Below are 57,671 nucleotides of genomic sequence, written 5' to 3' on the forward strand. Positions count from 1 at the left end.
CTTCAAAGCATAAAAATACCGTAGGAATTACGGAAATTAACGCCCACGGAGAGTGTGTAAGTCCTTTTGCCAAGGCAGAAGGCTGTTCTCGTAGAAGTGGGAATCTCCCTCCTCAAACGCCTAGGCGGTAGGAGGGAGTAATTCAAGCTATAATTAGCGTAAAGGTGCATTTTGTTATTTATTTATTTATTGACAAATGATGAAAAATCTGTTATTCTTTGGTTAGAATTAAATAATAATTATTATTTATAAATAACAGATGTCTATATAGCCAGGTTTTGTTTTATTGTGGGGGAAGCTGGCCAGGGAGAGTGTGTATCTGTTATGAGTATGAGTATGAGTGTGTATTATGTTTAAGGGGGGCATTGTGTATGGAGCATTTGGCGTTAAGTATCAGGGTTCCGATTGAACAGGATAATCCCAGCATTGTCCGGGACAATGCAAAGTGCATCAAATGCGGCATGTGCAAGGAGATTTGTACCAATCAGATTGGTGTGCACGGTACATATACCTTTGAGGAGACTGACGGGCTGGCAGTCTGCATCAACTGCGGCCAGTGTGCCAATGTATGCCCGGTGGACAGCATTACTGAGCGCTATGAGTATCCAGATGTGAGGGCTGCCGTGCAGGATAAGGACAAGGTAGTGATTGTCAGCACCTCGCCGTCTGTCAGGGCTGCTCTGGGCGAGGAGTTCGGCATGGCTGACGGCAGCTTCGTGCAGGGGAAGATGGTAGCACTCCTGAGAAAGCTGGGTGCCGACTACGTGCTGGACACCAATTTTGCCGCTGACCTGACTATCGTAGAGGAAGCTAGCGAGCTGATTGAGCGTGTCACCAAGGGGACAGCACCGCTGCCTCAGTTTACCAGCTGCTGCCCGGCATGGATAAAGTACGCTGAAATATATCATCCCGAAATCCTGCCGCATATTTCCACAGCCAAGAGCCCTATAGGCATGCAGGGGCCTACCATCAAGACCTATTTCGCCAAAAAGATGGGCATTGACCCGGCAAAGATTGTCAACGTGGCACTGACACCATGTGTCGCCAAGAAATTTGAAATCCGCCGGGAGGAAATGAAGGCTGCGGCAGATTATTTGCAGGCTGAAGGCATGCGTGACATGGATTTTGTGATTACCACCCGGGAGCTGGCCAGATGGGGCAGGGAAGAAGGCATTGACTTTGCTTCCCTGGAGGACAGTGACTTCGACAAGTTCATGGGAGAGGCATCCGGTGCGGCTGTCATCTTCGGCAATACCGGCGGCGTAATGGAGGCTGCCCTGCGGACGGCCTATGAATATATCACCGGGGAAACTGCTCCTGATGTACTTTTCCAGCTGGAGCCTGTCCGTGGCTACGATGGCATCAGGGAAGCGGAGCTGAAGGTAGGTAACCTGGATGTGCGGGTGGCTATTGTATATGGTACTGCCAATGCGGAAAAGCTGCTGGCAGACATCAGGAACGGCACGAAGCAGTACCACTTTGTGGAGGTCATGACCTGCCCGGGAGGCTGCATCGGTGGCGGCGGCCAGCCGAAGGATCTTGACAAGGACAGGGATGAGGTGCGGAAGTCCCGCATCGCCAGCCTGTATGCCCAGGATGCTGCCATGAGCCTGCGCAAGAGCCATGAAAATCCTGACATCAAGGCGATTTATGAGGAATTTTACGGCAAGCCGCTCAGTGAGCTGGCGGAGAAAATGCTTCATACATCTTATGAAGACAGGAGCAGTATTATCAATAGGAAAAATACCCCTGCTGCTCAGGCAGGGACTCAGGAGAAAACAGTAAAAGGAGAGAATAATATGAAGACATGGAAGTGCAAGATTTGTGGTTATGTTTATGAGGGTGACAGCCTGCCGGCAGATTTCAAGTGCCCTATCTGCAAGCAGCCGGCAACTTCTTTTGAGGAGGTTAGTGCTCCAAAGGCAGACGCTGCCCAGGGCAACAAGTATGCCGGTACTCAGACGGAAAAGAATCTGCACACTGCCTTTGCCGGTGAGTCTCAGGCGAGAAACAAGTACACTTATTTTGCCTCTGTGGCACAGGGAGAGGGCTTTGAGCAGATTGCTGCACTGTTCCTGAAGACTGCCGAGAATGAAAAGGCTCACGCCAAGATGTGGTTCCAGGAGCTGGGCGAGCTGGGAGATACCAAGGCAAATCTTGCAGCAGCTGCCGAGGGCGAGAACTATGAGTGGACTGATATGTACGATGGCTTTGCCAAGACTGCCGATGAAGAAGGCTTCCCTGAGCTGGCAGCCAAGTTCCGCGCTGTAGGAGCAATTGAGAAGCACCATGAGGAACGTTATCGTGCCCTGCTGAAGAACATTGAGCTTTCCCAGGTGTTTGAAAAGAGCAAGGTGCAGGTATGGGAGTGCCGCAACTGCGGGCATATTGTAGTGGGCACCAAAGCACCTGATTCCTGCGAGGTCTGCGGCTATGCCCAGAGTTACTTTGAGCTGAATACAGAGAATTATTAATTCATTAATGACGAATTGGTCTGCTGTGCTGGTAGCTGAATCATATCACCTGCCAGTCAGGCTGTTCGGTGTCATATCATCTGCCGGTATCGCTATTCAAATGATACTGGCAGATTTTATAGCATAAAAATACCGTAGGAATTACGGAAATTAACGCCCACGGAGAGTGTGTAAGTCCTTTTGCCAAGGCAGAAGGCTGTTCTCGTAGAAGTGGGAATCTCCCTCCTCAAACGCCTAGGCGTTAGGAGGGAGTAATTCAATTTACATCATGGCTGAATTTTCTTGCTGGAAAATGCCGGATAATTTGCAGAAAGGGCAGAAGCCGGTTGCCGTGGCTTGACAAGCCAATGCCAGGTAGGGTAGAATAGAACGAGTAAGCGAGTTAAGTTTTATTGTTTTAGAATGCGAGGTGCTATGATGGCTGATAAGATGATTGATGAGATGGACGAGAATATCGTAGTTGAGTTTAATGATGATAATGGCAATTCCCTGTACTATCAGCAGGAGATGATTATTCCTGTGGATGGGCAGGATTTTGCCCTGCTGGTTGGCCTGAATGTGGAGAATGACGAGAGCTTCGATGAGGAGGAGAATGTCATCATTGCCAAGATTGTCAAGGACGAGAATGGCGAGGATGAGTATGTGGACCCTACTGATGAGGAGTTCGAGGCTGTACAGAAGGCTTATAATGAGCTTTGCGATGCTGAAGAAGCAGAGTAAGCTGAATAAGCTGAAGTGAACCGATGCCCCGGCGAGGCAGGGAGCAGGTTGCAGAAGCGGCATGGCATGTGCTGGCATATTTGTCGGCAGTGCCGTGCCGTTTTTTGCTGGGGATTTTTGTCAAGCTTTACAATTTGTGCACTGATATGATATAATCTATTGTAATGAGCAGAACGGTCGATTTTTATGAAGATTTTTTTATGCTCAGTGTGCCGGGACGATTGTCACACTGGGTTTTGTTGCGTGTTTTTTTTAAGCATTTTGAGCATAAAGTATAATTAATTGAACGGTTCGACTTAGATTATTTTGTGTTAAATTAAAAATAAAATATATGGAGGTGTGATTTTTGGCAAAAGAAAAGCAAAAATTACAGATTATTCCTCTGGGTGGATTAGGCGAAATCGGTAAGAACATGACCGTAGTACGGTATGGTGACGAAATTTTACTTATCGATGCCGGCCTGATGTTCCCGGACGAGGAAATGCTCGGCATTGACCTGGTTATTCCTGATATTTCGTATCTGGTGGAGAACAAGGACAAGGTGAAGGCTATTGTGCTGACTCATGGTCATGAGGACCATATCGGTGCGCTGCCTTATGTGCTGAAGCAGATTAATGTTCCCGTTTATGGCACGCGGCTGACCTTGGGCATCCTGGAGGGCAGGCTGCAGGAGAATGGCGTGGATTCCAGCAATCTCCGTGCTGTCATGCAGGGTGATACCATCAAGGCGGGCTGTTTTCATGTGAATTTTATCCGGGTGAATCACAGCATCCCTGATGCAGTGGGGCTGGCGGTTACTACGCCTATGGGGACGATTATCCATACCGGCGACTTTAAGCTGGATTATACCCCGATTGATGGCAAGATGACAGATTTCCGCCGTTTCTCGGATTTGGGCAACAAGGGCGTGCTGCTGATGATGGCGGATAGCACCAACGCGGAGCGTGCGGGGCACACTCCTAGCGAGAGCACCGTGGGTGCATCCTTTGACAAGGCCTTCCACAATGCCCGTTCCCGTATTATTATTGCTACCTTCTCGTCTAATGTGCATCGCATCCAGCAGATTATCAACACCGCGGTACGTTACAAGCGCAAGGTGGCGGTGCTGGGACGCAGCATGGTAAATGTGGTCAATATTTCCCTGGAGCTGGGATATATCAAGGCACCTGAGGGAACTATGGTAGATATTGACAATATCGGCAATTATCCCATGGAGCAGATGGTCATTATCACTACCGGCAGCCAGGGCGAGCCTATGTCTGCCTTGACGAGAATGTCCCAGTCGGACCATCGCAAGGTGGGGATTGTGCCGGGAGATACCATCATTATTTCTGCAACGCCTATTCCTGGCAATGAAAAGCTGGTATCCCGTACCATTGACAACCTGCTGAAGCTGGGTGCCAATGTAGTGTACGGCAGGGAAAACGGCATTCATGTATCCGGCCATGCCAGCCAGGAGGAACTGAAGCTGATGCACAATCTGGTGCGCCCGAAGTTCTTTATTCCTGTTCATGGCGAATACCGCCACCTGGTGAAGCACGCCAAGCTGGCTGCGGAGCTGGGCATGCCGAAGGAGAATATCTTCATCGGGGAAAACGGTCAGATTCTTGAGTTTACCCGTGACAAAGGCTATGTGGCAGGCCGTGTGACCTCAGGCCGCGTGCTGATTGACGGCCTTGGCGTAGGCGATGTGGGCAATATTGTGCTGCGTGACCGCCGCCAGCTGTCCCAGGACGGCATCATCATCATCGTTGTTACCATGGACAAGACCAGCGGCACTGTGGTGGCAGGCCCTGATATTGTTTCCCGTGGCTTTGTATATGTCCGTGAATCGGAGGAGCTGATGGAAGACGTGAAGACCAGGGTAGAGGATGCCCTGGTGCACTGCGAGGAGGAAGGGATTACCGAATGGGCAGCCCTGAAGTCTGCCATGCGTGATGCCCTGGGACGCTTTATCTTTGAGCGCACCCGCCGCCGTCCAATGATTCTGCCGATTATCATGGAAGTATAATATTCAGATGTTCTATAGGGCGTATTTGTTCTGAAAGGGAGGCGTTCACCATGAAAATATCCTTAAATCCCGATGAGAAGGTTGTCAAGATGATTAAGGATGGCTTGGAGAAAAAAGGCGGCTATTGTCCTTGCCGGCTGGAAATAATAGAAGATAACAAATGCATGTGCAAGGAATTCCGTGACCAGATTGCAGACCCTGAGTATGAGGGGTTCTGCCACTGCATGCTGTATTACAAATCCTTGAAGGACTAGAGATGTAACGAGATGTAAAAAACTGCTGGCTTGTCGTAGCGATGGGTCAGCAGTTTTTTTATTTCTATAAAGTTGTGTTTTTCTATAGGTTATTCCTGCAAGAGCTCTGCCTTGAGGCGCCGGTAGGCACGGGTATAGTAAATGCCGTTCTGGGATTCCCGGTGGTCAAAGCCGTAGGCGCGGCGGCTGATGGCAATAATCGGCGGCGCCTGGATGCGCTTTGCCACTGCCATGCCGGTAAACTGGCGCCACCAGCGTTCCAAATCCGCAATAAATTCTGCCGGGGAAGGGAAATACTCAGCCACCAGCCCCGGCTGGCAGCCGATTTTTTCTTCCAGCACCCCGTCCTTGTACCATTGCAGGATGTCGGCAGGGGTTGCCTTCTGCCAGTATTCCACAAAGCTGCGGAAAAGGTAATCGTGATACGGATACTTGATCGGATCTCCCTTGCCTTCATCAACATTCTGGGCACTGGAAAGCTCGGCGCTTGGCACGATATCAATAGTCGCCTGGGGCACAACCTCCCTGCCGTAGACTTTTTCGTTCAGGTAGCGTGCCAGGTCATAAACCTGATACTTCCACAGGTCAGCCAGGGCACAGAGGAAGCCGGATTGGTCACCATAGAGGGTGGAGTAGCCTACGGTGGTCTCCGCCTTGTTGGCGTTGCAGGTAAAGCCGCCGCCAAAGGCCGCTGCAATGCCTGCCAGCACCCGGGCACTGCGGTCCCTTGCCTGAATGTTTTCCGCCACAAAGGAGGAAACTTTCAGGTTGAAGCTGCTGCCATCCTTCAGGAAGGTCACAGGAATGGTTTCCAGCTGGCTGATAGTGTGGTCAACTGACTCCTGAATAGGCATGATGGCGTAGTTGCAGCCCAGGTTTTCCGCCAGCTTCTGAGCCAGTCCCTTGGTGGTAGCGGAGTTATACACGCTTGGCATGTTGACCAGCAGGACATTTTCCGCTCCCAGGATATGGGTGTAGAGGGCAGCTGCTACAGCTGAGTCGATGCCGCCGGAAATGCCGATGACCACCTTTTCCATGTGGATATCTGATAAAAAGCTACGGACGCCATAGGAAACAGCAGCAAAGATATGCCCGATGGCATCTGCCTTTTCCCGTTTGTACTTCGGCATGGCATCAATGTTTTCCAAATCGTAATAGCCCAGCTGCTGCATATATTTCGGCAGGCAGTCTGCCATAATGCCCTGGCTATTGTAGAGGGTAGAGGAGCCGTCAAAGGTATAGACGGTCTTGCCGTTGTTCTGGATGCCCACATTGTTTACATAGAAAAGGGGCACCCCTGCCTCCTTGGCCAGCCTGCCGAAAACCCTGTGGCGCTTGCCGTTCTTGCCAAGGGTATAAGGAGAGGAGGAAATATCCACCAGCATATCCACGCCCTTGCTGCGCAAAATCTCCACCGGGGCCAGGTTGTAGTCATCGCTCCAGCCGTCCTCGCAGAGAAAGGCGCCGATGGAATAGCTGCGCCCCTTGAGGGTGAGCTTCAGCGGGCTCAGCAGCTTTTCAGCCGTGGTATGAAGCTCCTCTGCCAGCTGCCTGAGGCTGAAAAAATGACGGGTGTCGTTAAACTCCCGGTAGTTGGGCATCAGTGCCTTGATGACGAACGGATAAGGCATGTTCTCAGGCTGCACCAGCCTGCCCTGATGGGCAAGGAACAGGGCGTTGTACTTGCGCACCCTGCCGTCATTGTTCTTTTTGTTCCAGTCCGCGGCTACGTTGCCGAAGATAATGGCAATATCTTGAGAAGCGGCAATAATGTCCTGGCCGCATTCCTCGCAGTCCCGGATAAAAGCAGTCTGCTCCCAGGTATCCCCCAGCAGGTAGCCCGGCACGGCCATTTCCGGGAAAATGATGATATCTGCCTGATGTTTCTTTGCTTCCTCAACCATGGACAGCATATTGGCGGTATTTTCATCGGGATGCCCTGGAATGACCTTCATCTGGGCAACGGCAATTTTTAGCATATTCAGCACCTCGCACATCATAAAAGCAGCCAGAAAACTGCAAGCAATAAATCTCTAAATAAAACATATCAAAATATATTATAGCAGAAATTTTTCATTTCACAAATATTGTATACTTGCCATATTTTATTGAAATTGCCGGGATAAAGTTTTATAATGCAGGATGGTTATGATTCTATTATCATACTTAATTACCATTGTGTATTTTGTAGATTGGCAGATTAGGAAGAAGGCAAGGTTATGGAGTTGAGTTCAGCGCATCTGGTGATTATTGCCCTGACATTGTTTTTCGTCATCGGAGGCGGTATTTATGCAGCAAGGTCAGTAAAGTCGGCGGAGGGCTACAGCCTGGGTGGCAGAAGTGCCGGTGTACCGCTGGTGGCTGGAAGCATAGCAGGCACGGTAGTGGGAGGCGGCGCTACGGTGGGAACCGCCCAGCTTGCCTATAGCATGGGGCTGTCTGCCTGGTGGTTCACCTTGGGCTCCGGCATCGCCTTTATCCTGATGGGGTTCTTTTATGCCAGCAGATTGCGTGCTACGGGGCTTGAGACTATTCCCCAGTATTTGCAGCGCAACTACGGCAGCAGGGCGGCAGAAGCGGCAGGGCTGATTTCCTCTGTCGGCATCCTTTTTAGCGTGGTGGCGAGCTGCCTGCCGGGCATACAGATTATTTCCGCCATACTGCACACCTCCACATGGGTCTCGGCAGGCATCCTCATTGCCCTGGTGGCGGCCTATGTCTTTTTCGGCGGCATGAAAAGCGCCGGTGTGGGCGGCATGCTGAAAATGCTGGTCATCTGGCTGAGCCTGTTCGTGGCAGGTGTCAGTGCCTTCCGGGAGCTTTCTGCCATGCCTGGGCTGCAGCAGGCAATGCCTCCTGAATACTGGTGGAATATGTTTAATATCGGTGTAGGCGGCGGTTTTTCCAAGCTGTTTTCCATGATTGTGGGGGTTGTCTGCACCCAGACCTATATCCAGTGCTTCTTTTCTGCATCCAGCCCCAGGACGGCTGCTGCGGGGGCTTTTGCTGCCGCGGCCATCGTTATTCCTGTGGGGCTGCCATCCATCGCTATCGGCATGTACATGCATGTGATGAACCCTGATGTTATCCCTGTGCTGGTGCTGCCGGTGTACCTTTTGCAGCATCAGCCTGTGTGGCTGGCAGGCATTGCCCTGGGGGGCATCATGCTGAGCCTGGTGGGCTCTATCGGCGGTCTCGCCCTGGGCATCGGAACTATGCTCACCCGTGATATCATCAGCCGTGTGGCGAATCTGGGGAACGGCAGGAAGCTCCTCTATACATTGCGCTTTGTGGTGCTGCTGGTGATGGCTGCGGCATGCCTGATAGCTATCGTCAATCTGGATTCCCAGGTATTGTTCTGGAACTTCCTGTCCATGTCCATGCGGGGCTGCGGCGTATTCCTGCCACTGACCTTGGCGATTTTTTCGCCTAGGAGCGTTGCCAAGAAATGGGCATTTGCCTCCATTGTGGTCAGCACGGTGGTGCCTGTTGCCTTGGGGCTGGCTGTGCCCCTGCCGGTTGATCCCCTTTACATCGGCCTTGCCATCAGCGGCATGATGATGATGGCCGGTTATGCAAGGCGCTGGCGCCCGGTACAAGCCCCGGCACATAGGCATAGTGTATAAGAATATTTGCAATATCGTAGCGCAGAAAGAAAAATATGCTGCCGCACTGAGAAATCAGCTGCGGCAGCATATTTTTTTTCATATCATATTTACCTGCAATTTACCTGCAAACAGGTATGTAGCAGTATCAGAAGCTGGATACCATACCCCTGATATTAGAGACGGCCATTCTTCTCGAAGAAGTCCAGGGCAACCTGTGGGAACAGGGCATAGGAGAGTACATCCTCCTCAGGGATTTCATCGATCATCTTGGCAATCTGGGTATCGCGAACCTGCTCGTAGATACCTGCGTCTACGCTGGCAAGGTTTGCCTTGATAGGGGCGAGCTTCTTGTCAACCTTCTTGGCAGCCAGCTCCTTGCGGAAGTCAGCCATCTTAGGCTCCTTGGCATCGGCAATAGCGCAGTCGGTGATCATTTCCTCAGGCTTAATCTTCATAGCAGCCAGAACCTCAGGCTTAACAGGCTTCGGAGTCTTGCCGAACTTGCCGCGGGCCAGGTCGCGAACCTCGTTCGGAACCATGCTGTAGCGAGGCTGGCCGTTAGCCTGCATGATTACGTTCATGGTAGCCATGGTACCAACAATCTGGGAAGAAGGAGTTACCAGTGGAGGGAAGCCCAGGTCCTCACGCACGCGAGGCATCTCATCCAGGAGCTCCTGATACTTGTCAGCAGCTCCCATTTCCTTCAGCTGGTTCACCATGTTGGAGAGCATGCCGCCAGGAATCTGGAAGTCCAGAACCTTCGGATTTACATCGAAGTAGCCAGGCAGGTTGAACTCCTTCATGATTTCCTTCTTTACCTTCAGGAAGTGCTTGGCGATAGGGTCCATAGCCTGACGGTCAAGGCCGGTGTCGCGAGGCATGCCTTCCAGGGTAGCAACGATGGTCTCGGTACATGGCTGGGAAGTGTCGTTTGCCAGAGGGGACAGTGCGCAGTCGATGATGTCAACACCTGCCTCGATAGCCTTCAGATAGGTCATGGAGCCGAAGCCGGAGGTGTAGTGGGTATGCAGCTCGATTGGCAGGCCAACCTGCTCCTTCAGCTTCTTTACCAGGTCCTCAGCTACATAAGGCTTCAGCAGGCCGGACATATCCTTGATGCAGATGGAATGCACGCCCATTTCCTTCAGCTTGATAGCCAGATCAACGAAGGTCTGGTTGGTGTGGAACGGGCTGATGGTGTAAACGAGGCAGCCCTGTACATGCGGCTTTTCCTTTGCTTCCAAAGCAGCGGAAATAGCAGTCTTCAGGTTGGTAACGTCGTTCAGTGCATCGAAGATACGGAACACGCCTACGCCGTGCTCGGAAGCCTTTCTTACGAAAGCACGGACAACATCGTCGGAATAATGGTTGTAGCCCAGCAGATTCTGGCCGCGGAGCAGCATCTGGATAGGGGTGTTCAGGTTTGCCTTGAGGGTATCAAGACGCTCCCATGGATCCTCGTTCAGGAAACGAAGGCAGGAATCATAGGTAGCACCGCCCCATGCCTCCAATGCGTTGTAACCGATCTTGTCCAAAGCAGACAGCATAGGAAGCATCTGCTCTGTACGCATGCGAGTTGCCAGCAGGGACTGATGAGCATCACGCAGTACGGTTTCGGTAATTTTTACAGGACCAAAATTTGTTGCACTAGTGGACATATAAAACATCTCCTTAATATAAAAATTTACTTTAGTTAATAACCCCGAAAAAACTCCTATATTACCCCTAACATTCTCTACAAATAGTATAAAGTTTTTGTTTTTTCTTGTCAATAAAAACTATAAATAACGCTTATTTTTTCATAATTTGTATAACAAATCCATAAAGCGCGAGAACAAAATTTCAATTGTGGCAAAATTTGTATGCTTTATCGCTTCTTATTGATAGAAAATAAGTTGGTATTAGTTAGTTAAGTTTACTATCGGGTATTTCGTCGACAATTTCTATCCTGTCTAGTATATTCTTCATATTTTTCCGAAATCCTGCTAAATATTTTTTTCTTAGCTGATTTTGACGGATTTTTTCTTCGTCAGTGAGCCCCGTTGACCTTTGTTTTCTTGCAAGGGCATTAATTTCGTCCAGAAGTTCTTTTGTAATCATGCGTGTCTCCTTTTGGTACCAGGGAAGCTGCCCTGGTATAATATTTTGTCATAAATGATAATTATATTATAGCCTAAATATCACCAGGATACAAATTATAGTTGAATTTACTAGGGAATGATGGTAGAATGTGTGCTGTGGGAGCTTGCGGCAGCAGGCTGAGAGTAGGTTTAGCACCTAGACCGGGAACCTGATGTGGGTAATGCCAACGTAGGGAATGTGATGTACTGGGGTGGTATGCCTGCAGCTTGTGATGGTGAGCTACGGCGTACCATTTTTGTTTGCGGCTGAACGGCATGGGAGCTGATGATATGGTGCCTGATGAATGGCATTGAATCTGATTGCATTGCGTCTGAACAGCGGAGCAGGCAGTATAGTAAGGAAAGGAAGTAAAGTGATGGCAAGAGAGTACAAGACTCAGATGGAGGCGGCCCGCAAGGGGATTGTCACGCCGGAGATAGAGAAGGTGGCAGCCAAGGAGCGCATGACCGTGGAGGAGCTGATGCCCCTGGTGGCATGCGGCAAGGTGGCGATTCCTGCCAACGTAAATCACAAGTGCCTGGAGCCGGAGGGTGTAGGTTCCATGCTGAGGACGAAAATCAATGTGAACCTGGGGGTTTCCCGGGACTGCAAGGATTATGACGTGGAAATGCAGAAGGTTATGTCTGCCGTTGACCTGGGGGCAGAGGCGATTATGGATTTGTCCAGCCATGGCAATACCCAGCCTTTCCGCCGGAAGCTTACCAGCGAGTGCCCTGCCATGATTGGCACGGTGCCGGTGTATGACAGCGTTATCCACTATCAGCGGGATCTGGATACCCTGACCGCCAAGGATTTTATTGATGTGGTGCGGCTCCATGCCCAGGATGGCGTGGACTTCGTTACCCTCCACTGCGGCATCACCAGAAAGACCATTGAGCAGATCAAGAAGCACAAGCGGAAGATGAATATCGTTTCCCGGGGGGGCTCTTTGGTTTTTGCCTGGATGTCCATGACCGGCAATGAGAATCCTTTCTATGAATATTATGACGAAATCCTGGATATCTGCCGTGAGTACGATGTGACCGTATCTCTCGGCGATGCCTGCCGTCCGGGCTGCCTGGCGGATGCCACCGATGTGTGCCAGATTGAGGAGCTGGTGCGCCTTGGGGAGCTGACCAAGCGTGCCTGGGCCAAGGATGTGCAGGTGATGGTGGAGGGGCCTGGACATGTGCCGATGGATCAGATTGCTGCCAATATGAAGGTGCAGGAGACCATCTGCCAGGGAGCGCCTTTCTATGTGCTTGGACCTCTGGTAACAGATATTGCCCCTGGCTATGACCACATCACTGCTGCCATCGGCGGTGCCATGGCTGCCATGAGCGGTGCGGCATTTTTGTGCTATGTGACTCCTGCCGAGCACCTGGCACTGCCGAATGTGGATGATGTGAAGCAGGGCATCATCGCCAGCAAGATTGCGGCCCATGCGGCTGATATTGCCAAGGGAGTCCGGGGCGCCAGGGAAATCGATGACCGGATGGGGGATGCCCGCCGCAAGCTGGACTGGGATGCCCAGTGGGAGTGCGCCCTGGATCCTGAGACTGCCAAGGCTATCCGTGCTGACCGTTCTCCGGAGCATGATGATACCTGCTCCATGTGCGGCAAGTTCTGCGCTGTCCGCAGCATGAACAAGGCATTGGCCGGGGAGCATATCGATATTCTTTAAGCAGCTTCTTGTTAGCTCATAAGGCAATCTGGTTGCTTATATATTTATGAAGCAAATGGAAAAAGCGGTGTGCGGATGAATTGCTGCTGCCGCTTTTTTTGTGCCATGCAGGGGAGCTTTTCTGTCATGTGCATAATAAAATTTGCATTTATTAATTTTATATATTGTTAATTTGTGGTGGTTTGTGCTAAAATGTAGGTTGGAATTTTTGAGTAAATGATGATATGCAAGTGAGTATGTGTGAACATACGCCGGTATATGTGAGTGTGTGGGAGGTAGATGGATGCCATTGAAGCAGGTGGAAATTCTTGGCGTTAATGTAAATTCCTTGACGATGGCTCAGGCTGTTGAGGCGGTTCAGCAGTTTATTGCGGAGAAGAAGGTTGCCCTGGTAGCTACGGCAAATGCGGAAATGCTGATGCGTTCTACCCAGGATGAGGAATTGAAGGATATATTGAACCAGGCGGATCTGGTGGTGCCGGACGGTGCCGGTACTGTCTGGGCGGCAGGCCATCTGGGGGAACCTATGCCGGAGAGGGTGGCAGGCTTTGACCTGGCACAGGAGCTGATGCGTGAGGCACCTGCCCGGGGTGACAGGATTTATTTCTTTGGCTCTGCGCCGGGGGTGGCCGACAAGGCAAAGGCCAAGGCGGAGGAGCTTTATCCCGGCATTCAGGTGGTAGGCACCCGCAACGGCTTTTTTACTGAGGCGGACGAGCCGGGGATTATTGCTGAAATCAAGGCTGCCAGGCCGGATATCCTGCTGGCAGCTCTCGGTGTGCCGAAGCAGGAGAAATGGCTGAAAAAGCATATGCAGGAGCTGCAGGTGCCGGTGTCCATCGGCGTAGGCGGCACCCTGGATGTGATGGCAGGCGTCATGGAGAGGGCACCGCTCTGGATGCAGAAGGCAAAGCTGGAGTGGCTCTTTAGGGGCTTGAAGCAGCCGAGCCGTGCCGGAAGGCTGCTGGCCCTGCCGAAATTCGTCCTGAAGGTCGTAGCAAGTAAGAAGTGATGTGTGCCCGGAGGTGCGTAAGAATGAATAGAGGCCCTGTAGTCAGGGAAGGATATATTTATATTGCCGCTGCCCTGTTTTTGGCGGTGGTGCTGTATTTTGGCTTTGGAGCCTATGGCGCTGTCATACCGCTGGTTTTGGCATGCTATTTTACTTATTTTTTCAGGAATCCCAGCCGGGATATTCCTATGGATGAAAAGCTGATTGTCTCCCCGGCGGATGGCACGGTGCAGGATGTGGTGGAGCTGGCTGAGGACGAGTTTGTCAAGGGACCTTGCAAGAAAATCATCATTTTCCTGTCAGTGTTCAACGTGCATGTGAACCGCAGCCCTATTGCCGGTGAAATCAAGTGCCAGAAGTATGTGTGCGGCAGGTTCCGCCCTGCCTACAAGGACGAGGTGGGCTTTGAGAACGAGCGCCACATGCTGGGCATCGAGAATGAAAAGGGCTTCCGGGTTACCGTTACCCAGATTGCCGGTATTCTGGCCCGGCGCATCGTGTCCTGGGTAACCCTGGATGACAACATGGAGAAGGGGCAGGTCTACGGGCTCATCAAGTTCGGCTCCTGTACCGAGCTGGTGGTGCCGGATAGCGTAGAGGTGCTGGTGAAGAAAGGCGACAAGGTTCGCGGCGGAGAAAGTGTTTTGGGGAGGATTAAATAATGTTTAGTAAATCATGGGTACCAAATGGACTTACTTCCATGAATCTTGTTTTTGGCATGTGCTCCATCCTGTCCACCTTCAACGGTGAGCTGAGCACGGCTGCCGTCTGCATTTTGCTGGCACTGGTGGCTGATGGATTGGACGGCCGTTCCGCCCGGGCCCTGAAGGTCAGCAGCGAAATCGGCAAGGAGATGGACTCCCTGTGCGACCTGGTTTCTTTTGGTGCGGCACCTGCTGTCCTGGCCTATAGCCTGCAGCTTCATGAGTTTGGGGCGTTTGGCTGGGTGGCAGCTATTTTCTTTGCTGTCTGCGGCATGGGCAGGCTGGCACGCTTCAACGTGAATACTACTGTGGTGCATGGCTATTTTATGGGGCTGGCGATTCCTGCCGGCGGCTGCCTGATTGCTACCTCCACCCTGCTGTTTCGTGCTATCGGCTTTGACCTGGGGCAGCTGTCCTACGCCTACCCGGTTATCGTCATGGTGGTCGGCTACCTGATGATAAGCACGGTGCATTACCCTGACTTCAAGGGTGACGGGGAGAAGATGAACCTGGTGGCAAAGCTGGTGGCTGCTGCTGTCTTCGGGGCTATTCTCGTGCTGGGCATGGATGCTATCGGCTATGCGGTATTGTTTGCCATTTTTGCTGCTTATGCAGTTTTTGGCATCATCAACCACGCTATTAATCTGGCCGGCAAATAAATAACAGGGCTGATAAGGCTGGAAAAGATGGCAAATAAAGGAGAAGTTAGTAAATGAATTTTCCATTTGACGTAGTAATGGTACCGCTGCAGATAATTATTTTCCTGTTTACGGTGTATTTTTTCTTCATCGGCTTCTTCGGGCTGTGGAGGTTCAAGGAAGAAAAGATTACCACGCCGGAAAAGAAGATGGCTGTGATTGTGGCAGCCCACAATGAGCAGGCGGTTATCGGCCAGCTGGTGGAGAATCTGCAGCAGCTGGACTATCCAAAGGAACTGTATGATATCTATGTGATTGCTGATAATTGCTCGGATGATACGGCAAAGGTGGCAGGCGAGGCCGGTGCCATTGTCTGCGAGCGCACCCATCCTACCAAAAAGAGCAAGGGCTATGCCCTGGAGTGGATGTTTGAGAAGCTTTTTGCCATGGACAAGAAGTATGATGCCGTGTGCATCTTTGATGCGGACAACCTGGTGCATCCGAATTTCCTCATGGAGATGAACCATCATCTCTGCAAGGGCGCCAAGATTATCCAGGGCTATCTGGACGCCAAGAATCCTTATGATACCTGGATTGCCGGTACTTTTGCCATCGCCTTCTGGGTTATTGACCACATCTCCCATCTGGCCAAGACCAACCTGGGGCTGTCGGCGGTGCTGGGCGGCACAGGCATGTGCATTACTACCGAGGTGCTGCAGCGTCACGGCTGGCGTGCCACCTGCCTGGTTGAGGACATGGAGTTTACCATGAAGTCCCTGGCGGAGGGCATCAAGACCACCTGGGCCCATGATGCTATTGTGTATGATGAGAAGCCGCTGACCTTTATGCAGTCCTGGAACCAGCGTAAGCGCTGGGCACAGGGGCAGTTTGATGTGGCGCATCGCTTTATTCCGGTAATGCTCCGGGAGGGCATCAAGAGGCGGGATATCAGGATTCTTGACGGATGTATCTACCTTTTGCAGCCTCATTTCCTGATGATTTCCACTTTCTTTATTATTGCCAGCTATTGCCAGCTGTGGTTCGGCCAGTTCTATACCAGCATTTACACCTTTATGCCGTCGGAGCTGATGACTGCCATCATGATGGGGCAGTATATCCTGCCGATGATTATCCTGCTGAAAATCAGGGCGAAGCTGAAGGCATGGTTTTACCTGCTTCTGTATCCTGTGTTTATCTATTCATGGATTCCCATTGTGTTCATCGGCTTCTTTAAGCGCAATGACCACGAGTGGAGCCATACCAAGCATACCCGTGCCATCAGCTATGACCAGCTGATGAAGGGCAAGAAGTAATTATAGTGGCGATTCCTGTTAAGAGGCTTCTGCGGGGGAAGCCTCTTTATTGTATATATGTTATATTGAAATACTGAAATACTGCATGCACATTCTGATTGCATGCATATCAAGCTGAATTTATGTTGAATTTAAGCTGAAATTATGTCGAAATTATGTTGAAATTATGTTGAAGGGGGCAACGAAATGTTTGAGATACATGTCAGTGCGGAATTTGAGGCAGCCCACAGGGTGGCAGGCTATCCTGGCAAGTGTGACAGGCTGCATGGCCATAGCTGGACTGTGGAGGCTGTAGTGGCTGGTGATAAGCTGGATGAGCTGGGGATGCTGGTGGACTTCAAGCTGGTGAAGGGAAAGCTCCGGGAGCTTTTGGAATCCCTTGACCACAGGCTGCTGAACGAGCTGCCGGCTTTTGCTGATGGCAAGAATCCTACCGCGGAAAATATCGCTCAGTATGTGTATGAGGAAATGGCCAAGGCAGAGTTCTTCCGGGAGCTTTCCCATGTGAAGCTGAAGCAGATACAGGTCTGGGAGTCCCCTAAGTCCTCGGTTATCTATTCTGAATGAGGTGGCAGGATGCAGGCAAATATGATTGAAATTTTTTCCTCCGTGCAGGGGGAGGGGCGGTATGTGGGCTGCCGTCAGCTGTTCGTCCGCTTTGAGGGCTGCAACCTGCAGTGCCGTTACTGCGATACGGAAAATGCCCCGGGCACCCATCTCATGTGCAATGTGGAAATTACCCCAGGTGCCAGGCGGTTCCGGGAAATCATGAACCCGGTGGAGGGGCATGAGCTGGCGGCGTATATCAACGAGTTTTTGCAGGCGGTGCCTCATCAGGCGGTGAGCTTTACCGGTGGAGAGCCACTTTTGCATACGGGGCTTCTCAGGGAGCTTTTGCCGCTGATTGGCTGCAAGCGTTTCTTGGAGACTAACGGCACGCTTCCTGATAAGCTGGCAGAGGTTCTGCCCTGGATTGATATTATCAGCATGGATATCAAGCTGCCCCAGGCCACAGGCAGGGAAATGTGGCCTGAGCATGAGCGTTTCCTCAGGCTGGCTGTGGAGGCAGAGAAGGATGTGTATGCCAAGCTGGTGGTGCCGGGGGATTTGGTTGAGGCGGATTTTGACAGGGCGGTGGAGGTGATTGCCTCCGTGGAGCCGTCAGTGCTGCTGATACTACAGCCGGTAACGCCTATGAACGGGGTGCCAGGGGCAGAGCCCTGGTATATGCTGGAGCTGCAGCAGAGGGCACTGGCGAAGCTGCCTGATGTGAGGGTGATTCCTCAGACTCACAGGATGATGAATCAGCTGTAGGGTAGTGGATCAAGCCATAGAATAATGGCTTGGCTATGGAATGCTGGATCAGTTATAGAAGAAGGAGCAATAGTAAAGTGAAACAGCTTTTGGACAAATTCATCATGGGTACCTGCCGCCTGCTGGAGCGGCAGGGGGGATTTTATCTGGCTTTTTTTGTGTTCAACTGCCTGCCCATGTGCTGCTACATGGTTATGAAGAAAAATGGCGAGGCGATGTTTTCCTTTGCCTGCTTCATGCTGCTGATAAATCTCGTCATCTGCTTTCTCATTGACAAGCTGCCGCTGCTGGCCCGGAGGATACTGAAAATTCTCCTGCTGGCAGCTTTCTTCGTGCCCTTCGTGATTGAGGGAGTGGTGGTGTACAACTACACTGCCTTGATTGGCGTAGGGGTGGTGGCATCCCTTCTGGAAACCAACATGAAGGAGGCAGGGGAGTTCGTCACCATGTACATGGGGGCCCAGGAATGGATACTGGTGGCGCTGCTGGCATCGGGGGGAGCCTGGCTTTTTCTCAACAAGCCTTGGCGGAAATTGCATTTTGACCAGACAGGCAAGAGGGTGCTGACCAGCTGCCTGCTGGTGGTCACCATTACCTATACGGTGATTCTTTTCAGCCTCCACATCGAGGTGCTGTGGGATACTATGTTCCCTATGCAGAGGCTGGTGCTGTCCTCATCGACTGCCATTGACAATATCAGGGCGTATCGGGAGCTGTCCAGCCATCTGGATGCCGATGTGGAGCTGACCAGGAATGACAGCAAAATCAAGAATGTGGTGTTCATCCTGGGTGAGTCCACCAACAGGAACCATATGCACCTCTACGGCTACTACCTGCCCAACACGCCAAATCTTGATGATATGGCAGCCAGGGGGGAAATCAGCGTTTTCCGGGATGTGGTGAGCCCCCATTCCACTACCATCGCGGTGCTTAGCAAGCTCTTTACATTCTGCAACCACGAATCGGACAAGCCATGGTACGAGTATAGCAATTTGATTGACATCATGAACAGTGCCGGGTACAAGACCTATTGGCTGTCCAATCAGGAAAGCTCCGGCATCTGGGGCAATGTGGCGCAGATTTATGCCGCCCACAGCAATGTGAGCCATTTTACCAGGATTCGTGACTCCCGGGAGGATGACGGCCTGGAGGATGGAGCTTTGTTCCCTCTGGTGGACGAGGCCATTGCCCAGCGGGCGGAGGATAAGAATTTTTATGTGGTGCACCTGATGGGGGGGCACGGGCTTTACTACAACCGCTTCCCGTATATCTTTACCAAGTTTACCAAGGATGATATCCAGCTGGAGGTGAACGAGGCTCAGAAGACGGTGATTGCCCAGTACGATGATGCCCTTTACTACAACGACTACATCGTCAGCGGCATCATCGACAAGTTCCGCTGCACCGGGGAGGACTCCATCGTGGTGTATGTGCCTGACCATGGGGAGGCTGTCTATGACGAGGGGGGCTTCACGGGGCATATCGAGGAAAACCCAAGCCGCCACATGATCGAGATTCCTGTGATTATCTGGGCATCGGACAAGTTCAAGGAGCTGCATCCTGAGAAATGGGCGGCTATTCAGGCGGCGGTGAACAACCCTTACATGACGGATGATATGATTCATACCATGCTGGATATCGTGGATGTGCAGACTGCCGGCTACGATCCGGCCCGGAGCATCATCAACCGGCAGTTTGATGTCTCCCGTCCGAGATTTTTTGATGACAAGAACTACGACACGGAAATCAAGAACGGTGTCGTGCAGTAGTCCTGGCGAAATATTTTGGGGCGATATGCCGGTAATGGGAAGATTTTTTCCGGGAACTATTTACAAATGGTATTTTAAATGCTACAATAGTCGTAGCAATTGATTTAAGTCTTTTCGAGAGTGGGTGCATTCACCCACTCTTTTCTTTGAAGTAATAAAGTCATAAATTTCGGCTTTGTGCCGCCTGGAAGGGAGGAATTTTGTTGGCCAGCAGAATTGAGAACGAGGTAGAGAGGATTGTGGAGGAGCTGATTGCAGGCTCGCCCCTGGAGCTGGTGGCAGTGGATTATGTCCGGGAGCGGGACTGGTATCTCAGGGTTTTTATTGACAAGGAGGGCGGCATCGAGATTGATGACTGCCAGGAGCTGAGCGGCCGCCTGGAGGAGATTCTCGATGCGGAGGATTTGATCAAGACCAGCTATATCCTGGAGGTGTCTTCCCCGGGGCTGGACAGGGAGCTGAAGAAGCCAAAGGATTTCCAGCGGGAGCAGGGAAAGATGGTGGATGTGAGCCTGTTTGCGCCCCTGGATGGAGCCAAGGTGATTACAGGTGAGCTGAAAGGCTACGATGGCGAGAATGTTACCGTAGATGAACAGGTGATTCCGATGGAGAAGGTCGCCAAGGTAAACCTGCATATAGATTTTTAAGAAGCAAGGCAAAGTTACATGATGATTGGTAACCAGTCAGAGAGTTTAGGAGGTAAAATAGTAGTGGCTACCAGAACTACAAGAAGCAAGAAGGTAAAACCAGCAGAGGATCAGGATCGCGGCTTTATGGCTGCCTTCAGGGAACTGGGGATGGAGAAAGGAATCAATCCGGAAATCCTCTTTGATGCAATAGAGGCTGCCCTTGTGGCTGCCTATAAGCGCAACTTTAACGCTGCCCAGAATGTGCGTGTCACCCTGGACCGCACCAGCGGCCAGTACCATGTGTATGCCATCAAGACCGTGGTAGAGGAAGTAGTGGACAATGTGCAGGAAATCTCCCTGGCTATGGCACAGCAGATTTCCCCGAACTATCAGCTGGATGATACCCTGGAGGTAGAGGTGACTCCGGCAAACTTCGGCCGCATTGCCGCCCAGACTGCCAAGCAGGTAGTGGTGCAGCGTATCCGTGAGGCGGAGCGGGGCATCATCTATGAGGAATTCTCCAGCCGTGAGGGTGATATCGTTACCGGCCTGGTGCAGCGGGTAGAGAACAGGAATGTGTATGTTGACCTGGGCAAGACCGAGGCGATTATGCCTCAGGCGGAGCAGATTGCCAACGAGGAATATGCTGTCAATGACCGCATCAAGGCGATTATCATCGAGGTAAAGAACAGCACCAAGGGGCCTCAGGTGCTGCTGTCCAGAACCCATCCTGACCTTTTGAAGCGGCTCTTTGAGCTGGAGGTGCCGGAGATTCATGATGGCGTGGTGGAAATCAAGTCAGTGGCCAGGGAGGCCGGCATGCGCTCCAAGATTGCTGTCTATGCCAAGGATGAAAGCGTAGATCCTATCGGCTCCTGCGTAGGCCACAGGGGCTTCCGGGTTCAGGCCATTGTGGATGAGCTTAGGAATGAGAAGATTGACATTGTCAAGTGGAGCGAGGATCCGGCGGTGTACATCGCCAACGCCCTCAGCCCTGCCAAGGTAGTCAGCGTGGATGTGGCAGAGAGTGAGAAGATGTCCAGGGTTGTGGTGCCTGATTATCAGCTGTCCCTGGCTATCGGCAAGGAAGGCCAGAATGCCCGCCTGGCAGCCAAGCTGACCGGCTGGAAGATTGATATCAAGAGCGAAACCCAGGCTGAGGAGGAAGGCGAGTTCCAGCCGCCTGTAGCGGATGAGCCGCTTACTGATGCCGTGGATGATATGGGCGGCGATGACTTTTTGGCTGAGTTCGAGAAGGATACCTTTGAGGCGGATGAGGCGTCTGAAGCAGGTGAGGCTGCTGACAGTGCAGGGGAAGCTGCTGATACGGATATAGCTTCTGATGCAGATGTAGCTGATGGTGAGGCAGATGGCACTGAGATAGAAGATGCTGCTGATGATGAGGCTGCCCCGCAGGCTGAGGACAAGATTGAGGTATAACTATGGCAGTGGTAAAAAAGATTCCTGCCAGGCTGTGCCTGGGATGCCAGGAGCAAAAGCCCAAGAAGGAGCTGGTGCGCATTGTACGCAGCCCGGAAGGGGAGTTTTCTGTGGATATGACCGGCAAGAAATCCGGCCGGGGTGCTTATATCTGCAACAGCAAGGAGTGCTTCGAGAAGGCTGTCAAGGAGCATCGCTTTGAGCGTTCCTTCAAGGGAGCTATTGACAGGGCTGTTTATGATGAGCTGAGAGAGCAGCTTTTTTCATGAATTGTGAAATATAATTGTTTACTGTGAATTGTATTTATTTACTATGAACGAACAGAAGATTTTTAATCTGCTGGGGATGGCACAGCGGGCAGGGCGGATAGCCTCCGGTGATTTTGCCGTTACCAAGGCAGTGGAAGGAAAGAAGGCCAGACTGCTGCTGGTGGCGAAGGATGCTTCCGAGGAGACGAGGAAGCGTTACCGGCAGCTGGCGGCGAAGGCAAAAATAGAATTATTCTATCTGGGAGACAGGGAGCTGCTTGGTCATTGTATTGGCAAGGATTTCAGGGCTGTAGCTGCGGTATTGGACGCAGGCTTTGCCAATGCAATAGCCAAGCACTGCCGGTCAGATAGTGATACGGGGGTGGATTAATGTCAAAACACAGAGTTTATGATATTGCCAAGGAACTGAATACTGATAACAAGACAATATTGGATATATTGCGCAAGAATAACATAGAGGTAAAATCCCATTCAAGCACTGTTGATGATGCAGCCAGGCAGCTGGTGGTGAAGGCGGTGAAGGGAAACAGCCAGCCGGGTGCAAAGCCTCAGCCGCAGGTTGCAGCAAAGCAGCAGGTGGCAGCAAAGGTGCAGCAGGCGGTACAGCCTATGAACAGGCAGAAGCAGGTTCAGCCACAGGCGCAGCCGCAGCAGAAAAAGCAGGAGCAAAAGTCCGGACAGCAGCCAAAGGCGCAGGCCCAGCAGGCTAAGCAGCAGGGCCAGCAGCCACAGAAGAATGGCGCCCAGCAGAAGCAGGGGCAGGCAAAGCATGGCGGCAGCCAGCCTGATGACAGGCGGCAGAAGCATGATGGGCAGAAACAGGCTCATCAGGGCGGACAGAATAGCGGCGGCCGTCATGACAGAAATGACAGAAATGACAGGAACGACGGCAGGAATGGCGGCGGCAAGCCGGGACAGCGCAACGGCCGCAACGAAAGCCAGCGTGGCGGGCAGAACAGCGGCAACCGCAATGACAAGGGTGACCGCAACGACAAAAACGATAAGAGAAATAATCGCGATAATCGGATGGAGCGTGCTGACCGAATGGAGAGAAATGACCGTAACCGCCAGAATGGTGGCGGGCGCAACGAGCGCAATGACCGCAATGGCAAGAATGGCCGCAACAGCTTTAACAACAATAATAACAACAATAATAATGGCAGAAATAACCGGGGCAAGAATAACCGCGGTGGCAGAAATCAGCAGCCTGCACCAAAGATGGAGATTGCCCGTCCGAAGAACATCAAGGTAGGGGAGACCATTATTGTCAAGGATCTGGCCAGCAAGATGAGCTGCACGGCAGCAGAAATCATCAAGAAGCTGATGCTCATGGGCGTCCTGGCCAGCATCAATCAGGAGATTGATTTTGATACGGCTGCCCTGGTGGCCAGCGAGTTCGGTGTCAATGTAGAGGAGCTGCCGCCGGAGGTGGACCCTACCCTTATCCCTGAGATTGTGGATGATCCGAAGTCACTGGTGCTCCGTCCGCCGGTTGTTACCGTTATGGGACACGTTGACCACGGCAAGACCTCTCTGCTGGACGTTATCCGCAAGACCTCTGTAACCAGCCATGAGGCAGGCGGCATCACCCAGCATATCGGTGCATATCAGGTAAAGTGCCAGGGCAAGAAGATTGTCTTCCTGGATACTCCTGGCCATGAGGCGTTTACTGCCATGCGTGCCCGCGGTGCCCAGGTAACAGATATTGCCATCCTGGTAGTAGCTGCTGATGATGGCGTTATGCCGCAGACCATCGAGGCAATTCACCATGCCAAGGATGCAGATGTGCCGATTATTGTAGCTGTCAACAAGATTGATAAGCCGGGCGCCAACCCTGCCAACGTGAAGAACGAGCTGATGGAGCATGGCCTGGTGCCGGAGGAATACGGCGGCGATACTATCATGGTGGAGGTCTCTGCCAAGAAGAATATCGGCATCAATGACCTTTTGGAAATGGTGCTGCTGGTGGCTGAGATGAAGGAGCTGAAGGCAAATCCGAAGCGTGAGGCCCGGGGCGTCATCATCGAGGCGCAGCTGGACAAGGGCAGGGGCCCTGTGGCTACGGTGCTGGTACAGTCAGGTACGTTGCGCATCGGTGACTCCATCGTGGCCGGCACTACCTACGGCAAGGTGCGTGCTATGCTCAACGACCGGGGCGAGAACGTGAAGAAGGCAGGCCCTTCCGTGCCTGTAGAGGTGCTGGGCCTGAATGATGTGCCTGCTGCCGGTGACGAGCTGGCTGCCCTGGAGGAGAAGCAGGCGCGTACTATCGCTGAAAAGCGCATGGAGAAGCAGCGCAACGAGATGATTCATGCCAAGAAGGTTTCTTTGGATGACCTGTTCAACCAGATTCAGGAAGGCCAGCTGAAGGACCTGAATATCGTGGTGAAGGCTGACGTGCAGGGGTCCGTGGAGGCTCTGAACAGCTCCCTGCTGGGGCTCAACAAGAACGACGAGGTGCGCGTGCGCATTGTCCATTCCGGCGTTGGTGCCGTTACCGAGTCCGATGTTATGCTGGCATCTGCCTCTAACGCGCTGGTGATTGCCTTTAACGTGCGTCCTGATGCCAACGCACGCCGGGTAGCGGATGCGGAGGCTATTGATATCCGCACCTATCGTGTTATCTACGATGCCCTGAACGATGTGAAGGATGCCATGAGCGGCATGCTGGCACCTAAGTACAAGGAGGTCATCCAGGGCAAGGTGGAGATTCGTCAGGTGATGAAGTTCTCCAAGGCTCTGGTGGCAGGCTCCTATGTGCTGGAAGGCAAGATTACCAACCAGTCCAAAATCCGTATCGTCCGTGACAACATCGAGGTATTTGATGGGGAGCTGGACGGCCTGCGCCGCTTCAAGGATGATGTAAAGGAAGTAGCTGCCGGTTATGAGTGCGGTATTACCATTAAGGACTACAAGGATTTCCGCGAAGGTGATATAATAGAAGCATACATCATGGAGGAAGTGAAGACTTCCATCAATGATGTAAATAAGGACTAAGCCCCGGGCTTTTTGGCTTGGGGAATGGCCTTGAGCATTTTGCTTGAGATAAGATGTTTTAGGTGTTTATTTAAGAACGGAGGGCGTTTTTTATGGGCCAGCTTCGTATCGAAAAAATTCAGGAGCTTATGAAGCAGGAAATCAGCCAGATTATCCTGCAGGAGCTGAAGGACCCGAGAATCGGCTTTGTGACGGTTACCCAGGTGGAGGTCACCAGGGATCTGAGCATTGCCAAGGTCTATGTCAGCATCATGGGCAATGAGGAGCAGATTGCCAAAAGCTGGAAGGGGCTGAACAGCTCCCTGGGCTTTATCCGCCGTGAGGTGGGGCATCGCATCCGCCTCCGGGTAACTCCTGAGCTGAAATTTGTGCTGGATAAGTCCCTGGACTACAGCGACCATATCCAGAAGCTTCTGCTGCAGATTGAGAGAGATGAGCAGAATAAGGAGCAATAAGCTGCAAAGCATGATTTGTATGCATAGTTTGTTGTAATAGCTGCATAGTTTGTGACATAACTTAATTGCAGAGTTTTGCATAGTTGCTGTATATGATTTAAGTGAGCCGGTGGCTGATGCCACCGGCTCTTGTAAGATGGAGGTGTATCTATATGCGTATTTCCTTGCAGGAGGCTGCTGACAAGCTGAGGGAGGCAGGGCGTATCGTGGTGACAGCCCATGTCAATCCTGACGGTGATGCTTTGGGCTCCAGCCTTGCCCTTTATCATCTTTTGCAGAAGCTTGGCAAGACGGTGCAGGTTCTGATAGATGATGATATTCCTGATGCCTTTGGCTTTTTGCCGGGGATAGAGGTTATTGCGAAGCCGGATGAGGAAAAATATCAGGCAGATCTATTGGTGCTGCTGGATGTAAGCATGGACAGGGTTGGCAGGGTGATTGAGAGGTGCCCGGCACCGATCCTGAATATTGACCATCATATTACCAACGATGAAAAGGCGGATTATCTCTATCTGGATGCAGACAGGGCCGCTACGGCAGAGATTGTCTATCAGCTGGCAGGGGCGTTGCAGGTGGTGCCTGACAAGGCTGCTGCTACCTGCATTTATACGGGCATGTCCACTGATACCGGCAATTTCAGGTATTCCAATACCACGCCTTTTACCATGCGGGCAGCTGCCGATATGATTGAGGCAGGAGCGGAGCCCCATGTGGTGTCAGAAGCCCTGGAAAAGCGCAGCTTCAAGGAGGTGCAGGACAGGGCAAGGGCCATGCAGACTATTGAGGTTTGCGCTGATGGGAAAATTGCCGGACTGTATATCGGCAATGACCTCTATGAAACCCTGGATACTACCGAGGGCTTTATTGACGGGGTGAGGATTATCGATACCGTCAGGGTGGCGATTCTCATGAAGGAGGTAGAGCCGGGAAAGTGCCGTGTCAGCATGCGCTCCAAGGGCGTGGATGTGAGCAGCATTGCCGCTTCCTTCGGGGGCGGAGGCCATATCCGGGCCGCAGGCTGTACCATCGAGGAGCCGCTGGCAGCTGCCAAGGCGAAGCTTCTGGCAGCGGTGGAAAAGGCAGTGTAAAGCGGTGCACGGTATATTACAAGCTAGTGCACGATAGTGCAGTGTTTTCTGCTATGCAGCCTTAGGCGAAAAAGATAATATAAAGCAAAATAAAAAACGTAGCTAAGCATTTTATGAGCTTGGCTGCGTTTTTTATTTTGCCTGAATTTATGCAGGATTTTTTCTTAGATAACGAAATGTGTTAGCAGAAAAATAGGTCACCCGCAAGATGCAGAAATTTTCTATTTAAACATACGGAAATGTCTTGCGGGGGGGGGAGTCTTGTGCTATTATAATAGACATGTGAATAACTTACCTTTTAAGAGAAAGGAATTACTTTTTAAGTTGTGTTATGTGGTGGAGAAAATACATGGGCTATACCCGCAGGATAATGATGCTGCTGCACATTGTGACAGATTATCTGGCGATTGTGCTGGCAGAGCATACGGCACTGTGGCTGCAAGGGCTATTTCGCGTTGAGGCAAGCAGCCTGATGGCGCTGCCCTGGGATTATCAGTACATATATATTCCGGGGATGCTCCTGCTGATTATGCTGCAGGCGGACTGCTACCGGTTCAACCGCCCGTCTCTGGATGTGGCGAGGGATGTGTTCAAGGGCAGCTGCTTTGGTTTTCTGATGTACATTCTGGTGATTTTCCTGATGCGTAACAGCATGCAGGTGTCCAGATACTACGCAGGCTGCTTTTTGGTATTTATGCTGCTGTATATGGCACTGGGGCGGTATCTGCTGGGAAGGCTTATTTTGCGTGCCGGATACCTGAAGGAACGGGTGCTGCTGATAGGTGCAGGAAAGACAGCGGAGCGGCTGTTGTCAGCTTTTAACGATGATTTTTGTTACTGCTACAAGGTCATAGGCGTGCTGGATGACCATCCTGTATCGGAGAAGCTGCCTAGGCAGTATCCGCTGCTGGGAGGCTTTGAGGATGCGGCGAGGATTATCCGTCAGCAGGATGTGCGGACGGTGATTATTGCGGCTCCGGGGCTTTCCGAGGACAGGCTGCGAAGCCTGCTGATGAGCATCCAGCATCTTACGGATACTGTGCTTTTTACGCCTAGCCTGGTGGGTTCCCCTCTTGGCAGTGTGGAAATCAGCACCCTCTTTGTGGAGCAGCTGACGATTATCAAGAGCAAGAACAATCTGTCCAGGCGAGTCAACAGGTGGACAAAGTTTGTCTTTGATATGGTGGTGACTTTGCTTGGGATTATTGTTATTTCGCCGTTGTTGCTTTTGCTGGCAGTGCTGGTTGGCATTGACAATAAGGGCAGTGTGTTTTTTGCCCACAGGCGTGTTGGCAGAAACGGCAGGGAGTTTTTCTGCTACAAGTTTCAGACTATGGTGTCAAACGCTGATGAGGTACTGGTCAGGCACCTGTCAGAAAATGCAGCCGCCAGAAAAGAGTGGGAAAGCAGCTTTAAGCTGACTGATGATCCCAGGGTGACAAGGCTGGGGGCATTCCTCAGAAAAACCAGCCTTGACGAGCTGCCGCAGGTGTTCAACGTGCTGAAGGGGGAGATGAGCCTGGTGGGGCCTCGTCCCATCGTCCGTGCCGAGGTGGAGAAGTATGGTGAAAATATCCGTGAATACTACATGGTGCGGCCCGGCATCACCGGCATGTGGCAGACCAGCGGCAGGAGCGATACAACCTATGAGGAACGGGTGGCGATGGACACATGGTATGTGCGGAACTGGTCAGTGTGGATAGATATGAAATATCTGGTGAAGACATTTGGTGCTGTGCTGGGGAAAAAAGGCGCGTACTAGGTCATTAATAAGCCATAGTTGATGTGTTTTGTAAGGGTTGAGGTGTTACTGATTGGAGATTATGTATAAGGTTGCAATAGTAATACCCACCTGCAATGCTGGCAGGGAGTTTGCCAATCTGCTGGCAGAGATTGCCCGGCAGAGCCTGCCCATTGCTTGCAAGCTGGTGATAGATTCTGCATCAACGGATGGGACAGCAGATGCGGCAAGAAGACATGGCTGGCAGGTACGCAGTATTTCCATGGCTGAGTTCAGCCATGGGGGCACACGGCAGATGGCAGTTGAGCTTCTGCCTGATGATATAGAGATAGTCGTTTTTCTCACTCAGGATGTGAGGCTGCCGGGTAGATACAGTCTTGAGAAATTGGTTGGAGCATTTGTCGATAACCAGGACAATGATCAGGAAGCTCATGTGGCAGCCGCTTATGGCAGGCAGGTTCCCAATGAAGGAGCAAGCATCTATGCCGCAGTGGACAGGGAGTTTAACTATCCGGCTGTCAGCAGGATAAAAAGCATGGCAGACAGCAGGGAGCTGGGCATCAAGACAACATTCCTGTCTGACTCCTTTGCGGCATACAGGGTGCAGGATTTGCTGAAGATTGGTGGCTTTCCCCACATCAATATCTGCGAGGATATGTATGTGGCAGGAAGGCTTTTGCTGGCAGGGAAGCGGATTGCCTATGTGGCAGAGGCTGCGGCAAGGCATTCCCATGAACCAAAGCTGAAGGATATGTGGCAACGCTATCGGGACATGGGGAGGTTCCAAAAGGACAATCCGTGGATAAGGGAAAGCTTTGGCAGTGCCGGAGGCGAGGGCATGAAGCTGTTCAGGTATCAGGTTGGTCGCATTTACAAAGAAAAAGGTATTGCCGGTGTGCTGAAGCTACTGGCATTTGACATAGTAAAATTTGCAGCATATAAGCTTGGCTGAAATGAGGTATAGGTGTTTTGCATTATTTAAGGAATTTTTATGAGTTTGTTGCTTCCCTGTGGCATAACAAGGGATTGCTGTGGAATCTGACAAAGAAAGATTTGAAGCAGAGGTATGTGGGCTCTTATCTTGGCATACTGTGGGCTTTTATTCAGCCGGCGATTACCATCTGCATTTTCTGGTTTGTTTTTCAGGTAGGGTTCAAATCCATGCCGGTGGATAATTTTCCTTTTATCCTGTGGCTGATATGCGGCATGTTCCCTTGGTTCTTTTTCAGTGATGCCTTGCAGGCAGCTACCAGCTCCATCTACAACAACAGCTTTCTGGTGAAGAAGGTTGTGTTCCGGGTAAGCCTGCTGCCGATGATACAGATTTTGTCGGCACTGATGGTAAACATGTTTTTTGTGGCGGTGCTGTTTCTGATGTTTGCCCTGTATGGCTATATGCCAAGCATTTATAATTTACAGGTATTTTACTACCTGTTTGGCAGTATCTGCCTGGTATTTGGGCTTTCGCTGGTAACAAGTTCGCTGGTGGTATTCATGAAGGATGTAGGGCAGCTGGTTGCCATGCTGATTCAGTTCGGTTTCTGGGGAACGCCTATCTTTTGGAGCTTGAAGCTGATACCGGAAAGCTATCAGTGGGTGTTTAAGCTGAATCCTATGTACTATATCATCGAGGGTTACAGGAACAGCTTCATCTACCACAAGTGGTTTTGGGAGCTGGGATATACCAATATCAGCTTTTGGCTGTTTACTGTGGCAGCTATGCTTTTCGGGGCATTTATCTTTAAGACGCTGAGACCGCATTTTGCAGATGTGCTGTGATGCAATGTGCTTTAAAGTGCTGTGATGAAATGAGCTTTAATGTGCTTTAACGTGATGTGATGTTTGATGGTTTATGGCAATGATGTGAATTTATGTAGTGTTTTGGATAATGTTGCGAGGAAAAGTGGATTATGAGCGAAGATTGGGCAATTAAGATAGAGCATCTGAGCAAGGTGTATAAAATATTTGACAAGCCAACGGACAGGGTGAAGGAAGCCCTGAACCCATTCCGTAAAAGGTATAGCAGGGATTTCTATGCACTGAATGATGTTTCCCTGACAATAAAAAAGGGTGAAACTGTGGGTATTATTGGCAAAAATGGTGCTGGTAAGTCCACTATCCTAAAGATAATAACTGGTGTGCTGACACCTACCAGCGGCAGTGTTCAAGTCAATGGCCGTATTGCATCCCTTTTGGAGCTGGGGGCTGGTTTTGATCCTGAGATGACAGGCATAGAAAATATCTACATGAATGGCACTATCATGGGCTATAACAAGGAAGAAATGGATGACAGGCTACAGGATATTATAGACTTTGCTGATATTGGGGAGTTTATTCATCAGCCGGTGAAGATGTACTCCAGCGGTATGTTTGCCAGGCTGGCATTTGCTGTGAATGCCTTTGTGGAGCCGGATATTTTGATTGTAGATGAGGCTCTTAGTGTAGGAGATATGAAATTCCAAAAGAAATGTACTGATAAGATTGAAGCTTTAAGAGAAAATGGGACGACAATACTTTTTTGTTCGCATGATATGCATGCTGTGAATGAACTATGTAATTGTGTTTACTGGTTTAGAGATGGAAAAATAGCCAAAAGCGGAGAGCCTAGTAGTGTTATTTCAGAATATATGGTTGAATTTGCAGCTGGTTTTAGTATTAGGGGGAATGGTAGTAATCCTAATTATTATGTTAGAAATTCAGATTTATTATCTATAGATTCTGTGCATTTGTTCGATAAAAATAGAAATTCCAGAGAGCTGTTTGTTCAAGGAGATGATATATATTGTGATATTAATTTTACCACATATGTTGACATATGCAGTCCAATAATATCAATCATAATTTTTAGGAAGGACAAACTGCCTGTTGCAATAAATAAATCTAGTTTTCAAAAATATGATTTTGGAATGTTAAAAAAAGGACAAAACACAATAAGGTGTATTTTAAAAAATATTCCCTTGAATCTTGGAGAGTATACGGTTGGTGTTTCTGTGTGGAATAAGGAATCTACTATAAGCTACGCAAATAATACATCCGCTGTGTTTAGAGTTAAAACTCTCAATATTTTGTATGGACCAACGGAAGAACGAAGTGTGTTTTTCTTATGTACTGATTGGAATTAAATGATGTAGTAACAAGAGAATTTTTCTTTAAAGTGTTTATTTTAAATATATAACATTGGTAAATGTCATATATTGCTAGAATGTTTTTATATGTGGAGTGTATGATATGTTTTCGTTATTAAAAAGAATATGGATTAAAAAAAAGACTATATGTCATGTGGGAGCTTGGGGTGGCAATTTTGGTGATAGTATATTACAGAATTCTATTAGAAGACAATTGTGTGAATTGGATGATCGTATAGAATTTGTTTACTATAATTGTCAAAAGACTGAGTTTACATTAGAGCTAATACATCAAATAAATAAGTCATGTGATGTAATGATAGTAGGTGGAGGAGGATTAATATTTAATAGACCTCAAGATAATTCAAAATCTGGTTGGCAATGGAATATTGATATTAATTACATAGATCATATAAAGATACCAATAGTAGTTTATGGTATTGGATACAATAAATTCGAGTATGATAAAAATGATTTTCAATCTGTAACTAGGGAACATTTATTAAAAACCATAGACAAAAGTGCGTTGTTTTCAGTACGGAATACTGGAACAAAAGAATATTTAGTTAAATTAGGTGGCGATGCATCTAAGATTGATGTAATACCTGATCCAGGAATGTTTGCACAACCTAGCTTTATAAAAATTCCAGGAATAGCAACTAATAAAGTCAAAATTGGAATAAACTGGACCACTGACAGAGAGAATCAGACTTTTCCAGAACCGTGGAATGTTACAAAGGAACGGTTTTTGTGTGAATTGGTAAAAGCGATAAATAAAATATCAGGAAAATACGATATTCAGGTTTTTTACATAGGTCATATGGGGTATGAATTTGACAAAGCTATAATAGAGTATTTTAAGTCCTATTTGGATATAAAACCGATTATTATTGACGAATGTTTATGTGAGATATACCCACCAGGGGATGGGGAAAAAGTAGGTTATTTAGTTGATATATATAGACAAATGGATCTTGTTTTGGGAATGAGAGGACATTCTAACATTGTGTCTTTTGGTCAGAATACTCCTTGTATTGCTATAGGGAGTCACAGAAAATTGAGGTATTTTAAAAAAGATATTCATGATGAAGAAAATATTATTGATATCCGAGAGATGAATAATATTAATGACAAATATATCTACGGAAAAATTGAATATAACTTAGCACACTTATCTGCTCAAAAAATGCGTTTAATAGGGGAATTTGCAAGGCAAAGACATATAGAAGATGAGTTTAATAAAAAAGTAATTAGTTTACTACATTGAGGAGGATTATCGTGCGTAATAATTATGTAATTGCTGAAATAGGTTGCAATCATAAAGGTGATATGAATATTGCAAAGGAAATGATAAAGGTTGCAGCTGAGTATTGCAAAGTAGATGCAGTTAAGTTTCAAAAACGAAACAATCGTGAATTACTTACGCCGGAAGAATACAATGCACCACATCCTGTTCCATATAATTCATATGGTAAAACATATGGGTTACATCGTGAAGCTTTGGAGTTTACGCTGGAACAGCATGCTGAATTAAAAAAAGTTTGCGAAGACTGGGGAATAATCTACAGTACATCGGTGTGGGATGTGACTTCGGCTAGAGAAATAATAACATTGAATCCACAATTTATAAAAGTTCCATCTGCATGTAATCTTAATTTTAAGTTGCTTGAGGTATTGGCAAATGAATATATGGGGGAAATACATCTATCATTAGGAATGACAAGCAAAGCGGAAGAAGATGAGATCGTAGATTTTTTTGAAAGGCATAAACGTAACAAGGATTTGATTCTTTATTCATGTGTATCAGGATATCCGGTCGCATTTGAAGATTTATCTTTGTTGGAAATATCACGATTAAAGGAAAAATTTTCAGGCCGGGTAAAAGCCATAGGTTTTTCAGGGCATCATCTTGGAATTGCTGCGGATATTGCAGCATTGACATTAGGGGCAGAATATTTTGAAAGGCATTTTACTTTGGATAGGACCTGGAAAGGAACAGATCATGCAGCAAGCTTGGAACCTGATGGAATGCGGAAACTTGCAAGAAATATAAGAAATGTATCTAAAAGTTTGACATACAAGCGAGAAGAAATCTTAGATGTTGAGAAAGTGCAAAGAAAGAAGTTAAAACATGAATATAAGTAAATTTTATGATACAGTGGCTTTTATTCCAGTCAGGGGTGGAAGTAAGAGCATACCTTTAAAAAACATCAAGAATTTTTGTGGAAGACCATTAGTGTACTGGACGATTGAAGCAGCTGTAAATTGTGAGTGTATAGATAAAGTTTTTGTTTCTACTGATAGCAATCAAATTCGTGATGTTGTTTTGAGTTTTGGCTTTAGTAAAGTAGAAGTTGTGGAACGTGGAACAGATACAGCTACAGATACAGCTACTACAGAATCCGCTATGTTGGATTTTTCAGCTAGAGTTAGATTTAAAAATATTGTCTTAATCCAAGCTACAAGTCCGCTACTGACATCTGAAGATTTAACAAATGGGTTAAGTATATATCATTTACCTGATGTTGATAGTGTTTTGTCAGCTGTTCCACAAAAGCGTTTTATATGGCAGAAAATTTCAGATGATATTGCGAAACCTCAAAATTATATTCCTATACAAAGACCAAGGCGGCAGGAATTTTCTGCTTATTATGTAGAAAATGGAGCATTTTATATAACCAGCAGAGAATTGTTATTGTCATCTCAATGCCGTATTTCGGGGAATATAGCAATTTCGCCTATGCCCGAAAAGACATATTTTGAAATAGATGAGCCATCTGATTGGGATATTTTAGAAACACTCAAGATATATAATAGCAGAGCTAAAGTAAAGGACTTCAGCAAAGTTAATTTGTTTATCACTGATATTGATGGTGTTCTTACTGATGGTGGAATGTACTATTCTAGCGATGGAATTGAGTGTAAAAAGTTCAATACTCGTGATGGAATGGGGTTGGCTGAACTAAAAAAAGCCGGCATAAAAATTATGTTTTTAACTGGCGAGAAAAATCTAATAATAGATAAAAGAGCAAATAAATTAAATGTAGATTATGTTTTTCAAGGAATCAAAGATAAGAAAAAATGCTTGGATGAATTTTTCTGCAAACATACTAACTTTGATTATTTGAATTCTGTCTATATAGGCGATGATATAAATGATATTGCCGTTTTGCAAAGTGTGTATATTTCAGCTGCTCCGGTAGATGCGCATCAAAAAGTGAAAGAAATAGCTGATTATGTATGTGCTAAGTCGGGAGGTCATGGATGTGTTAGGGAGTTTTGTGACATTATCCTGTCCGCTCGCAAGTAAAGATTAGGGGGATGAACTTTGCGGAAAGTGCTATGTTTTTCTTACTTGGAACGGCATCTAAAAAAATTATTGCCAGTTATAAAAAGACTGGAATATGATGGGAAAGTTTCTGTGGTTACTGTGATTATCAATGGTGCAGAAAAAGAAATAGCAATCAAACATAATATAAATTATATGATGCTAGATGAATTTAGTGATGATAATAGAAATGTATCTTATGATACAAAGTTTGAAGATTTGCAATGGGGATTGCTTCCCTTGATTAATTGTCTCAGAACTTTAAAACCAGATTTATTTTTAGCTATGGAAGTAAATTATATACTTCGTAATGCTATACATTATTGCAAAGTAAATCATATTTCCAATATTATTGTGCAGCATGGGGTGCCAAATAAATTATCGTTGCATGCATTTGCGCCTTTTGAGGGAGATGTATTTCTTAGCTGGGGTGATTTTAGTAAGGATTTTTTGATAAACAATCATGTGGATCCAGCCAAAATAGTTTTGACAGGCGGTTGTAATTTTGATCATCTTGCAGATATTAAACCGGATAGAAATAAATATGCTGAATTAATTGGCTGTAATCCATCTAAAAAGTGGATAGTATTTACAACACAAGGTTTGGGGGTGGGAGATCGTCCAACAGCGCAGGAATTACATGATGCATTTTTAGAAACTGCTAAAGCTGCTACTGAGTCATCAGAATATGAATTGATATATCAGGCACATCCTTCACAGGATATTGATTACATATATGATGTGATTAATGAAATAGAACATAAAAATTGTTATGTAGGACGTTGGGGTAATACAGAGGAGCTTATAGCATGTGCTGATGGTATGATCACTTTTTTTTCAACAACAGCTATTGATTGTGTGTTATTAGGAGTACCCTTGATGCTTGTCAACTTAGAAGATGAGCATAATTTTTTACCATTTGCAGATATGGGAGCAGCAATATCCGCAACATGCAAGGAGGATATACAGTCTTGTATATATAATTTATTGTATCCTTCAAAAAAAATTCAATTGAAACAAAAAGAGGTTTCGGAATATTTCAATTATAAAAACGATCATTATGCATTAGATAGGATTATTGAGTATATTTATTCTTTGTTTGGTAGGTAAAATTTATGACTGATACTAAAATTACTGTAGTAGTAATAAATAAGGCATTATCTGAATATGCTGACAGATTATTTGACAATAGGTCATGGGATGTAACGGGTATAGATTTAATATTTGTAAGCCACAAAGATTATCCAGTTAATTTGTATGTACCCATGAACTATGATGAATATTTTATTAAGAGTGATAATTTGGTGGATTATTATAACTTTGCTATACCATATATAAAAACAGAGTATGTTTTATTTTTACAAATAGACAGTCTGCTTTGTGATAACTTTTTTACTCCTATTTTTAAAAAGATAGAGGAAAAAAAGCTGGATTTTGCGTATGTCAAGCAAGGATATGTAGATGGCAACATGAATTGCAATAATGTCCTATATCAATGTAATGATGGTAGAATTCATTTTTCTTCTATATGGAGAAGAGAGCAGTTAGAAATAATAGATGTATTGGGTAATTTTTCAGAAGCCTGCATTTTATTAAGGAGTTCAATTATAAAAAGACGTTTTTTTGATGAAACTTATCCTAATGTTTTTTTTGTGGCAAAGTATGTTTTACTAGATATGCCAGGAAATGCTGTATTTGAAGAATTACCTGATTCCTGGATTCAGTATTTTTTTGCATTAGCACATGAGCAAGGTGAGACTTATGAATACGAGTCAGTGCGATTTTCTTTAGCATATGGGCTAGATTTCAAAAGGAAATATTTTGAGGTACAAAGACAACTTCATGTTATAACGACATCAAGAGGATACAGATTGTTGGAACGTTTTAGATCGATAAAAAAGCGATGTCAAAATAATATTGATAGCTTAAAACGTTGTTTTGAAAGAAGATGATGTAGATGAAGATATTTAAACTAACCATGGAAGGCTATAGAAAGCATAAAAAGACGGAAGTATATTTTTCTGATGCAACATTTTTGATTGGTGAAAATAATTCTGGTAAGAGTTCTGTATTGAAAGCTCTGGAATTATTGTTAAGCGTTAAGGCAAAAGCACAAGATGAAGATTTTTATAAAAATAGCGTAGATGAAAAGCAGGATAAGGAGATAGTTATTACAGGCTGGTTTAATGAGATTGAAGATGAGGTTAAAAAAAGCAAAGGTATAAAAAATAGAATCTTTTATCATAAAGGTTATGGTGATACTTTTGTTTATAGAAAGAAATATACACTAGGTGATAGTAAGAAAGCACATATCGAAGCAAGGGAACATCCTGTAGAAATCAAAGCAGAGTATAAAGATTGCAAAACTATCGAAGACATGATTAGTTTGGGTGCTGATGAAACGTGGTTTGAAAATATAGGTATTTCCTTAACCAAAAAGCTTACTGAGACTGATAGAAAAAAATTACTGGATATAGAAGAGTTAGTGAATATAGATTTAGAAAATGAGAGATGGGCAGATAATCCTGGTGGTTTTGAAAATATAGTGCAAGAAAAACTACCTAAATTTTTGATGATTCCTGCCATGGATAAATTTGGTGATAATGTATCGGGAAATAAAAATGGTGCGTTAAATGAGTTATTAAATATATTTTTTGATGAAATAAAAGAGCAATCAGAAACATATCAATTGATAAAGGACAATTTGAAGAAGTTATCTGGTGAATTGGATGCAACAAATGAGAATACTGAAATTTATAAGCTAGTTAATGATTTAAATAATGTGGCATCAGAAGTTTTTTCTGCTGCTAATGTAAATGTTAAATCTAACTTGAGTGATGCAAATGATGTTATTAAGCCTACTTTTAACATAGATATTTCTACGAATGTAAAAACTCCAGTAGAGTATCAGGGGGCTGGAACTATTAGGTCTATAGTGTTTGCATTATTAAGATACAGAGCTAAGCGTGACATTACTATGAGCGGAAAACAACAATCACTGATAATAGGTTTTGAAGAACCAGAGATATATCTTCATCCTAATGCAATTAGCAAAATGCGTGATGTTATATATGCTTTGGCAAGTCAAGGCAATAATCAGATAATATGTACAACGCATTCTCCGTATATGATTAATTTGGATTATGAACATAAGCAGGTTGTTAATCATTTGTCAGATAGTGAGAATTGTGGCAATGGTTGCCAGGTAGCATGTACGCCAATCAATCTAACAGAATCATTTGAGCGTTTGCATGATGATAACAAAAAATATCTCAAAATGTTGATTAGGTTGGAGGATTCCTTGGCAAGATGCTTTTTTGTTAAGAATGTTTTAGTAGTTGAAGGTGATACAGAATATGTTGCAATCAATGAGACTTTAAAATTTGTATCGGAAGAAACACGCTCTAGAATATTGTCGGATTGGTTTATTTTAAGGGCACATGGCAAACCTATCATTATTTCGATAGTTAAATATTTAAAGGCTTTGGGGATAAATCCATATGTTATGCATGACAAAGATACAGGGATAAACGGGGCAGAAAAATTCAACAGCTATATCAGTAAAGCGGTAGACGATCAGACTCATTTGTATGTATTGGAGGATTGCATAGAAGATGTTTTAGGGTATAAACCAGGTACAGAAAAACCGTTTCGGGCATATCAGTATTTCAGTAATATTACTAAACCAGATGACATTTCAGCAGATTGGCGAAGTGTTTTTGAGAGTATATTTAAAGATGTTTCTTGGGAATGATAATCTGGATTATGTAATCATCTAATTTTTTAGGCATATAGCAGTTTTTGCCAGCAAAAAGCTGCTGCCTAAGAATTAGTGCAGCAGAGTGAGACATTTGAAATCGCAAAAATGAATTAGATCTGCAACAAAGAGATATATTGATTGTACTGAGATTTGGCAATTCCCATAAACTCTAAAGCTCTTTCAGCAGGCCAGTTGTTCTTAGCCATGATGTTTTTCAAAATTTCCAGTTTGCCTTTGGTTTTACCAGCTTCGAGCAGAGCTTCACGTTCTTCTTTTTCATCCCATTCAAAAACAAACATATCAATGACCTCACTTTCGTTATTTGATAAATAATCCGACATGATGTGTTTTATCGGTAGCAATTGATGAGGAATACAGTGGGGTGTTTAATGGTAAAATTCTGCTTTTATATGATGTCCTTATTATAGCAAATATTTTGTTGTAAAGAAATAAAAACGTAGTTGTTTAGAGAAATGAGGTGCTTAATCGTGAAGGATGAGGAATATCGTACACCATCAATGAATATGAGAGATAGAGTATTGTATAGCAGAGGATTTTTGAGATTGGCAGGTAAAACGCAGGTTTATGGTACAAATTTCGGAGACCATACACGCAATAGGATGACACATTCATTGGAAGTAGCCCAAGTAGCTAGGACTATAGCGAGGGGCGTGAATCAGTCATTGGAAAATGATGATGATAAAATTGATGAGGACTTGGTGGAGGCAATTGCCCTCGCTCATGATTTAGGACATACTCCCTTTGGGCATGCTGGAGAAAGGCAACTGCATAAAATATTGAACTATAGTAATAAACGTGTAAATGATATTTTATTTGATGAAAAAGCATTTGAATCTACAGAGAAAGAAAATGATGTGCAGTTGAGGCAATATTTTGCGTCAAATTGTGGTTTTAAACATAATTGGCAAAGTGTTCGTATGCTGAAGCTGTTGTGCAATGAGTATCAAGGCGGTGATATGTTGCCTGCTTCCAAGTTTCCAGATAGTAGCTATATGGTTAATGCTGTGTTGGAGCATAGTAGTAGGAGTTACAAAGAGGAAAACCAAGCGAATTTGAATTATTATAATAATCATCTGGATAAAAGTTATTTCAGTGTAAAAGATGTACATAAAAGCGATTTCATCAGCAATCTTATTTCTAATGCTGATGAAATCGCTCAAAGACATCATGATATAGAAGATGCTATTGCTTTTAGATTTTTTTCATTAACTAAAGCTACAGAGGTTATTTTTGATGTGGACAATGAAAAAGGATTACCATTAGATTTTACATCTAAAAGAGGTTCAATACAGCTAGATGAACAGAGAAAATGTGTGTGCGATAGTGATGAGTTTTTTATGAAGAAAATTTCACATATTATTGTTGGATATTTGGTGGAGAAATATACGAAAATTTTAGTTAATAATTTGCAAAATTGTGAAGATAAGAAAATAGAAGATGATTATTATAAAGTTATGGAGCATTTGGGTTCTGAAATAAAGAAAATGGTTTTAACATCACAAAATGTGAAACGTATGGATAGCAGAGGAGAATTTATTATTCGAAGATTGTTTGAAGCTTATGCCATGAATCCAGTACAAATGCCAAATTCTACCTTGAATGCTGTTTTTAGAGAGTATATGCGTCAATGTATAAAGAGCACTGACGATAATGTATTAAAAGGCAATATTCAAAAACATTTAAATAAGGAAAATGGTGTATATCTGTTTGAACATGCCTTTGAATGCAGGCTGGCTTTTGCTGCTTGTTATGAATTACCAGAAAAAGAAAAAATATATTTGTCGTTTTCGGATAATTGGATGGTTATGTCAGAGCAGGTAGAAGCTAAAGGTGTACTTGTTATTTATAAAAATTTGTTCAGAATATGTTTAATGCGTGTTATTGCAGATTATATAGCAGGCATGACAGATTCATATGCAGAGAAGGAATATCAAAAACTTTATGGTGTCGTACATGAAATAGTGCAATAGATTTGGAGTGAATTAGTTATTACTATCAAGGTAATTGTCAATTTTATGTAAATAGTTTTGAAGTATAATTAGCTAAATAATATTATATGATAATTTTAAGAAAGGAATTAACTTGGCATTGCTACAATATGCATTAAATTTAATGCATTTATGCCGGTAATTAACATGAAAATAAAAACATTAATTAACGAAATTTTACCCTATGGCAGTCGTAGGCGTACTGCAACGAAAAAAACATTACTGAAAATATTTTCTGTTTTGAATATTAATTGTGATTTTTTAGAAAAAATAGGTAATGGAAAGGTGTCGTTGTCTAGTGGGGGAAGACCATGTGATTTTACAATAGATCAGAAACTTGTCATTTTAACGACTAGACATTGTATGATAATTGCTGATTTGATTGGAGATTGCTGTAAAAAAGTTGGTATTGAGTACGAAATTATCATAGAAAAACCTAAATGTGGTTTCTCTGATCAGCAGCATATTGTGATTTGTCCTCAAATGTTTACAATGTTGCCTGAAAAATATGTGGCTTTTCAGATGGAACAGTCTGTAAGTTCAAGATGGTTTACTGATGAATATTTTGAACAATTGAAAAAGGCAGAAGCTGTTTTGGATTATTCTCTTGTTAATATAAAATTCTTAGAGGAACATGGCATAGAACTTAGCAAGATATTTTATTTACCTATAGATTTTCGTTATAATTTTAATCGTAAATATCGTGATATAAAAAAGGAATACGATGTAGTTTTTTATGGCGATAACGAATGTGAGCGTAGACAAAAAATATTAAAACGACTTAGTGACAAGTTCAATGTCAGAGTTGTTAATAACTTATTCGGTGAAGAATTGTATAAGGAGCTTGCAAAAGCTAGAGTTATTGTCAATATACATTATTATGAGGGAGCTTTGCTTGAAACAACCAGATTGTATGAATGTATTTCTTTAGGGACCAGTGCCATAGTTTCAGAGAAAAGTGTAGATTTTGACGAACATGATGAATTGAGGCATTTTGTAGAATTTGTAGATATTGACGATGTCGATGCTCTTGAACGAACTGTTAGTAAGTATATTGAACAGCCATCATTGTTAACAGAAACTTTGAGTAATATGGATATTCAACGTAGCGAAAAAAAGCATACAGCATTTGATTATTATTTTTTACGGTTTCTTTTAGCAACTGACAATATTAATTTTGATAATTTTTATGACAATGCTGCTGATTATATTCGTTTTGATAATGATTTTTGGTGCTTGGGATTGCCGGAATACATGGAAAGAAAGCAGTCATTTGTGAGTATCAATAAATATGGCATAAATTATTTTCCGGGCTTGAGGCATTTTTTGGGTTGGGTTGGATGTGGCATGAGTTATAAATTCATGCTCCGAAAAGCAAAAGAAATGGATTTGGAATCAGTGACAATTTGTGAAGATGATGTACTTTTTTGTGATGATTTTTTGCAAAAAATGGCTACCATCCGAAAATATCTACATAAAACGTCTAATTGGGATTTATTTTCTGGTTTAATAGCTGATGTTAATCCTAATACAGTAATAAGTAAAGTCGATGATTATGATGGGATTCGTTTTATCACTTTGGATAAAATGACAAGTACGGTTTTCAATGTTTACAATAAGCAGTTTCTTGAAAAGCTGGAGGAATGGGATTCTGATAATAGAGATGCTAGTATAAACACTATAGACAGATTTATTGAAAATTTGGGGAATACTATCATCATAACGACTAATCCTTTTCTTGTTTTGTGCAAGGATGAGCTGACTTCTACATTGTGGGGATTTACCAATGACACATATAATAGTATGATTTGCCAAAGTAATAGAAAAATTTCGAACAAAATTGATGAATTTTTACAACAAAGGGATGATTTAAAATAATATAATGTAAGTATTTGGAGATAATACAAGATTGTACAAGGAGGGTATTGTAAAATGTGTCTATGTTTCTGTAAAAGGTTATTTACATGCTTATTGCTATCTATTTGCGTTGGTGCAGTTAGTATTGTAGCGGTATATAAAATTTCCTCTGAAACAGTTTTTTTTAATATCAAACCGGCTGAGGTGATATATGAAAAAAGTGGTGATTATCCACAATGGCTACCTGGTAATTTAACAACCCAGTTGGATAATTTTACAGATACTTTAATGTTGCAGAATTGTATATACTCCGAAAATAATGCGTTTGAGGCTTCTTTTTTAAATCCTAGACGCATCTATACTAAAGATGGACAGGTTAAAAATTTGTTGTTACAGCTTCAGGATGCTACTGGATATGTGTATACGGATTACCCTATTTATTGGCATGGTTATATAGTAGTGTTAAAACCCTTACTATATTTTATTGATGTGTCAGATTTATGCTTATTCAATGCTGCTTTGCAGTTGGTTTTAGCTATATATTTTTTACATTGCCTTAATAGAAAAATCGGTGTATTTTTTGCTTTGTCTTATTTGTTGGTATATTTACTATTAAATCCTATTTCATTAGCTATGTCTTTTCAATTTTCAATTATGTATTATATCATGACAATATCATCTATATTCATGATAAAAAATTTTAAAAGACTTCTGGAGAGAGAGTTATATATTACTTTTTTTATGGTAGTTGGTATTATAACGGCATATTTTGATTTTTTAACATATCCATTAGTTTCTTTAAGTATACCTTTAGTAATTTTTTTGGTTATGTTGGCAAACATACCTAATAATTTATTTTTTAGTAGTTATAGTAAAGTCTTGTTATATACAAGTTATATCTCATTGTCATGGGTGTGTGGATATTTTTGTATGTTTTTAGGAAAGTGGGTGTTAGCCTGGATAATAACTGGTAATAATATAGTTAATAATGGCTTTGCACGTGTCCTTTATAGAACTTCTTCAGGTGGTGATATTACCGCTGTGAGTGCTATAAGTAATAATCTTAATGTATTTATGACTAGCCCTCTTTTCGATGTATTAGTGATATGCTTGTTGTTTTTGTTATGTAGAGTGTTTGTGTCCATGCGGAGATATCATATTAATAAAAATATTCTTCATTTATCATTTGGGGTTCTTATAATATCAGTGTATCCTTTTATCTGGTATATGATATTGAGTAATCATTCTTTTATTCACGCATTTTTTACATATAGAGAATTATCAATATTTATCTTTGCGTTTTGTTGCTTTGTAGCACTGATAGAAAAAAATAAATGTAAATGATATGCACGATAGGAGATTGTGGGAAGTTCTCTCTATTTTGAAGCAAGAAAAATATATTTTTAATGTAGTCTCGGAGTTTAATCCGGATTGAGGCAAAAAATGTGAAAACGTGATGTACTGGATTTTTGGTGATATAAGATGTTATAAGACTTTTATTGGCTTCGATGGTTATATATGGACATGCACCATGTTTTATTGATGCTACGGGGCGTAGCGATTTTATAGCTAGAATATTACATTTTACATATTCAGGTAACTTGGCAGTAATAACATTTTTTCTGATAAGTGGACTTTTGGTATCTAATAGTCTGTTCAGCAAAAAGAATTGGAAAGTATACTTAGTGTCACGTTTATTTAGATTGCTACCTGGTTTGATTTTTTTGTCAATATGCACTTTTTTTATATGTATGTATTTTACAGGAAATAGTTTTGCAGATTATATTCAAAATAGTGCATCATATGTATTTAATAATGCGAAACTAGATATACAGTATGAAATACATAATGTGTCTTTTTTAAGAGAAAATCATCCGTTGGATGGTAAGTATGCAAATAGTATTAATGGTTCTCTTTGGACTATACCTTTGGAATTTAAAATGTATTTGCTGATATTGGGCATATGGTTTATTTCGCGAAATATAAAAAATGCTGTAATTATACCTGTATGTTTATGTGTTGGAATTTTTTATCCTTTAGTAAGTCAAAGTGTATTAGGTGGTAATGAAACGTTATATATGATTCCTGCGTTCTTTTTAGGAAGTTTGTTGTCATACTATAAGGAACGGATTTGTCTAAATATATTTTTTCCAGTTTCCCTTATTATGATAGCTAAGTCTATACAATATGAAGGTATTAGCAATTTATGCATGATGCTGGGTGTAGCATTATTATTTGTCTGGTTAGCAGGATGCGGCATTGTAAGAAAATACAGGCTTCCTCATGATATAAGTTATGGCGTATATTTATGGGGCTGGTTAGTAGAGCAGTTGGTGGGATATTTCATGCCTTGGTTACACTATTGGGGGTTCATAGCTGTTAGTTTGTTATGTACCTTCTTTATAGCATATATTTCATGCGTTTTTGTGGAAGAACCAAGCCAGAAATTATGCAAAAAAATTTGTAGTTATATGGGCAAGTATTATTAATTTATTACGTTTTAGCTAATGTGATAATTGGTAAATGAAAAATACTAATTCCCCAGCTATACTGGGGCGAATATAAAAAGCCGTAGCGGTTATGATGAAATATAAAGCCTCCTATGTTATGCTTGAGATGGTGTCGCAAGCCAAACTCAACAACATAGGAGGCGCGATCCAAATGGACAATAAAAGTTTATCACATACGCGATGGAAGTGCCAGTATCATATTGTGTTTATTCCTAAGTATCGTAAAAAGGTTTTGTATAGCAGATTGAAAGTGTATGTAAAAGAAATAATATGCACTTTGTGATTCATGTTTTTGGGGATATATGCTGAACTTGCCAAAACAAATTGATAATAAATTTGCTAAGCGAGGAGGTAACGGAATCTTCTTAGCTGTATAGTGAGTTGAATTTTGCGAAAGTATTATTTTATGTATGAGAGGTATTGAAGTATGTTAAGTCTTGTCGGTAGTACCGGGTTTGTTGGTTCAAATATTTTACAAAATGGCTCGTTTGATAGAGTATATCATTCTTCTGATATCAATACTGCATATGGCACAAATCCTGATTTATTAGTTTATGCAGGAGTGAAAGCAGAAAAGTTTTTAGCAAATCAAAATCCTCAAAAAGATTTTGAAGGTATCAAAACGGCTATTTTCAATATAACAAAAATTAACCCGAAAAAATTGGTACTGATTTCAACTATTGATGTTTATGCTGTTCCAAATGATGTTGATGAAAGCGTAATTCCGCAAAAAGATGATTTGTTGCCTTATGGTAGGAATAGGCTTTATTTGGAAGAATGGGTTCAGGGGAATTTTCAAGATTATTTGATAATTCGTCTTCCAGGATTATTTGGAAGGAATATCAAGAAAAATTTTATTTATGATTTAATACACTATATTCCAGCGTTGTTAAAACAAGAAAAATATTTCGAATTGGCAGCGGTATCTAATATCATAAAGGAAAGTTATAAGTTGCAAGAAAATGGTTTTTTTCAATATGTACATGCTGAAAAAGAGGAAACCCTGTTGTGCAAAGAATTTAAACGGCTTGGTTTCAGTGCATTGAATTTTACTGATAGTAGAGGTGTTTTTCAGTTTTACAATCTTAATAATCTTTGGAAGGATATCAAGATAGCGTTGGATAATAAAATTTCTGTATTGAATGTTGCAACAGAGCCGGTTTCAATTGGTGAAATTTACAAATATCTTACGGATAGGGAATTTTGCAATGAGCTGTCAGGGAAAGCTCCGATGTACAATTTTAAATCATTGTATTGCAATCTCTATCACGGCTATGATGGATATTTATATGATAAAAATGATGTTTTAAATGACATTAAATTATTTGTGGAGGAACAGAAGAAATGATTCACCAAGGGATTTCGGGGGTTCCTGAGTTTGAGAGCAGGGAGTTTTTAGAGAAAAAGAATAAGTATTGTATTTGCATTCCAATAATTAATGAAGGAAAGCGTATACATGATGAATTGCGCAGGGCAGCTAGTGCAAGTATAAATAAATATGCAGATATTGTAATATGTGATGGAGGCAGCAATGATGGATCCACAGATGATGAGATATTAAAGGATTTAGGAGTTAATACATTATTGATAAAAAAGGGGAATGGTAAGCAAGGTGCTCAGCTGAGAATGGGTTTTTATTGGTCTTTGCTCAGAGGATATGAGGGCATTATTACGATAGATGGGAATAATAAAGACAGTATAGAGTCAATACCTTTATTTGTTGAAAAACTTGATGAAGGGTATGATTTTGTACAGGGCTCAAGATTTATTAAAGGGGGAAAAGCTGTTAATACGCCACTGCTTAGATATCTTGCTGTTCGTTTGTTGCATGCGCCTGTTATCTCATTAACAGCGGGAAAATGGTATACGGATACCACGAATGCCTATAGGGCACATTCAAGGAAATATTTGAAAGATAAACGTGTTGATGTTTTCAGAGATATTTTTATAGCTTACGAATTGTTAGCGTATTTGTCAGTTCGTGCAGATCAGCTTGGTATGAAGACATGCGAAGTGCCAGTTAAAAGGGAATATCCTGAGAGTGGGAAAATTCCTACTAAAATTAGTGTTTTTAGAGGAAATTGGATTTTGTTAAAGACTTTGTTTAGTAATTTGTTTGGTTTATATAAGCCGGGACGGTGATATTATGTTTTATGACAAGATTATAATCGGTGCCGGGCTGTATGGCTTGTATGCAGCTAGATTTTGCGGCTTGCGTGGGGAGAAGGTACTGGTGCTGGAATATGATCCAGAGCCTTTTATGAGAGCTACATATATCAATCAAGCACGTGTGCATATGGGATATCATTACCCCAGGTCATTTTCTACTGCGATAAAATCTGCACACTATTTTGATAGATTTAATGAAGACTTTGGCTTTTGTATTCATTCTTCTTTTGATCAGGTTTACGCTACATCGGAAGCTTTTTCATGGACAGATGCGGCACAGTTCAAGTGTTTTTGCCAAAATGCAAACATCAGGTGCGACGAGGTGCCGGTTAATTGGTACTTTAATGATGGTGTTTGCGATGGAGCATTTTTAACAGAAGAATATACTTATGATGCCCAGGTTTTAAAGCAATTCTTTTTGGATGAGCTAGACAAGCTGAGAAATGTTGAAATCCATTATGGTGTTCGTATAGACAGAATTGTACAGGATGCATCTTCATTTTCAATATATGCCGATAGGGATAGTGTATGGAGAACGGATTTTTTACTTAATGCTACCTATGCGTCTACCAATCAAATTTTGTCCAAGATAGAAGGCGTAGAAGCATATACGCCATTAAAGATTAAATATGAGCTATGTGAAATAATTTTGTGCGAGGTAAATGATAAGTTGAGAGGAACAGGAATAACAGTTATGGATGGACCGTTTTTTTCGATTATGCCTTTTGGCAAGACAGGCCTTCATTCGCTTACATCGGTTACATTTACACCACATGTGACTAGTTATAAGGAATTGCCTGATTTTAGCTGTCAGCAAAATGAAAATGTTGAATGTTCAAAATATCAACTTGGTAATTGTAATCAATGCATGTATCATCCAGAGTCTGCATGGCCTTATATGTCACAGATGGCACATAAATATTTGAGGAGTGAATTTTGTTTTCAATACAGGGAATCCTTATTTTCCATGAAGCCTATTTTGCAGGCTTCGGAGATTGATGATTCGAGACCAACAGTAATCAGGAAACTTTCTGATGAACCTGTATTAATTAGTGTTTTGTCGGGAAAAATTAATACTGTATATGATTTGGATGAGGTGCTGTCATAATGGGCTTTACAAATAAGGAAGATAATTTTATGTCTGTAGTGGCATATGTTCATAATGATGGACAGGATGCTCTAACGTTTGTAAAAAATGTATCTGAAGTATTAGATGAAAATTTCAAAAAATATGAGATTATTTTGGTAGATGATGCTTCTGAAGATAATGGAATGGACTTGGTAAGGCAACATGCTGAAGGGTGTGGATGCATGGTGCAGATTGTGCATATGAGTTATTTTCAAGGTGTTGAGCTTGCAATGAATGCGGGAGTTTCGTTGGCAATTGGTGATTTTGTATTGGAATTTGATTCCGTGCAGATGGATTATGAACCTGGGCTGATTATGGAGGTGTATAATCGCTCATTGCAAGGGTATGATATTGTCAGTGCAGCTCCTGAGGGAGGAGGGGCGGTTTCTTCCAGGCTGTTTTATAGTTTGTTCAATCATTTTTCTAAGGTAAAGCATAAATTGCGTACTGAGCGCTTTAGGGTTTTGTCGCGGCGTGTTCTCAACAGGATACATTCTATGAGCAAAACGGTTCCATATCGTAAAGCATTATATATGAATAGTGGTTTGGCGTGCGATACATTATTATACAGCCCGAATGAGAAGCAAAAATGTACACTAGGGGGGGATATAGCGCAAAATGTCTTTCGTAGACGTATGGCTATTGATTCATTAATATTGTTTACGGATTTTGGCTATAAAACAGCATTTGGTTTGAGTTGCTTTATGCTAATATTAACAGCTTTATTAGCAGTATATACGTTGTGTGTATACAGTATGAGTATCCCAGTTGAAGGCTGGACTAGCACGGTTTTGATTTTGTGTTTTGGTTTTTGTGGTATATTTTCTGTTGCTACCATTATCATTAAATATTTGGATGTGTTAATGGGGCTTGTATTCAAGAAACGAACATATACTGTTGAATCTATTGAGAAATTAAAGGCATAAGCAAGTTTTATCAGTGAGGTAGTTATGAAATTATCTGTATCCAATATTGCCTGGTCTGCTGAAGATGATGTACAAATGTATGAATTTTTAGCGGGACAGGGGATTTCAGGGGTGGAGATTGCGCCAACGAGAATTTTCCCAGAAAATCCATATGAGAAAATATCAGAAGTATCTTTATTTCAACGTGAATTGTTGGAGAAATATAATTTGGCCATTTCTTCAATACAGTCTATTTGGTATGGAATATCAGAGAATATGTTTGCTGCAAAAGAAAGCCGCCTATTTTTATTAGACTATACGAAGCGAACAATAGAGTTTGCTTCAGCAGCGATGTGTAACAACATTGTTTTTGGCTGTCCAAAAAACAGGAAGTGCAATGGTGATGTTGATGCTGCATATAGTACAGCGGTTGATTTTTTTCATATACTGGGGGAATATGCAGCAGAACACGGTACAGTGATAGCTATGGAGGCTAATCCAGATATATACGGTACTGATTTTATTACGACCACTCCAATGGCTATTCAGCTGGCAAAGGATGTTAATTCGCGTGGCTTTAAAGTGAATTTAGATGTTGGCACTATGATATGTAATGATGAAGATTGTACATGTTTGGAACAGGATTATCATTTGATAAATCATGTTCATATAAGTGAGCCGTATCTTATGCCAATAGAAAAAAGAATTTTGCATGAAGATTTGTGCAGGATGGCAGTTGGCTGTGGATATGAAGGGTATATTTCATTGGAAACAAAAAATAGTAATGATATTAATTTATTGAAAAGTCAGATATTGTATATGAAAACTATATTTGGTGGTGATTGATATTGGGATGGAGGAGACACTGGTCTTCGGATGTGGGGGAAGTTTTTAGATTTTGCTTGGCTGGGGCGTCTACATTTATTCTAGATTATGGACTCTTGTATGTTTTAGCTGAGTGGGGAAGGGTTAATTATTTATATGCTGCAGGAATTTCATTTATATTAGCTGTGCTTGTTAACTATTGGCTTTGTATAGTATTTGTTTTTAAAGATGCGCAGGTACAGCATTTACAGCAAAAGGTTTTATTTATCGGTTCAAGTGTGGTAGGTCTTGGCATCAATCAGTTTTGCATGTGGTTTTTGGTTGAGTTTATGATGCTTCATTACATGGTGGCAAAGATTTTTTCTACCATTGCAGTTACTTTGTGGAATTATGTTATGAAAAGAAAAGCTGTGATGGGAAAATAAAGACCAGCTGTAAAGCTTACGGCTGGTCGATAAAAATAGTTATATTATGTTGTAATCATAATTTGGAAATGGCATCCAATTCTTCAGGAGAATAGCGACCTGTCGCTTTCAAGGCATCCAAAGTTATTAGACCATCGGCGAGCAGGTCGCGAAGGGTTGAGATTTTTCCGTGCGCTTCACCACGAGCCTCACTGATTTCAATAAGAGCCTGTCGTTCTTCTTCTTTGTTCCATTCAAAGCCAAACATAGTAATAATCTCGCTTTCATTTTGTGATAAGTTGTGTTTCCTGATGATTGTTACTTGGAAATTGCAGCTAGTTCTTCTTGGGAATAATACCCTGATGACTTTAGAGCCTGCAAGGTTACAATGCCTTTAGTGAGCAGAGTGCGTGCAGAATCAATTTTCTCACGGTTTTTGCCCCGAGCCTCACTAAGTTCAATAAGAGCCTGGCGTTCTTCTTTTTCGTCCCATTCAAAGCCAAACATATCAATTACCTCACTTTCGTTATGCCGAAGATAATCTTTCATAATATTGTTTTCAATGCAATATCTGATGGTTGCGCTGACAGCTTCATCAATAGGCAGCCGCTGTTTGCGAAGCTGCTTGTAGTGATTTGAGAAAATGCTGTATTCATTGAGAGGCCTGCACCGATCCTTTAAGTCTTCGTTCATGCCATCGGCAAGATTGTAAACGTTCACGATGAGCTCCAGCTTGTCTGATGGTGCCATGAATGCGTCGCTCAGCCTGAGAGTCTGGTGCTCGAAGCTGGTGTCATCGCCATCGTAAAACACATAGAACTCCGGGGCAGGGAGTTTTATCAGCTCAGAGCCATATACTTTGCGCTTTTCAGGTTCCATATACCGGCGGAACAGTTCTGCAACATACTCCAGCATCCTGATGGGCATGTTGGGGTTGATGGTGGTCTGGTGCTCAATTAGCATCATGATGAGCGTATCAAGCATGAAGGAAATATCATTTTTTATGTTGCTGTAGAAGCTTCCGCTGAGCGTATTGATTGTTATGTCGGAAGGATCAGTATAACTGGTGCCTTTGATGGCATTCAGAAGGGCCAGCAAATGGTCTCCTGTGCTCATGTACTTGCAAAATACAGTATCGCGTACTTTAGGGTTGGTCATACGGCTTTCTCCTTTCATTATAGCAGAATTATTTGTTTTTGGAAAATGGATTTACAGATGGGATGCAAAAATTTATTCTACAAACATTATATCACTTTTTAGTGAAAAGGAAAATATACTTTCGTGAAAAATATGATTTATTTTACATAATGCAGAAGACATGGAGGATGTATCTGCAAGTATCTGAAATAGGAGGAAAATTATGACGCGGTTTAGGGCGTTGCGGCTCAAAAGCGGCTTGAGCCAGACGGAATTCAGGCGGCAATATAATGAAAGATACAATCGCTCCTATACTGCGGCGGCGATTTCCCAGATAGAGCATGGCAAAAGAATGCCGGAGCTGGGAGCTTTGCGGGATTTTGCTGATTTTTATGGTGTGAGCGTGGATTATCTGCTGGGGCAGAAGGGTGATGAGCAGGATGAGCAGGCTGAGGAAGCAGCAGGCCGGCAGATTTCTGCCAAGCTGAAAAATCTTGTTGAACAGCTGCCGAAGGAAAATCAGGCAGGGATGGATGATGAGGTGAAAGAAAACATTGGCATATTGCGCAATCTGCTCCACCAGTCGTTGATTTTGGCACGGCGTGTGGAAAGGGATGAAAAGTCATGGTTTAGATATTGATTGTCTTGCCAAGGTTTACATTATAATGTACAATAGAAGAAAATTGTTGCAACACAAGGAGAGCCATCTCTTTGTGTTTATTTTTGTGAGAAGGTAGTAGTGTAAGGCGGTATTATAAAGGCGAGAGTGCAGTTGTGAAGATTAAGTGAGCGAGGTGTGGTTTGGCGTATGGATGGGTTTGTTAATTTTTTAAAGCCTCCCGGCATGACTTCTCATGATGCAGTGGGGTATGTGCGGCGGCAGCTGGGGGAAAAGAAGGTGGGCCACGCAGGTACCCTGGACCCGGGGGCGGCAGGGGTGCTGCCTGTTGCTGTTGGCAGGGCTACCCGGCTGATTGAATACCTGGACAGCGTGGAGAAGGCATACAGGGCGGAGCTGGTTTTTGGCTTTTCCACGGACAGCGGTGATGACAGCGGCAGCGTGGTGGAGCGTGCCGATGTTTTTGCCATTCCTGCGAGGGAAAGGCTGCTGGAGGCCTTTGCTGCCTTTACCGGCACCATTACCCAGGTGCCGCCTGCCCATTCTGCCATCAAGATAAATGGCAGGCGTGCCTGTGATTTGCTGCGGGAGGGGAAGCAGGTGGAGATTCCTTCCCGGCAGGTGGAGATTCATTCCCTGAAGCTTTTGCAGGCGGGGAAAAATCATATCGCTTTTGATGTGGTGTGCTCCAAGGGGACGTATATCAGGAGCCTGTGCACGGATTTGGGGGCGCACTTGGGAATACCTGCCACCATGTCCTTTTTGGTGCGGCGGGCAGTAGGAAGCTTTGCCCTTGCGGATGCGGTGACGGCAGAGCAGCTGGCAGAGCTGAAGGAGAGGGCTCTTTTGCCTATGGATGGCTGCCTGGGGCACCTGACCCGCTATGATTTGCGGCCTGACCGGCTGAAGGCATTTTCCAACGGCCTTCTGACTCATGACAGGTATTTTCAGGAACGGCATCAGCCGGAGGGGGATGTCATCCTCCGGGTGTACTGCGAGGGTGAGTTTATCGGCATCGGGCATTTTGATGTGGAAAAGATGGCGATTCTGCCGGACAAGGTAATTGCCAGATGAGACAATTGCCGGATAGGATAATGCTATATAGGATAATGCTAGAATAAGGTAATTGCCAGATCATATGCAGGTAAAATATATTTTACAGTGCCATGTAAATTGCTACTTTTTTTTTGTACAAATTCCATGTATAATATAGCTTAGAGTGAATTTTGCGAAATGGTGTAAGGAAGATGCTGTGATGAGGGATGAGAGTACGCAGAGCCTTTATGAATTTAACAAGGATTTAAGCACCGTGTCGGATGAAAGCCTTCGCCTGGAGCTGGAGCAGAGCTATCGCATTATTAATGCCCTCAGTTCCAGCTACCATGATGTTTATTATGCCAACCTTGAGACGGGCAATATGAGAAGCTATCGCTATAGCCGCATTACCCAGGAGATGTTTGGCAGGCAGTTTGAGAATGGCGATTTTGAGACAAATTTGTATACCTATGTGCGCAAGGCGGTGCATCCTGACGACCAGGAGCTTTTTGAGCCGGTGCTGACCAGGGCCAGCATCAAGAAGGTGTTTGAGCGGCAGGACAGCTATTCCCTGAAATACCGGGTGGTGCAGGATGGGGAGATTCATTATTGCCGCTGCCTGGTGGTGAAGATTCTGGGGCGGCCGGAGGAGTTTGTTTTTGCTTTCCAGAACCGGGACCGGGAAATGATGATGGAGAGCGAGAAGAAGAACGACATGAAGCGGCGCATGGATATTGTCATGTCCATGGTGAAGATGTATGACAATTCACTGTATGTGAATGTGTCCAGCAACCGTTTTTTGGAGCTGAAAATTTCTCCTGCGATCAGGGATATGATTGACAAAACCAAGACCTATGATTCACAGCTGGCGAATGTGATAGAGAATGCGGTCACCCGGGATTATCAGGAGGCCATGCGTGAGTTCCTGGATATAAATACCATTAATGAACGGATGGGCTTCAAGAATGTCATGTCCATGGAGTTCAAGGGGCGTACCACCGGCTGGTCCGAGGCGTATCTGATTGTGGGCAACCGGGATGCTGACGGCCTGGTGGAGGATGTTTTTGTGGCTACCCGGGGCATCAATGAGGAAAAGCTGCAGAAGCTTTTGCAGCAGGAGCAGGAGCGCAAGCAGAACAACCAGCTGACTGAGGCACTGCGGCTGGTGAATAGCGCCAATGAGGCGAAAAAGCTGTTTTTGCAGGATATGAGCCAGGATATCAGGTTTTCCTTGAATGATATCAGGCGGCTGGCTGATATTTCCTGGCTGGATTTGGAGCATCCTGAGAGGATGTCCGGGGAGCGCATGCAGCAGATTGTGGCAAGCATGCGGCAGATTGGGGAAATCAGCGATGTGCTGCAAAAAATGGTGGACAGTGCTTTGAAAAAAGCGTTGGAGGAGTAATATATTCAAATGGATATGGAAGTTTATATATTTGTAGCTGTGGCAGGTTTTGTGGCTTCGTTTATTGATGCGGCGGCAGGGGGTGGCGGCATGATTTCCTTGCCGGCACTGCTTTTGACGGGGATTTCGCCCCTGCATGCCCTGGGAACCAACAAGATGGCGGCTGTCATGGGGGCGTGTACCAGCTTTATCACCTTTGTCCGTTCCGGCAAGATGGATGTGCAGCTGATAAAGAAGCTGTTTCCCTTGTCCCTGATCGGCTCAGCTCTGGGGGTGCTGGCCGTGCAGCAGGTTCCTTCGGAGTTTTTGCGGCCTTTGATTGTGGTGCTGCTGGTGGCAGTGGTGCTGTACAGCCTTTTGAAAAAGGACTGGGACAGGGATACGGAGCCTAGGAAGCTGACGGGCAGGATGCTGGCTCTCAGCATGCTGGTGGCACTGGTGATGGGCTTTTATGATGGCTTCTTCGGGCCGGGCACCGGCTCCTTCCTGCTGTTTGCCTTTTTGATGCTGGGCTTTGATTTTATCGGTGCTACGGCCAATACCAAGGCACTGAATTTTGCCAGCAACCTGGCAGCTACGGTGTTTTTTGCGGCTTCCGGCATGATTGATTACCAGATGGGCATCTTTATGGGCATCTCCATGATTTTTGGTGCTTACTGCGGGGCGCGGTTTGCTATTACCAAGGGCGTGGCTTATGTGCGGCCTATGTTTATTGTCGTGACAACCATGCTGATTGGCAAGCAGCTGATGGATTTGCTGTGAGGCGTTGCCGGGCGGTGCATTTGCTTTTTATGTTATGTTTTTCAGGGATAGATTATTTTTTAGGGGCGTGAGATCAGATTGGAAGAAAAATTGAAATTGTATGGGTTTAACAACCTGACCAAATCCCTTAGCTTTAATATCTACGATATTTGTTATGCTAAGACACCTCGTGAGCAGCAGGACTACATCAAGTATATTGATGCCCAGTATAATTCGGAGCGTCTGACGAAGATACTGTACCGGGTGACGGAGATGATTGGTGCCAAGGTGCTGAGTGTGTCCAAGCAGGATTATGAACCTCAGGGTGCCAGCGTGACTTTTTTGATTGCCGAGGAGGCAGCCGTTGCTTCCGGCAAGAAAAAGCCGCTGAATTGTGCCGAGGTTTTGCAGGATATCCATGAGTCGGAGGCCGGCAGCGTGCTGCAAGGGGAAACGGTGGTGGCTCACCTGGACAAGAGCCATGTTACGGTGCATACCTATCCTGAGTTCCACCCTGAGACCAGCATTGCTACCTTCCGGGTGGATATAGATGTGGCTACCTGCGGCGAGATTACGCCTTTGAAAACCCTGGATTATCTTATTGGCATGTTTGATTCGGATATTATCACCATGGATTACAGGGTGAGGGGCTTTACACGCAATATGGCAGGCCGCAAGCTGTTCATGGATCATCACATGACCTCTATCCAGAATTTCATCAACAAGGATACCCTGGACAAATATGATGCAGTGGACATCAATATCTACCAGGCAAATCTTTTCCATACAAAGATGCTCATTAAGGAGCTTGATTTGAAGAATTATCTTTTCAATACGGATATCTATGAAATTCCCCCAAAGACCAGGCTGGATATTCATAACAGCCTGCGCCGGGAAATGATTGAAATTTACAGCGGTACTAACGTTTTTGGCTGAGCCGGGGGAGGCCTGCCGTTACGGCAGGCTGACGGTCAGTCAGGGCAGGTCTTTGGGAGGGGAGGCTAAGGATGAAATATATTTCGCAGGAAAACGCGCCAATTCTGGAAGCTTTGGAAAAGATGAAAAGTGCCAGGCTGGTGCCTTTTGATGTGCCTGGGCACAAGAGGGGCAGGGGCAACAAGGAACTGACAGATTTTTTGGGGGAGCGTTGCCTGTCGGTAGATGTGAACTCCATGAAAATGCTGGATAACCTCTGCCATCCCGTGTCTGTTATCAGGGATGCGGAGGAGCTGGCGGCGGAGGCCTTCGGGGCGAAGCACGCCTTCTTTATGGTGGGGGGCACCACCTCGGCAGTGCAGGCTATGGTGATGACGGCATGCAAGCGGGGGGACAAGATTATCATGCCCCGTAACGTGCATCGGAGCGCCATCAACGCCCTGATTCTCTGCGGGGCTGTACCTGTGTATGTGAACCCCAGGATGGACCCGGTGCTGGGCATTTCCCTGGGGATGAGCGTGGCAGATGTGGAGCAGGCCATCAGAGAAAATTCAGATGCCAAGGCTATACTTGTAAACAATCCTACGTACTATGGAATTTGTTCCAATATAAAGCGGATTGCGGAGCTGGCTCATGAGCATGGCATGCTGCTGCTGGCTGATGAGGCTCATGGCTCCCATCTGTATTTCAGTGACAAGCTGCCGGTGGCTGCCATGCATGCCGGTGCGGATATGGCTGCTATTTCCATGCACAAGTCCGGGGGCTCCCTTACTCAGAGCTCCCTGCTGCTGGTGGGGGACAGGGTGTCTCATGGCTATGTGCATCAGATTATCAACCTTACCCAGACCACCAGCGCATCTTATCTTTTGCTGGTGAGCCTGGATATTTCCCGGCGCAACATGGCGCTCCATGGGGAGAAGCTGGTGGACAGGATTATTGCCCAGGTGCAGTATGCCAGGGATGAGATAAATGCCATCGGAGATTATTATGCCTATTCAAAGGAATTGGTCAACGGTGACTCCATATATGATTTTGATATCACCAAGCTGGCGGTATATACCAGGTCTATAGGCCTGGCTGGCATCGAGGTGTATGACCTTTTGCGGGATGAGTATGATATTCAGACGGAGTTTGGCGATATTGCCAACCTGCTGGCGTATGTTTCCGTAGGTGACAGGGAGAAGGATATAGAGCGGCTGGTGTCCGCTCTGGCAGAGATACGCCGCAACTACCGTCAGACCGGCAGGGAGATGCTGAAGGCTGAGTATATCAGCCCGAAGGTGGTCTGCGGTCCTCAGGAGTCCTTTTATGGTGACAAGGAGTCCCTGCCTATCGGGGATTCTGTGGGCAGGGTGTGCAGCGAGTTCGTCATGTGCTATCCGCCGGGGATTCCGATTTTGGCACCTGGTGAGATGGTGACGGAGGAAATCTTGCGCTATATACGCTATGCCAAGAAGAAGGGCTGCCAGATGACAGGCCCTGAGGATATGAATCTGCAGCGCTTGAATGTCTTGAAGCTATAATTAGTCAAGTTAT

At 44.8% G+C, this 57,671-nt stretch carries 52 protein-coding genes and 1 pseudogene; 47 read left to right on the plus strand and 6 right to left on the minus strand.

The features are described 5' to 3' along the window. Window positions 1-371: 371 nt before the first annotated feature. The 4 genes from rbr to FYJ84_RS03580 all read left to right on the plus strand — a co-directional run bounded on the left by rbr (window position 372) and on the right by FYJ84_RS03580 (window position 5,459). Complete coding sequence (gene rbr, locus FYJ84_RS14875) at window positions 372-2,474, plus strand: rubrerythrin (RefSeq protein ID WP_154406229.1); 2,103 nt, start codon at window positions 372-374, stop codon at window positions 2,472-2,474. Between the two features lie 417 nt (window positions 2,475-2,891). After that, entirely contained in the window at window positions 2,892-3,194 is a 303-nt protein-coding gene (locus FYJ84_RS03570) for a DUF1292 domain-containing protein (RefSeq protein ID WP_154406230.1), read from the plus strand. Between the two features lie 346 nt (window positions 3,195-3,540). Beyond that, the gene (locus FYJ84_RS03575) at window positions 3,541-5,205 is read left to right on the plus strand and encodes a ribonuclease J (RefSeq protein WP_154406231.1); all 1,665 of its coding nucleotides are present in this window, start codon (window positions 3,541-3,543) and stop codon (window positions 5,203-5,205) included. 23 nt (window positions 5,206-5,228) lie between these two features. Further along, window positions 5,229-5,459, plus strand: coding sequence for a ferredoxin-thioredoxin reductase catalytic domain-containing protein (locus FYJ84_RS03580; RefSeq protein ID WP_277008204.1), 231 nt, complete (start codon window positions 5,229-5,231; stop codon window positions 5,457-5,459). Between the two features lie 89 nt (window positions 5,460-5,548). Here the strand turns inward: FYJ84_RS03580 and nadE are convergent, their stop codons facing one another. Next, a complete protein-coding gene (gene nadE, locus FYJ84_RS03585) occupies window positions 5,549-7,438 on the minus strand; it encodes an NAD(+) synthase (RefSeq protein WP_154406233.1) in 1,890 nt (629 codons plus the stop codon). A 240-nt stretch (window positions 7,439-7,678) separates the two neighbouring features. Between nadE and FYJ84_RS03590 the strand changes: the two genes are divergently transcribed. Beyond that, window positions 7,679-9,085 (plus strand): sodium:solute symporter family protein, encoded by a 1,407-nt coding sequence (locus FYJ84_RS03590; RefSeq protein ID WP_154406234.1) that lies wholly within the window; start codon window positions 7,679-7,681, stop codon window positions 9,083-9,085. A gap of 155 nt (window positions 9,086-9,240) precedes the next feature. On the opposite strand, the gene FYJ84_RS03595 is transcribed toward FYJ84_RS03590, so the two are convergent. Together FYJ84_RS03595 and FYJ84_RS03600 are read right to left on the minus strand one after the other, a co-directional pair. Beyond that, window positions 9,241-10,725, minus strand: coding sequence for a pyruvate carboxylase subunit B (locus tag FYJ84_RS03595; RefSeq protein WP_154406235.1), 1,485 nt, complete (start codon window positions 10,723-10,725; stop codon window positions 9,241-9,243). A 247-nt stretch (window positions 10,726-10,972) separates the two neighbouring features. After that, window positions 10,973-11,167, minus strand: coding sequence for a DUF896 domain-containing protein (locus FYJ84_RS03600; RefSeq protein WP_154406236.1), 195 nt, complete (start codon window positions 11,165-11,167; stop codon window positions 10,973-10,975). Between the two features lie 397 nt (window positions 11,168-11,564). On the opposite strand from FYJ84_RS03600, the gene thiC reads away from it, so the two are divergent. The 25 genes and pseudogenes from thiC to FYJ84_RS03725 all read left to right on the plus strand — a co-directional run bounded on the left by thiC (window position 11,565) and on the right by FYJ84_RS03725 (window position 38,448). Further along, complete coding sequence (gene thiC, locus FYJ84_RS03605) at window positions 11,565-12,872, plus strand: phosphomethylpyrimidine synthase ThiC (RefSeq protein ID WP_154406237.1); 1,308 nt, start codon at window positions 11,565-11,567, stop codon at window positions 12,870-12,872. 283 nt (window positions 12,873-13,155) lie between these two features. Beyond that, on the plus strand, window positions 13,156-13,884 hold the full coding sequence (locus FYJ84_RS03610) for a WecB/TagA/CpsF family glycosyltransferase (RefSeq protein WP_154406238.1): 729 nt from the start codon (window positions 13,156-13,158) through the stop codon (window positions 13,882-13,884). A 23-nt stretch (window positions 13,885-13,907) separates the two neighbouring features. Then, on the plus strand, window positions 13,908-14,546 hold the full coding sequence (locus FYJ84_RS03615) for a phosphatidylserine decarboxylase family protein (protein WP_154406239.1): 639 nt from the start codon (window positions 13,908-13,910) through the stop codon (window positions 14,544-14,546). Further along, a complete protein-coding gene (gene pssA, locus FYJ84_RS03620; RefSeq protein ID WP_154406240.1) occupies window positions 14,546-15,247 on the plus strand; it encodes a CDP-diacylglycerol--serine O-phosphatidyltransferase in 702 nt (233 codons plus the stop codon). Before FYJ84_RS03615 ends, pssA begins: the two co-directional genes overlap by 1 nt. A 53-nt stretch (window positions 15,248-15,300) precedes the next feature. Continuing rightward, entirely contained in the window at window positions 15,301-16,539 is a 1,239-nt protein-coding gene (locus FYJ84_RS03625) for a glycosyltransferase family 2 protein (RefSeq protein ID WP_154406241.1), read from the plus strand. A gap of 186 nt (window positions 16,540-16,725) precedes the next feature. Next, window positions 16,726-17,106 carry a 6-carboxytetrahydropterin synthase QueD gene (gene queD, locus FYJ84_RS03630; RefSeq protein ID WP_154406242.1) on the plus strand — a complete coding sequence of 127 codons (381 nt, stop codon included), beginning with the start codon at window positions 16,726-16,728 and terminating at the stop codon, window positions 17,104-17,106. Between the two features lie 9 nt (window positions 17,107-17,115). After that, entirely contained in the window at window positions 17,116-17,853 is a 738-nt protein-coding gene (locus FYJ84_RS03635; protein WP_154406243.1) for a 7-carboxy-7-deazaguanine synthase QueE, read from the plus strand. Window positions 17,854-17,930: 77 nt separating this feature from the next. Next, entirely contained in the window at window positions 17,931-19,622 is a 1,692-nt protein-coding gene (locus FYJ84_RS03640) for a phosphoethanolamine transferase (RefSeq protein ID WP_328596320.1), read from the plus strand. A 203-nt stretch (window positions 19,623-19,825) separates the two neighbouring features. Continuing rightward, on the plus strand, window positions 19,826-20,269 hold the full coding sequence (locus FYJ84_RS03645; protein ID WP_154406244.1) for a ribosome maturation factor RimP: 444 nt from the start codon (window positions 19,826-19,828) through the stop codon (window positions 20,267-20,269). A gap of 126 nt (window positions 20,270-20,395) precedes the next feature. After that, window positions 20,396-21,418, plus strand: a pseudogene (gene nusA / locus FYJ84_RS03650) (transcription termination factor NusA); the annotation flags it as partial. A gap of 275 nt (window positions 21,419-21,693) precedes the next feature. Continuing rightward, window positions 21,694-21,960 (plus strand): RNase P modulator RnpM, encoded by a 267-nt coding sequence (gene rnpM / locus FYJ84_RS03655; protein ID WP_154406245.1) that lies wholly within the window; start codon window positions 21,694-21,696, stop codon window positions 21,958-21,960. A 43-nt stretch (window positions 21,961-22,003) separates the two neighbouring features. Then, entirely contained in the window at window positions 22,004-22,330 is a 327-nt protein-coding gene (locus FYJ84_RS03660; RefSeq protein WP_154406246.1) for a L7Ae/L30e/S12e/Gadd45 family ribosomal protein, read from the plus strand. After that, window positions 22,330-24,957 (plus strand): translation initiation factor IF-2, encoded by a 2,628-nt coding sequence (gene infB, locus FYJ84_RS03665; RefSeq protein ID WP_154406247.1) that lies wholly within the window; start codon window positions 22,330-22,332, stop codon window positions 24,955-24,957. Before FYJ84_RS03660 ends, infB begins: the two co-directional genes overlap by 1 nt. 92 nt (window positions 24,958-25,049) lie before the next feature. After that, on the plus strand, window positions 25,050-25,412 hold the full coding sequence (gene rbfA, locus FYJ84_RS03670; RefSeq protein WP_154406248.1) for a 30S ribosome-binding factor RbfA: 363 nt from the start codon (window positions 25,050-25,052) through the stop codon (window positions 25,410-25,412). A gap of 152 nt (window positions 25,413-25,564) precedes the next feature. Continuing rightward, on the plus strand, window positions 25,565-26,500 hold the full coding sequence (locus tag FYJ84_RS03675) for a DHH family phosphoesterase (RefSeq protein WP_154406249.1): 936 nt from the start codon (window positions 25,565-25,567) through the stop codon (window positions 26,498-26,500). Window positions 26,501-26,849: 349 nt separating this feature from the next. Then, on the plus strand, window positions 26,850-28,262 hold the full coding sequence (gene wbaP, locus FYJ84_RS03680; protein ID WP_235901339.1) for an undecaprenyl-phosphate galactose phosphotransferase WbaP: 1,413 nt from the start codon (window positions 26,850-26,852) through the stop codon (window positions 28,260-28,262). Between the two features lie 61 nt (window positions 28,263-28,323). Next, window positions 28,324-29,193: a glycosyltransferase gene (locus tag FYJ84_RS03685; RefSeq protein ID WP_154406251.1), complete on the plus strand. Its 870-nt coding sequence runs from the start codon at window positions 28,324-28,326 to the stop codon at window positions 29,191-29,193. A 17-nt stretch (window positions 29,194-29,210) separates the two neighbouring features. Then, window positions 29,211-30,020, plus strand: coding sequence for an ABC transporter permease (locus FYJ84_RS03690; RefSeq protein ID WP_154406252.1), 810 nt, complete (start codon window positions 29,211-29,213; stop codon window positions 30,018-30,020). 131 nt (window positions 30,021-30,151) lie between these two features. Continuing rightward, window positions 30,152-31,363, plus strand: coding sequence for an ABC transporter ATP-binding protein (locus FYJ84_RS14445; protein ID WP_205764085.1), 1,212 nt, complete (start codon window positions 30,152-30,154; stop codon window positions 31,361-31,363). 106 nt (window positions 31,364-31,469) lie between these two features. After that, complete coding sequence (locus FYJ84_RS03700; protein ID WP_154406253.1) at window positions 31,470-32,633, plus strand: polysaccharide pyruvyl transferase family protein; 1,164 nt, start codon at window positions 31,470-31,472, stop codon at window positions 32,631-32,633. Window positions 32,634-32,644: 11 nt separating this feature from the next. Then, window positions 32,645-33,511 (plus strand): N-acetylneuraminate synthase family protein, encoded by an 867-nt coding sequence (locus FYJ84_RS03705; protein WP_205764086.1) that lies wholly within the window; start codon window positions 32,645-32,647, stop codon window positions 33,509-33,511. Next, complete coding sequence (locus FYJ84_RS03710) at window positions 33,498-34,676, plus strand: acylneuraminate cytidylyltransferase (protein WP_154406254.1); 1,179 nt, start codon at window positions 33,498-33,500, stop codon at window positions 34,674-34,676. Before FYJ84_RS03705 ends, FYJ84_RS03710 begins: the two co-directional genes overlap by 14 nt. A gap of 18 nt (window positions 34,677-34,694) precedes the next feature. Further along, a complete protein-coding gene (locus FYJ84_RS03715) occupies window positions 34,695-35,804 on the plus strand; it encodes a glycosyltransferase family protein (protein ID WP_154406255.1) in 1,110 nt (369 codons plus the stop codon). A gap of 5 nt (window positions 35,805-35,809) precedes the next feature. Beyond that, the gene (locus FYJ84_RS03720; RefSeq protein WP_154406256.1) at window positions 35,810-36,646 is read left to right on the plus strand and encodes a hypothetical protein; all 837 of its coding nucleotides are present in this window, start codon (window positions 35,810-35,812) and stop codon (window positions 36,644-36,646) included. A gap of 5 nt (window positions 36,647-36,651) precedes the next feature. After that, entirely contained in the window at window positions 36,652-38,448 is a 1,797-nt protein-coding gene (locus FYJ84_RS03725) for an ATP-dependent nuclease (protein WP_154406257.1), read from the plus strand. Window positions 38,449-38,564: 116 nt separating this feature from the next. On the opposite strand, the gene FYJ84_RS03730 is transcribed toward FYJ84_RS03725, so the two are convergent. Continuing rightward, a complete protein-coding gene (locus FYJ84_RS03730) occupies window positions 38,565-38,753 on the minus strand; it encodes a vWA domain-containing protein (RefSeq protein WP_154406258.1) in 189 nt (62 codons plus the stop codon). Between the two features lie 189 nt (window positions 38,754-38,942). Between FYJ84_RS03730 and dgt the strand changes: the two genes are divergently transcribed. From dgt to FYJ84_RS03785, 11 genes are all read left to right on the plus strand, one after another. Beyond that, window positions 38,943-40,445 (plus strand): dGTP triphosphohydrolase, encoded by a 1,503-nt coding sequence (gene dgt, locus FYJ84_RS03735; protein ID WP_407060738.1) that lies wholly within the window; start codon window positions 38,943-38,945, stop codon window positions 40,443-40,445. A 165-nt stretch (window positions 40,446-40,610) separates the two neighbouring features. Next, entirely contained in the window at window positions 40,611-42,341 is a 1,731-nt protein-coding gene (locus FYJ84_RS03740; protein WP_205764087.1) for a glycosyltransferase family 25 protein, read from the plus strand. Window positions 42,342-42,395: 54 nt separating this feature from the next. Further along, the gene (locus FYJ84_RS03745; RefSeq protein WP_154406260.1) at window positions 42,396-43,664 is read left to right on the plus strand and encodes a hypothetical protein; all 1,269 of its coding nucleotides are present in this window, start codon (window positions 42,396-42,398) and stop codon (window positions 43,662-43,664) included. Window positions 43,665-43,807: 143 nt separating this feature from the next. Further along, the gene (locus FYJ84_RS03750) at window positions 43,808-44,809 is read left to right on the plus strand and encodes an acyltransferase family protein (protein ID WP_328596330.1); all 1,002 of its coding nucleotides are present in this window, start codon (window positions 43,808-43,810) and stop codon (window positions 44,807-44,809) included. A 172-nt stretch (window positions 44,810-44,981) separates the two neighbouring features. Beyond that, complete coding sequence (locus FYJ84_RS03755; RefSeq protein ID WP_268878682.1) at window positions 44,982-45,113, plus strand: transposase; 132 nt, start codon at window positions 44,982-44,984, stop codon at window positions 45,111-45,113. Window positions 45,114-45,257: 144 nt separating this feature from the next. After that, the gene (locus FYJ84_RS03760; RefSeq protein ID WP_154406262.1) at window positions 45,258-46,178 is read left to right on the plus strand and encodes a Rossmann-fold NAD(P)-binding domain-containing protein; all 921 of its coding nucleotides are present in this window, start codon (window positions 45,258-45,260) and stop codon (window positions 46,176-46,178) included. After that, window positions 46,175-46,972 carry a glycosyltransferase family 2 protein gene (locus FYJ84_RS03765; protein ID WP_154406263.1) on the plus strand — a complete coding sequence of 266 codons (798 nt, stop codon included), beginning with the start codon at window positions 46,175-46,177 and terminating at the stop codon, window positions 46,970-46,972. Before FYJ84_RS03760 ends, FYJ84_RS03765 begins: the two co-directional genes overlap by 4 nt. 4 nt (window positions 46,973-46,976) lie before the next feature. Then, entirely contained in the window at window positions 46,977-48,107 is a 1,131-nt protein-coding gene (locus FYJ84_RS03770; protein ID WP_154406264.1) for an NAD(P)/FAD-dependent oxidoreductase, read from the plus strand. Next, on the plus strand, window positions 48,107-49,054 hold the full coding sequence (locus FYJ84_RS03775; RefSeq protein WP_154406265.1) for a glycosyltransferase: 948 nt from the start codon (window positions 48,107-48,109) through the stop codon (window positions 49,052-49,054). The genes FYJ84_RS03770 and FYJ84_RS03775 overlap by 1 nt, the downstream gene beginning before the upstream one ends. A gap of 24 nt (window positions 49,055-49,078) precedes the next feature. Continuing rightward, the gene (locus FYJ84_RS03780; protein ID WP_154406266.1) at window positions 49,079-49,879 is read left to right on the plus strand and encodes a sugar phosphate isomerase/epimerase family protein; all 801 of its coding nucleotides are present in this window, start codon (window positions 49,079-49,081) and stop codon (window positions 49,877-49,879) included. Between the two features lie 2 nt (window positions 49,880-49,881). After that, the gene (locus FYJ84_RS03785; protein ID WP_154406267.1) at window positions 49,882-50,283 is read left to right on the plus strand and encodes a GtrA family protein; all 402 of its coding nucleotides are present in this window, start codon (window positions 49,882-49,884) and stop codon (window positions 50,281-50,283) included. A 55-nt stretch (window positions 50,284-50,338) separates the two neighbouring features. On the opposite strand, the gene FYJ84_RS03790 is transcribed toward FYJ84_RS03785, so the two are convergent. Continuing rightward, a complete protein-coding gene (locus tag FYJ84_RS03790) occupies window positions 50,339-50,530 on the minus strand; it encodes a hypothetical protein (RefSeq protein ID WP_154406268.1) in 192 nt (63 codons plus the stop codon). Window positions 50,531-50,580: 50 nt separating this feature from the next. Beyond that, window positions 50,581-51,420, minus strand: a complete 840-nt coding sequence (locus FYJ84_RS03795) for an Rpn family recombination-promoting nuclease/putative transposase (protein WP_205764088.1) — start codon at window positions 51,418-51,420, stop codon at window positions 50,581-50,583. A 202-nt stretch (window positions 51,421-51,622) separates the two neighbouring features. On the opposite strand from FYJ84_RS03795, the gene FYJ84_RS03800 reads away from it, so the two are divergent. The 6 genes from FYJ84_RS03800 (at window position 51,623) to FYJ84_RS03825 (ending at window position 57,658) form a co-directional block, all read left to right on the plus strand. After that, complete coding sequence (locus FYJ84_RS03800; protein WP_154406270.1) at window positions 51,623-52,039, plus strand: helix-turn-helix domain-containing protein; 417 nt, start codon at window positions 51,623-51,625, stop codon at window positions 52,037-52,039. A gap of 168 nt (window positions 52,040-52,207) precedes the next feature. After that, window positions 52,208-53,092, plus strand: coding sequence for a tRNA pseudouridine(55) synthase TruB (truB, locus tag FYJ84_RS03805; protein ID WP_154406271.1), 885 nt, complete (start codon window positions 52,208-52,210; stop codon window positions 53,090-53,092). A 181-nt stretch (window positions 53,093-53,273) separates the two neighbouring features. Continuing rightward, window positions 53,274-54,458 carry a PAS domain-containing protein gene (locus FYJ84_RS03810; RefSeq protein WP_154406272.1) on the plus strand — a complete coding sequence of 395 codons (1,185 nt, stop codon included), beginning with the start codon at window positions 53,274-53,276 and terminating at the stop codon, window positions 54,456-54,458. 9 nt (window positions 54,459-54,467) lie between these two features. Continuing rightward, window positions 54,468-55,220: a TSUP family transporter gene (locus FYJ84_RS03815; RefSeq protein ID WP_154406273.1), complete on the plus strand. Its 753-nt coding sequence runs from the start codon at window positions 54,468-54,470 to the stop codon at window positions 55,218-55,220. A gap of 78 nt (window positions 55,221-55,298) precedes the next feature. Then, entirely contained in the window at window positions 55,299-56,135 is an 837-nt protein-coding gene (gene speD / locus FYJ84_RS03820) for an adenosylmethionine decarboxylase (protein ID WP_154406274.1), read from the plus strand. Window positions 56,136-56,206: 71 nt separating this feature from the next. Further along, window positions 56,207-57,658, plus strand: coding sequence for an aminotransferase class I/II-fold pyridoxal phosphate-dependent enzyme (locus FYJ84_RS03825; protein ID WP_154406275.1), 1,452 nt, complete (start codon window positions 56,207-56,209; stop codon window positions 57,656-57,658). Window positions 57,659-57,671 lie beyond the last annotated feature (13 nt).

The sequence above is a fragment of the Anaerovibrio slackiae genome (genome assembly GCF_009695585.1).
Classification (GTDB): Bacteria; Bacillota; Negativicutes; order Selenomonadales; family Selenomonadaceae; genus Anaerovibrio; species Anaerovibrio slackiae.

What these genes read in the sequence shown, in the direction of transcription:
- rbr (WP_154406229.1), top strand. Translation starts at nt 372, where the DNA reads ATGGAGCATTTGGCGTTAAGTATCAGGGTTCCGATTGAACAGGATAAT.
- FYJ84_RS03570 (WP_154406230.1), top strand. Translation starts at nt 2,892, where the DNA reads ATGGCTGATAAGATGATTGATGAGATGGACGAGAATATCGTAGTTGAG.
- nadE (WP_154406233.1), bottom strand. Translation starts at nt 7,438, where the DNA reads ATGCTAAAAATTGCCGTTGCCCAGATGAAGGTCATTCCAGGGCATCCC.
- FYJ84_RS03590 (WP_154406234.1), top strand. Translation starts at nt 7,679, where the DNA reads ATGGAGTTGAGTTCAGCGCATCTGGTGATTATTGCCCTGACATTGTTT.
- FYJ84_RS03595 (WP_154406235.1), bottom strand. Translation starts at nt 10,725, where the DNA reads ATGTCCACTAGTGCAACAAATTTTGGTCCTGTAAAAATTACCGAAACC.
- FYJ84_RS03600 (WP_154406236.1), bottom strand. Translation starts at nt 11,167, where the DNA reads ATGATTACAAAAGAACTTCTGGACGAAATTAATGCCCTTGCAAGAAAA.
- thiC (WP_154406237.1), top strand. Translation starts at nt 11,565, where the DNA reads ATGGCAAGAGAGTACAAGACTCAGATGGAGGCGGCCCGCAAGGGGATT.
- FYJ84_RS03610 (WP_154406238.1), top strand. Translation starts at nt 13,156, where the DNA reads ATGCCATTGAAGCAGGTGGAAATTCTTGGCGTTAATGTAAATTCCTTG.
- FYJ84_RS03615 (WP_154406239.1), top strand. Translation starts at nt 13,908, where the DNA reads ATGAATAGAGGCCCTGTAGTCAGGGAAGGATATATTTATATTGCCGCT.
- pssA (WP_154406240.1), top strand. Translation starts at nt 14,546, where the DNA reads ATGTTTAGTAAATCATGGGTACCAAATGGACTTACTTCCATGAATCTT.
- FYJ84_RS03625 (WP_154406241.1), top strand. Translation starts at nt 15,301, where the DNA reads ATGAATTTTCCATTTGACGTAGTAATGGTACCGCTGCAGATAATTATT.
- queD (WP_154406242.1), top strand. Translation starts at nt 16,726, where the DNA reads ATGTTTGAGATACATGTCAGTGCGGAATTTGAGGCAGCCCACAGGGTG.
- FYJ84_RS03635 (WP_154406243.1), top strand. Translation starts at nt 17,116, where the DNA reads ATGCAGGCAAATATGATTGAAATTTTTTCCTCCGTGCAGGGGGAGGGG.
- rnpM (WP_154406245.1), top strand. Translation starts at nt 21,694, where the DNA reads ATGGCAGTGGTAAAAAAGATTCCTGCCAGGCTGTGCCTGGGATGCCAG.
- FYJ84_RS03660 (WP_154406246.1), top strand. Translation starts at nt 22,004, where the DNA reads ATGAACGAACAGAAGATTTTTAATCTGCTGGGGATGGCACAGCGGGCA.
- infB (WP_154406247.1), top strand. Translation starts at nt 22,330, where the DNA reads ATGTCAAAACACAGAGTTTATGATATTGCCAAGGAACTGAATACTGAT.
- rbfA (WP_154406248.1), top strand. Translation starts at nt 25,050, where the DNA reads ATGGGCCAGCTTCGTATCGAAAAAATTCAGGAGCTTATGAAGCAGGAA.
- FYJ84_RS03675 (WP_154406249.1), top strand. Translation starts at nt 25,565, where the DNA reads ATGCGTATTTCCTTGCAGGAGGCTGCTGACAAGCTGAGGGAGGCAGGG.
- wbaP (WP_235901339.1), top strand. Translation starts at nt 26,850, where the DNA reads ATGGGCTATACCCGCAGGATAATGATGCTGCTGCACATTGTGACAGAT.
- FYJ84_RS03685 (WP_154406251.1), top strand. Translation starts at nt 28,324, where the DNA reads ATGTATAAGGTTGCAATAGTAATACCCACCTGCAATGCTGGCAGGGAG.
- FYJ84_RS14445 (WP_205764085.1), top strand. Translation starts at nt 30,152, where the DNA reads ATGAGCGAAGATTGGGCAATTAAGATAGAGCATCTGAGCAAGGTGTAT.
- FYJ84_RS03700 (WP_154406253.1), top strand. Translation starts at nt 31,470, where the DNA reads ATGTTTTCGTTATTAAAAAGAATATGGATTAAAAAAAAGACTATATGT.
- FYJ84_RS03710 (WP_154406254.1), top strand. Translation starts at nt 33,498, where the DNA reads ATGAATATAAGTAAATTTTATGATACAGTGGCTTTTATTCCAGTCAGG.
- FYJ84_RS03720 (WP_154406256.1), top strand. Translation starts at nt 35,810, where the DNA reads ATGACTGATACTAAAATTACTGTAGTAGTAATAAATAAGGCATTATCT.
- FYJ84_RS03725 (WP_154406257.1), top strand. Translation starts at nt 36,652, where the DNA reads ATGAAGATATTTAAACTAACCATGGAAGGCTATAGAAAGCATAAAAAG.
- FYJ84_RS03730 (WP_154406258.1), bottom strand. Translation starts at nt 38,753, where the DNA reads ATGTTTGTTTTTGAATGGGATGAAAAAGAAGAACGTGAAGCTCTGCTC.
- FYJ84_RS03740 (WP_205764087.1), top strand. Translation starts at nt 40,611, where the DNA reads ATGAAAATAAAAACATTAATTAACGAAATTTTACCCTATGGCAGTCGT.
- FYJ84_RS03745 (WP_154406260.1), top strand. Translation starts at nt 42,396, where the DNA reads ATGTGTCTATGTTTCTGTAAAAGGTTATTTACATGCTTATTGCTATCT.
- FYJ84_RS03755 (WP_268878682.1), top strand. Translation starts at nt 44,982, where the DNA reads ATGGACAATAAAAGTTTATCACATACGCGATGGAAGTGCCAGTATCAT.
- FYJ84_RS03760 (WP_154406262.1), top strand. Translation starts at nt 45,258, where the DNA reads ATGTTAAGTCTTGTCGGTAGTACCGGGTTTGTTGGTTCAAATATTTTA.
- FYJ84_RS03765 (WP_154406263.1), top strand. Translation starts at nt 46,175, where the DNA reads ATGATTCACCAAGGGATTTCGGGGGTTCCTGAGTTTGAGAGCAGGGAG.
- FYJ84_RS03770 (WP_154406264.1), top strand. Translation starts at nt 46,977, where the DNA reads ATGTTTTATGACAAGATTATAATCGGTGCCGGGCTGTATGGCTTGTAT.
- FYJ84_RS03775 (WP_154406265.1), top strand. Translation starts at nt 48,107, where the DNA reads ATGGGCTTTACAAATAAGGAAGATAATTTTATGTCTGTAGTGGCATAT.
- FYJ84_RS03780 (WP_154406266.1), top strand. Translation starts at nt 49,079, where the DNA reads ATGAAATTATCTGTATCCAATATTGCCTGGTCTGCTGAAGATGATGTA.
- FYJ84_RS03790 (WP_154406268.1), bottom strand. Translation starts at nt 50,530, where the DNA reads ATGTTTGGCTTTGAATGGAACAAAGAAGAAGAACGACAGGCTCTTATT.
- FYJ84_RS03795 (WP_205764088.1), bottom strand. Translation starts at nt 51,420, where the DNA reads ATGACCAACCCTAAAGTACGCGATACTGTATTTTGCAAGTACATGAGC.
- FYJ84_RS03800 (WP_154406270.1), top strand. Translation starts at nt 51,623, where the DNA reads ATGACGCGGTTTAGGGCGTTGCGGCTCAAAAGCGGCTTGAGCCAGACG.
- truB (WP_154406271.1), top strand. Translation starts at nt 52,208, where the DNA reads ATGGATGGGTTTGTTAATTTTTTAAAGCCTCCCGGCATGACTTCTCAT.
- FYJ84_RS03810 (WP_154406272.1), top strand. Translation starts at nt 53,274, where the DNA reads ATGAGGGATGAGAGTACGCAGAGCCTTTATGAATTTAACAAGGATTTA.
- FYJ84_RS03815 (WP_154406273.1), top strand. Translation starts at nt 54,468, where the DNA reads ATGGATATGGAAGTTTATATATTTGTAGCTGTGGCAGGTTTTGTGGCT.
- FYJ84_RS03825 (WP_154406275.1), top strand. Translation starts at nt 56,207, where the DNA reads ATGAAATATATTTCGCAGGAAAACGCGCCAATTCTGGAAGCTTTGGAA.